The organism is Arthrobacter silviterrae (genome assembly GCF_011045165.1).
In the GTDB taxonomy this organism is placed as follows: Bacteria; Actinomycetota; Actinomycetes; order Actinomycetales; family Micrococcaceae; genus Specibacter; species Specibacter silviterrae.
In genome coordinates this window covers 1-55,830 of the sequence record NZ_JAAKZI010000022.1, presented here as the reverse complement: position 1 = coordinate 55,830, position 55,830 = coordinate 1, and the positions used below count along the sequence as shown (strand labels likewise).

Genomic DNA, 55,830 nt, shown 5'->3' with positions numbered 1-55,830 from the left:
TTTGGAACTCGGCATTGAGATCTCCTCATCGTTTCGGGAAACGTGCACGACTGCCCGCCTCCAGCCCTGATGTGAGCCACGTTACCCCACCGGGGGGCTTTTAGTTAGGGCACTTTCGAATCCACGGCCGGGTCCCCGTGCGCCCCGTCAACCAGGGGTTCGTGGTGGATGCGCACGTCCATGTGGCTGAGCCGGGTGCCCTTTCCGCCCCACCGGAGGGAAATGATCTCCGCGGCAATCGAGACAGCGGTTTCCTCCGGCGTGCGCGATCCCAGGTCCAGGCCGATGGGGCTGGAGAGACGGGACAGCTCCGCCTCGGTCAATCCGGCCTCGCGCAGGCGCCCCAGCCTGTCGTCGTGCGTGTTGCGCGAACCCATGGCGCCCACATACGCCAGGTCATGGCGCAGCGCCACCTCCAGCAATGGGACGTCGAACTTCGGGTCGTGGGTCAGCACGCACACCACTGTGCGCGGATCCACCTGGCCGGCGTCGAGCTGTGCCTGCAGGTACCGGTGCGGCCATTCCACCACCACCTCGTCGGCCACGGGGAAGCGGGCCTTGGTGGCGAACACGGCGCGGGCGTCGCACACCGTCACCCGGTAGCCTAGGAAGCTGCCCTGCCGGGCCACGGCGGCGGCAAAGTCAATGGCCCCGAACACCAGCATGCGCGGCTGCGGGGCAAAACTGGCCACAAACACGCGCATGCCGTCGCCGCGGCGCTCGCCGTCCGGTCCGTACATGAGCGTGGTGTTGCGCCCGGCGGCCAGCAGCCCCTGGGAGTCGTCGCTGACGGCGTGGTCGGCGCGGGCGCTGCCCAGCGTGCCCTCGAAGCCGTCGGGGCGCACCACCAGGTGCCGGCCCAGCCAGGCCGGGTCCGGATGTTCGATCACCGTCACCACCGCCACGGGACGGTCGGCTGCCACGTCGTCGGCCACGCCCTGCAGCTCCGGGAAGGTGGCCAGTGAGACGGGTTCGACAAAGACATCCATGATGCCACCGCAGGTCAGGCCCACCTCGAAGGCGTCATTGTCGGTGATGCCATAGCGCTGCAGCACGGGGGAGCCGTCCTCCACCACCGCGGTCGCCAGCTCGTACAGGGCGCCTTCCACGCAGCCGCCCGAGACGGAGCCCACCGCCCGGCCGTCGGCGTCGACCATCATCGACGCCCCCGCGGGCCGGGGCGCCGACCGGAAGGTGCGCACCACGGTGCCCAGCCCCACGGTGTGCCCGCCTGCCACGGCCTCGAGCAAATCCTTCAACACTTCACGCATTGCCCATCACATCCAACAACTCCTCAAAACCCTTCATCGAGTGGCCCCCCATAAAACAATCAACGTGCGCCAGGACGGCCTTGATTCCCTGCTGCACCGGCTCGTAGCCCGATTTCCCACGGTGCGGGTTGGACCAGATGACGGCCCGGGCCACCTGGTGCAGCCGCTCCACCTGCCGGCCCAGCAGCGCCGGGTCGCCCCGCTCCCAGCCGTCACTGGCAATGACGACGACGGCGCCCCTCGCCACCGCGCGCTGCCCCCAACGGTTGTTGAAGGCCCGCAGCACCTCGCCCAGGCGGGTGCCGCCGGACCAGTCCGGGACGGCGCGCCCGGCCTGCTGGAGCGCCACGTCCGGGTCCGGAGCGCGCAGCGCCGCCGTCACACGCGTCAGCCGGGTGCCCAGGGTGAACACTTCCACCTGCCGCGGGGCCGCAGCCACCACGCAATGGGCCAGGCGCAGCAGGCTGTCCGCATAGGGGGCCATGGAGCCGGAGACGTCGATCAGCCACACCAGCCGCCTCGGCTTCCGGGGGGCCTTGGCCAGGCGCAGCGGGCCCGGTTCCCCGCCCCGGCGCAGCTGGTCGCGCAGGGTGCGGACCCTGTCCACATCCCCATGCGGATTGAGCTTCTTCCGCCGCGTGCGGCGGGTGGGCAGGCGAACCTGCAGCTCGCCGAACATGCGGTTAAGGCGGGCCCGGTCGGCGGCGTCCAGCGTGGCCACGTCGCGGTGCCGGAGCAGCTCGCGCCGGCTGGCCACGGCGTGCACCGGGTCCTCGCCCTTCCCGGACGTGCCGGCGTCGTCCTCCAGCGATGCTTCCCTGACTGTGGTGGGGGCACCCTGGCTGGCCTGCGGCGGGGAGTGGTGCGGCGCAAACCAGGCCTCAAACGTGCGCTGGTAGGTGGCCAGGTCTTCGGGGGCGCCGCAGAGGGTGGCCCGGCCCGCCCAAAACACATTGCCGCGCAACAGCATCGACTGCCCCATCGACAGCCTGGCTGCCGCGTCGACAAAGCTGCGGGCGCGGTCGGCCGTCACCCGGACGCCGGCCGCGCGCACGGCTGCGGCGAATGCCAGCAGGATTTCCTCGGCGCTGTGCCCGGGCGGGCCCGCGGCCTCAAGGAGGGTTGAGCTCTCCGGCATGCATCAGCCCAGCATTCTGGCCAGGGCCGCCGTGACACGCTCTGTGTCCTCCCGGTATTTGCACAGGGCGCCAATGCTGGCCGCGGCGGAGGCAAGGTCCAGCTCGGCCCGGCCCAGCTGGTGCAGGGCGCGGGCCCAGTCAAGGGTCTCTGCCACGCCCGGCGGCTTGAGGATGTCGTCCGTGGCGCGGATCTGCTGAACCACCCGGACCACCTGCTGGGCCAGCAGCGCCGGCACCTCCGGCAGGCGGGTGCGCACAATTTCCACCTCTCGGGCCAGGCCGGGGTGGTCGATCCAGTGGTAGAGGCAGCGGCGCTTCAAGGCGTCGTGGAGGTCCCGGGTGCGGTTGGAAGTCAGCACCACCACGGGCGGCGTGGCGGCCTTGACCGTGCCGAATTCGGGGATGGAAACCTGGTAGGTGGAGAGCACTTCCAGCAGGAAAGCCTCAAATTCGTCGTCCGCCCGGTCAATTTCGTCAATGAGCAGCACTGCCGGGCTCTGCTGGAGGGCCTTCAGGATGGGCCGTGCCAGCAGGAAGCGCCCGTCATACAAGGAGCTCTCCAGTTCGGCGGCACTGAGGCCGCCTCCGCCGCGGGCCTCAACGCTGCGCAGGTGCAGGATCTGGGCGGTGAAGTCCCAGTCGTAGAGCGCCTGGGAGGCGTCGATCCCCTCGTAGCACTGCAGCCGGATCAGGGGCAGGGAAAATGACTCGGCAATGGCCTCGGCGAGCGAGGTCTTGCCCGTGCCGGGCTCGCCTTCGAGCAGGAGCGGGCGCTCCATGGCCAGGGACAGGTAGCCGATGGTGGCCAGGCCTTCATCGGCCAGGTAGCCGGTGGAGGCCAGCATGGCAGACAACTTTGCAGCGGACTCAATGGACGTCTTCGTCATGGCACCAGCATAGGGCCATGGGCGGAATGACGGGCCGGCCGGTCAGCGTAGGCCGGTCAGGGCCGGGGCGGGCGGAGCCCGCGAAACGCCGCCACGAGCCCCTTTTGCGTGGACTCCGGCAGCTCGTCCGGGGTGACTGCGCCCAGCAGCCGGACGGTGTGGCTGATTTGCGCCAGGTAGGTACTGCAGCCGGGGCAGGTGGCCAGGTGTTCCTCAAGGGCTGCCGCCGTGGAGGGGGCGAGTGCCCCCTCAAGGTAGTCGGTGAGCATTTCGACCACCTGTCGGCAGGTCAGCGGACTGGACGGTGTCATGGTGCCGCCTCCCGGCCGCCGTAGTAGTCTTCGAGCAGCTGGCGCAGCTTGGCCCTGCCGCGGTGCAGCAGCACCCGCTGGTTGCTGGCACTGATGCCGAAAATATCACACACGGCCCCGGCGTCAAGGCCGTCCACGTCGCGCAGTTCCACCACCGTGCGCTGGCGCAACGGCAGCTCGCGGAGGCACCGGGTCATCAGGGTCAGGGCCTCCCCGTCCAGGGCGAGCTGTTCCGGACTCCACGCCACGGGAGCGCCGGCTGTGGTCCAGCCGCCGGCCCACGGATCCTGGCTGCCCCGGAACCGTTGCGGATCGACGGTTCCGCCGCCGTCGTCCAGCTGGGACCAGGCCAGCTCCCTGGCTTCCGCGGCCCCATGCCGCCGGCCCACGTTGCGGGTGATCGCGAGCACCCAGGTGCGCAGGGTGGAGCGCCCTTCGAAGCCCTCCAGGCTGCAGGAGACCTGCAGCCACGTCTCCTGCACCACGTCCTCCGCCGAGGTCCGCGTCGCCACGAACCCCCGCGCCACGTGCAGCATGAGAGGTGAATAGGCGGCCACGATTTCAGCGAAGGCCGCCTCGTCGCCGGCAATCAGCCGGGCGGCCAAGGCCAGCTCGGTGGGTTGCAGCGCCGGCTGGATTGGGGCGGGTTTCAGTGCGGACATGCTGGGCCCGTGTAACGAATCGGCGGTCCGGCGCACTGATCATGCAGTGAAACCATAATCTGAGGAGATCACATGTTCACTGACCATGCAACCATCAAAAAGATCGCCCTGGGTGCAGCCGCCGCGGCCGCAACCTTTGGCGCCGGACTACTGGGGGCCGTGCCGTCCGTGGCGGCCGGCCCTGAATGGCACGGGTCCCCGGCCGGTGCCGTGTTCGTCCAGAACAATGGCGCCGCCGGCAACTCCGTGACGGTTTTCGACCGGTCCGACGCCGGCACCCTGACGCGGGCGGGAAGCTATGCCACGGGCGGGCTGGGCGGCGCGGAAACAGGCGCCGCCGTGGACCCGCTCGCCTCCCAGGGTTCGCTGACCTTCGACTCCCCGGCCCAATTGTTGTTCGCAGTCAATGCCGGCAGCAACACAGTGACCGTCTTCAAGGTCCACGGCGACCGGCTGCAGCTGCGCGAGGTCCTGCCCAGCCGGGGCTTGTTCCCGACGTCGGTGGCCGTCAGCGGAGGCCTGGCCTACGTCCTCAACGCCGGGGGCCAAGGATCGGTCTCCGGATTCCGGGAGGTGGACGGCCGGGTTGTCCCGCTGCCGGGTTCCACCCGGACACTGGGCCTGGGCAACGCGGACGTGCCCGCTTTCCTGCAGGCCCCCGCGCAGGTGGCAATCAGCCCTGACCGGGCCCACCTGGTGGTCGCCACCAAGGCGCACAACACCTTGGACGTCTTCAGCTTGGGCCGCTCCGGTGAGCCGACGGCGGCGCCCGTGGTCACGCCGTCGGCCGGGGCTGTGCCCTTCGCCTTGACGTTCGACGCCGGCGGGCGCCTGCAGGTGGCCAACGCGAGCGGCAGTGTCTCGGCCTACCAGCTGCGTGCCGGGGGCGGGCTGAGCCTGGTGTCCGGGCCGGTAGCCAACGGCCAGGCCGCAACGTGCTGGACCACCAATGCCCGCGGCTACCTGTATGCGGCCAACGCGGGCAGCGCCACCATCACCGGTTACCGGGTCGGTGCCGGGGGCGGGCTGAGCCTGTTGCAGCCAAGCGGGGTGTCCGCCACAACCGACGCCGGACCGGTGGACATCGCCTCCACTGCCGACGGCCACTTCCTGTACCAACTCGCCACGGGGGCCGGTGCCATTGATGAATTCTCGGTGGCACAGGACGGAACATTGGCCAGCGTGGGTGCAGTCACGGGGCTGTCGGCGGACAACGGCTCCGGCATGGAGGGCATTGCCGTGTCCTGAGTTTGCCTGGCGTTGCCGTAGCCATGATCCTCCCGCACTGTGCCAGCGCGCAGAGCAGGAGGACCATGGTGTTATGTGGATCGGCTGGATGGAATGCGATGTGCTGCTGGGCGATGTGCAGTCATTGAAGGAGAAGCGGTCCGTGCTGCGCCCCGTGGTTGCGGAAGTCCGCAGGCGCTTTGACGTGTCCGTCGCCGAGGTGGAATTCCAGGAGCTGCACAGGCGCGCGGTCATTGGGGCCGCGCTGGTGGCCGCAGACAGGGCCCACGCGGTGGAGGTCCTCGACGCCGTGGAACGCTACCTGGCGTACCGCCCGGGCATGGAGCTGCTCAGCGTGCGGCGGCGCACGGTGACCGGCGATGACTGACGCGCCGCGCGCCACCGTCTACCTCGACGTTGACGGGGTGCTCTGCCCGTTCGGGCCAGAGGGGTTTTCGGACTGGGGGACGGGGTTTGAGCAGGTGGAGATTGGCATGCTGGGCGTCCACTGGGCGCCGGAACTGGTGGAGGAGCTCAACCGGCTCTCCGCCCGCCCCGGCGTGCATTTTGTCTGGCTGACCAGTTGGGAGGACATGGCACCCAAGTACCTTTGCCACGCCATCGGCCTGGAAGGGCGCCACTGGCCGGTGCTGCGCTACAGCGAACAAAAGGGAACCCGCGAGTGGTGGAAGCTGGAGGCCATCCAGCGCGACATTTCCCGCCACCGCCCGGGGCGCGCGGTCTGGATAGACGACCAGCTTGGCTTTGAGGAGTCCGCCCTCGCGTGGATGGCCTTCCTGGGCCGGGGTATTCTGGGCATCTCGCCGGATCCCCGGCGGGGCATTGCCCGTGCAGACATCCTCCGCGTTGAGGCATTCCTGGACGGCTGAGCACGGCCGGCCCTGGCGAAAGGTGAGCCCATGGCACCCACCACCCACGACGTGGTCATTGTTGGCGGCGGCCACAACGGGCTGACTGCAGCCGCGTACCTGGCCCGCGCAGGCAAAAGTGTGCTGGTCCTTGAACGGGACGGCCACCTTGGCGGCGCGGCGGTTTCAGCCACGGCTTTCAAGGGCGTGGACGCACGATTGTCACGCTATTCCTACCTGGTGAGCCTGCTGCCGAAGCGCATCATCGAGGAACTGGGACTCGAGCTGGAGCTGGCCAGGCGCCGTTACTCCTCCTACACCCCTGACCCGGCCCGCCCGGGTGCGGGACTGCTGGTGGACCACGGCGACGCGGCGGCGAGCCGGGCCTCCTTTGACCGGCTCGGCGCAGGCGAGGACTTTGACGCCATGGCCGGATTCCACGCCGACACCGCACGGCTGGCACGCGCACTCTTCCCAACCGTCTGCGAACCCCTGCCGACCCGGTCCGAGGCCCGTGTGCTGCTTGGTGACGACGCCCTCTGGAACCAGTTGATAGAGCAGCCCATCGGCCGGGCCATCACTGCCCGCTTCGGCAACGACACGGTGCGCGGCCTGATCGCCACCGATGCCCTGATCGGCACTTTCACCTCGCTGGAGGACCCGTCGCTCGCCGCCAACCGCTGCTTCCTCTACCACGTCATCGGCAACGGGACCGGTGACTGGGACCTCCCCATCGGCGGAATGGGCGCCGTCACCGCCGAACTCGAGCGTGCGGCCCGCGAAGCCGGTGCCCAGCTGCTGACCCGCGCCGAGGTGACTCGGGTGACGCACGACGGCGAAGTCAGCTACCGCCGTTTCGGCACCGAGGCGGTGGTGAGGGGCCGCCACGTGCTGGCCAATGTGGCCCCCGCCGTGCTGCGGGGGCTGCTGGGTGAAGCCATGACCGGTGTCCAGGGACCGGAGGGTGCCCAGGTCAAGGTCAACCTCATGCTGCGCCGGCTGCCGCGGCTCCGGGACGAGTCTGTTTCGGCGGAGGCTGCGTTTGGCGGAACCTTCCACATCAACGAAGGCTACGGGCACCTGGAGGACTCCTACCGTGCTGCCTCAGACGGGGAGATGCCGGGGCCGCTCCCGTGTGAAATCTATTGCCACTCCCTGACCGACCCCAGCATCCTCTCCGACGAGCTCGCGGCCACCGGGGCACAGACGTTGACAGTCTTTGGGCTGCACACACCCCACCGCTGGCTCAACGAGTCAAACAATGAGGCCATGAGGCAGGAACTTCAGGATGCAGCGCTGGCGTCCTTGAATTCGGTGCTGGCCGAGCCTGTCGAGGAGCTGTTGCTGCGTGATGCCGCCGGGGTTCCCTGCGTGGAGACCAAGACGACACTTGACCTGGAACACGCCCTGAACATGCCGGGCGGGAACATTTTCCATGGGTCGCTTGAGTGGCCGTTCCTGGAGGACGGTGCGGCGCGCGCCACCCCGGCGCAGCGGTGGGGCGTTGACACGGGCCATGAGCGGATCCTGATCTGCGGTGCCGGCGCCCGCCGCGGCGGAGGGGTCAGCGGCCTGGGCGGGCACAACGCTGCCATGGCTGTCCTGGACGAGCTCGGGACTGTGTAGCTGCCCGCGAAAACTTCGCGCGAGCGGGCATTTAACGTGGATGTTTTACTGCAACATCCACGTTAAGTGACCGTTGGCGCGTCAGGTGGCGAGTTCGGGCAGGTACAGCTCGCCGACGGGAACTTCGATCGCCAGCCGGTTGGCGGGCCCGGCCAGGGGGCAGGCCCATGCCTCGTCATAGGCACAGGATGGGTTGTAGGCGAAGTTGAAGTCCAGTGTGAATTCGCCGCCGTCGTGCCCCAGGAAAGCGCCCTTGATGGTGTCCAGCAGGTAGCGGCCGGCCCCGTAGCTGCCACCTGGCTTTCCCGAACTGCCGTCCCGGAAGGGCACAAATATGCCGCCGCCGTAACTGCGCAGCTGCCACGCTGCCAGCCGGCCCACGCCGGGGATGTCGAAGGTGCCCAGCCGCTGGAACGGAACCGTGCCATCGGTGCCGGTCCGGACCAGCATTTCCTCCCCGGCCCCGTCGCCGGATAGCCGGCAGTCGAAGCGAAACGAAGGGTCGTAGGCGGCAATTTTCAGGCCTTCGAATCCGGCCTTCTTCGCGGCGTTCAGGGCCGACGCAGGGTGGGTGGCGAACATGTTGTCGCGTTCCCTCACCCACAGCGCATGGGACGCCGCGGCGCCGTCGGACGTGGCGGTGCTGCGCACGGCGGCGTACAGCGCGAATGTGCGCAGCCGCCAGTCCATGACGTCGATTGCCGCTGCCGGACCCGTGTTCGCGGCGCTGCCCATGGCCGTCTAACCGCCAAGTTCGGGGTAGTGGATGGCCGCCGTCTGCGGGTGCGCGCGGACCCAGCCCTTGAGCACATTGGCCCCGTAGGAGGACAGCATGGGGTTGTCGGGGTCGTCGCTGACGCCCCGGGCTTCGGCTGCCAGCTCCGGCGGCAGGGGCACCGGGTCGATGACGGCGTCCAGGCGCGGCGACCAGAAGAACGGCACGGAGTACCGGTCCACGCCGGGCGGGGGAGCGGTGACGCGGTGGATGGTGGCCATGAGGTAGCCGTTCGTGGCAACCTCCAGCATTTCGCCCAGGTTAACCACCAGGGCCCCCGGGATGGGCTCGACGGGGATCCATTCCTCCTGGCCGTGGGGCTGGACTTCCAGCCCTCCCACTGCGTCCTGCAGCAGCAGGGTCACAAAGCCATAGTCCGCGTGGGAGCCCACGCCCTGCGTGCCGGCTTCCGGGACCTGGCCGCCCACGTAGTGGACCAGCTTGCCCATCCACGCCGGCGTCCCTGCGAAGGGTGCGGCAAAGTAGTCCTCGGGCAGCCCCAGGGCGGTGCTGATCCCGGCCAGCAGTTCCGCGCCAATGCCGGACATGAGCTGCGCCCATTGTTCCGCGGCCTTTTCCAGCTCCGGGTATCCCGCCGGCCATTGGTTGTGGCCCTGCAGCCGCAGGAAGAGCTTGTCCGCCGGGACGTCGGCCAGCGGTTCGCGGTCCGGGCCGAAGTCGATCTGTTCGCGGGAATCGGCGCGGCCCCGGGTGATCTCGGTGCCCAGCCGGGTGTAGCCGCGGAACTGCGCCGACGTCCGGTTGTCCACGTCCAGGCGTTCCTGGAGCGGCAGCTGGAAGAATCCCGCCAGGGTGTCCAGCAGCTCCTGCGCCTGGCCGTCCCGGGCACCGTAGTTGGTGACCTGGAAGAAGCCCACATGGTGGGCGGCGTCGCGCAGTGCGTCAATGAAGTCCGGGTTGAAGCTGCCGTCTTCACCGCGGGCTGTTGACAGGTCCAGGACGGGGACAAAGGTGCGTGTTGTGCTCATGACACCAGCGTGGTCCCCTCCGGCGTAATAATAAAGAAATGTTGCGTCATGTTGCAGAATTGCCTTGCTTTTTGCCAATCCATCATTTTTAACAAAGTTCGACGGCGGCACTCCCGCGGGTGCCGCCGTCGAACGTTTTGTGGTTTTGAGGCGGGCGGGCAACTCTTAATTCGACCAGAACGGGTAATCGGTGTAGCCGGCGGGACCTTCGGTGTAGAACGTGGTGTGGTCAGGCTCGTTGAGGGGAAGGCCCTCGGACCAGCGCCGGACCAGATCGGGGTTGGCCAGTGAGGGACGGCCCACCACCACGGCGTCAGCCCAGCCGGCCACCGCCTCGGCGTCCTGCAGCGTGGTGACGGTGGCAAAGCCCGTGTTCACCAGCACCGGACCGCCAAAGCGCCTGCGCAATTCCTGGACCAGCCCGCCGTCGGGATCCTGGTGCAGGACGCTCAGCCCGGCCAGTCCGAGGGGTGCCAGCCCGTCCATGAGGGCGGAGTAGGTGGCCAGGGCATCGGCAGGATCAGTCTCCAGGGCGCCCTGAACATTGTGTTCGGGGGAGATGCGCAGCCATGTCCTCCCGGCGCCTATGGCCTCCGCAACGGCGGCCGCGGTCTCGATGACGAACCGGGCCCGGTTTTCCGGGCTCCCGCCATAGGCGTCCGTGCGCCGGTTGGCGGACGGCGCCAGGAACTCATGGAGCAGGTAGCCGTTGGCCCCGTGGAGTTCCACACCGTCAAAGCCGGCGGCCATTGCGTTGCGGGAACCCTGGACAAATTCTCCAACGACGCCTGGCAGCTCGCCCTCATCCAAGGCATGGGGGAGCGGGTAGGGCAGCTTCCCCGCGTAGGTGCGGGTGACGCCGTCAATGGCCACGGCACTGGGCGCCACCACCGGCCGTCCACCGTTTGTTTCAGGGTGGGTGACCCTGCCCGAGTGCATGATCTGGGCGATGATGCGACCGCCGTCGGCATGGACTGCGTCCGTCACCCGCTTCCAACCGGCAATGTGTTCGTCCGTCACCAGTCCGGGCTGCCGGACGAAGGCTTGCCCGGCAAAGCTGGGGTAGGTGCCCTCCGACACCAGCAGGCCCATGGAGGCGCGCTGGCGGTAGTACTCCACGACAAGGTCGCCGGGGACGCCGTCCAGGCCGGAGCGGGAGCGGGTGAGAGGGGCCATGACCAGCCGGTTGGGCAGGTCCAGGTCCCCGAGGGTGACTGGGGAAAACAAATTCACGGCAGGCTTCTTCCTCATCTTTTGACAACGCGGTCCGCTTGCGGCAACGCCGCCCCTGCCGTCAGCTATTCCCGCAGCGCGCAGCCGCAGAGTTGTAGATTGAATCACATGGACCAGAAACTCATGACCACCGCCGTGCTCCGTTCCTCACAGGAAGGCCGCCCCTATGCCGCAAGCGCACCGTTGGGGATGGAGCAGCTTCCGGTGCCCAAGCCGCGGGCGGGCGAGGTCCTGGTCAAGATTGAACGCGCCAGCCTCTGCCACTCCGACCTGTCCGTCATCAACGGATCCCGGCTCCGGCCGCTGCCCATGGCACTGGGGCATGAGGCCAGCGGCACCGTGGCCGCCGTCGGGCCTGCCGTCGCGGGGGTGGTCCCGGGGGACCGCGTGGTGACGGTCTTCGTGCCCAGCTGCGGGCAGTGCCGGGCCTGTGCCGGCGGACGCCCCGCCCTCTGCCACCGGGGCGCCGCAGCAAACGGTACCGGGGACCTGCTGCACGGGGACGCCGTGCTCCGAACGGTCTCCGGCGAGCGCATCAACCACCACCTCGGCGTCTCCGCCTTTTCCGAATACGCCCTGGTGGCACGGGAGTCGCTGGTGGTGGTGGATGGCGACGTGCCCTTCGACATTGCCGCCATGTTCGGCTGTGCCGTCCTCACCGGCATGGGGACTGTGGTCCACACGGCCAAGGTGGAGCCGGGCCAATCCGTCATTGTCTTTGGGCTCGGGGCCGTGGGACTCTCCGCCGTCATGGGCGCGGCCGGAATAGCCGGCACCACTGTCATTGCCATTGACCCGCTGCCCGAGAAGCAGGCCCTGGCTCTGCAGTGCGGGGCGCACTTTGCCGGAACCCCCGACCAGGCGCCGGCGCTCGTTGCCGAGCACGCCGGCGACGGCGTCGATGTGGCCATTGAGGCAGTCGGCAGCGCCAAGGTTATGGAAGCCTGCCTGGCCCTGCTGACGCGCGGCGGCGCCCTGATATCCGTCGGATTGCCGCACCCGGACCAGCTGCTCCAGGTCCAGGCGCTGCAATTTGCCGGGACCGGCAAGCGGCTTCTGGGCTCCTACATGGGGGACGCCGACCCGGCCCGCGACATCCCGGCCTACATCCAAATGTGGCGGGAGGGGCGCCTGCCCGTGGAGCTCCTGCACACTGACACCACGCCACTGTCCGAGATCAACGAGGCGCTTGACGCGCTCGCCGACGGGAGGGTGGTGCGCAGGCTGTTCACCGTCGGCCGGTAGTGGCCCCTTGTGCGGGGCGCCCGGCAAGGCCAAACTGGTGGCGTACACCTAATTTCCACCCCGTCCCGGAAGGTCCGCCATGTCCAATTCGGTCAACTACTTTGAAATCGGCACGCCGGATCCCGCAGCGAGCAAGGCGTTTTACTCGGGCATGTTCGACTGGCCCGTGGGGCCGCCGTCGGAGGCCAGCTACAGCATGGTCAACGGCGAGCAGGGTGGCCTGTGGGACACCTCCTCAATGGGCGGCGGGAACTGGGCCATCTTCTACGTGCAGGTGGAGGATGTTGCCGCGAGCATTGCCAAGGCCGTGGGGCTGGGCGCCAGCGTTGCCGTGCCGCTGGTTGACAACGGCGCCATCGAGTTCGCCCACCTTGTCGACCCGCAGGGGAACCGCTTCGGCGTCTGGCGCCCGAAGGCTGCCTGACTCGCTTCCGCGGGAACGGAGCACGACATGGGACTCATCCACATCGACCTCTTCACCACCCTCGACGGCGTGGCCCAGGCTCCCGGCGGGCCGGACGAGGACGCCGGCGGCGGTTTCACGTTTGGCGGCTGGCAGGCACCGCTCATGGACAGCGTTGTCGGCGGGCAGGTCGAAGCCGGAATGCAAGATCTGGACGCCCTGCTGCTTGGGCGAAGGACATATGAGATTTTCGCGGCGTACTGGCCGCAGCAGAAAGGGACCATAGCGGAGCTGTTCAACCGTGTCCCCAAGTACGTGGCCTCCCGCCAGCCGCATGCCCTTCCCTGGGACAACTCCATGCAGCTCGGTCCCGACATCGCAGCCGGGTTGCATGAACTGCGCGCGCGGCATGAGGGCCTGCACGTCATAGGCAGCCTCGACTTCGTACAGACACTCTTCGCCGACCGCTTGTTCGACCGGCTCACCCTGTGGGTCTACCCGATCCTCCTGGGCAGTGGCAAGAAGGTCTTCGCCGAAGGAGTGGTTCCTGCGAACCTCACACTTCTCGAACCCGTCATCGCCTCGCCCAAGGGCGCGGTGCTGCAACGGTACGAACTGGCCGCCGGCACGCCAGGTGTGGGTGTCATGGGGAACGGAGGCCCGGAAGTCTAGGGTGCGCAGCGAACGGCCCCTACCGGCCCTCTTCAAGCACCCGCTTGAGGTTATCCAGCTGGGCGACTTCGGACTTCATGGTTTTGGTGATCATGGGTCCCATGAGTTTCATGAACCCTTTCGGCTCAAGGTCCAGGCTGAACGCCACGGAGGTGCCGGCGTCGTGCCCTGAAAGGGTGAAGCTGCCGGTGGGGCGGGCGGGGCCGGCCACCACCTCAAAGCGCAGCCTGACGCCGGGCTCCGACTCGGTGATCCTGTAGTCGCCGTCGATGGTGCGCCCGCCGGGGCCGGCCATCTTTTGGCTGTAGACCGCGCCAACCACTCCGGCGGTGCCGCTGGCGAGGCGCACGTGCGAAACGCCCGTGCGCCAGAGCGGGTTGTTGAGGCCGTTGGCCAGGAAGTCAAAGACGTCGGCGGGGCTGCGCTGGATGAGCACTTCATGGTCTGCATGTGGCATGGTCGGCTCCTGGGGAGGGCACCCGTGCGGTGCCGGCTGGCTCGAATATTACGGCACGCGAACGGGTCCGGGAAGCCTGCGCACACAAATATTCGGGCAGGGTTCAGGACGGGGTTCGGTGGCGGAGTTGGCGGGCCTTCACTCCGGGCGTTTACTGCGGGCGTTCGGTACGGAACAACGGGACGGCGGCGGCAGCGGCCACGAGCGCCGCAATGCCAAAAGCGGCCAGGGCCACGGGGAAGCCTGCCCCCAGGACGGCCTGGAAGATCAAACTTCCGGTGCCAAAGCCAAGGAACAGGACAAAGGCCATGAGACCCACGGCCTGGCCGATGCTGCCGGGGAGGTCGGTAACGATCCCACCAAACAGCGGCTGCGTCATGTCGTACCCGAGGGACAATGCCGCGATGGCCGCAACCACAACGGGGAGCGGGGCGGCGGCCGCCAGGACCAGTGCGCACACGGCAGCCACCAGCATGCCTGCCGGGATGATCCGCGCCCGCCCCAAGCTGTCCGCGAGCCGGCCGATGAGTGGTCCGAAGAGGAACCCGGGTATGCCGTAGCCCAGCAGCGCCAGGCCCACGCCAATGGGGCCCAGTCCAAAGCGGTGGGCCAGGAACACGCCCAACCAGGTGTAGATGCCCGAATGCAGCACGGCGTTGAGCAGCACGTAGCCGTAGGTCCGTGCGCCGCGCCCTGTGGCCAGCAGGCGCCAGTAGCCCGAGGCGACGGCGGCCCATGGCAGCACCACGGACGCGGGCCGCGGGGCCGGCAGCAGCAGGACGGCGAGTCCGGCCATGGCCAGGATTCCCGCCCCCGAGGCCACAAACAAGCCGGCCCAGCCAAGGAAGGGTTCCGCCAGCGCACCGGCGGTGGACCCCACGGCGATCCCGCCCGCCATGCCGCCGAAGAGCCAGCCGAGGGCCCTTCCGCGTTCGGCGAAGGCGAAGACATCGCCAATCAAGGCCAGCGAAATTGGCACCACGCCGCTCGCTGCGACGCCGGTGGCCACCCGCATGCCGATGAATACCCCGGCCGACGGCGACAGCGCGGTGGCGGCAGTCAGGGCGGCAAAGACCACCATGGATCCGGCGATAATTGGCCGCCGGCCGATCCTGTCCGAGAGCGGCCCCCAAAAGAGCGTCATGACCCCGTACGGCACCAGGTACGCGGGAACGGCCAGGCCCGCCATGTCAACGTCAGTGCCGAATGCCCCGGCCAGCTGCGGCAGGATGGGTGCCACCATGAACGCCTGGGCAAACGTCAGGAAGGCCGCAGCCGTCACCAGCGCCAGGAAGGCGTTGCGGGCCCGGCCACCGGACGGACCGGCTGGCGGAGCAGTGCGGGGCGTTGTCCCGGTCCCGCTCAACGCTGTGCCCGGACAGGTGCAGCGTCCGGCAGCGGCGGGTAGCTCAGGGTGAGCCCGTCCACGTGGGCGAAAGGAGTGAGCTGGTGCGGCTTGGCCGACGCCGGCGTCATGATGTCCAGCACCGTGGCGCCGCGAAGCAGCAGCGCGTCCCCAATGAGGGAGCGGTGGCAGCGCCACGGGACCGCCTCGGCGCACATGATGGCCGTGGGGCAATCCGCAGCGCCAGCCAGCAGACGGTCCACAGCGGCGGCGAAGTCCGGCGTCTGCATGTAGTCCGCATAGTTGCGGAAGGACGCATTGCGCCACCCGGTGTTGATGCTGTCCTTGTGTGCCGGCCGCAGGCCGCCCAGGGCCTCGGCGCGCCGGTAGGTGATTCCGGCGGCGGGAAGCTCAGCCGCCAGGACGTCCTCCATGAACTGGGGGTTGTGCCGGGACTTGGGAATGGTGCGCACATCCACCAGTGCCTTGATGCCGTGGGCGCCCAGCAAGGCAAGGAACTGGTCCATGGGATGCGTTGAGTGGCCCACCGTGAAAATAGTGATGTCAGCCATGCTTTCCACACTACGCTTCCCCTGACGGCGCCCGTCCCCGGGGAGTAGCGTGGGGCCCATGGAGGAACGGCTGCGCCCCCGCTCCGGGGGCGTATTTTCGCTGGGCCGGCGCGCGCGGGCGGTACTGCGCCGCGTCCCCGTCTGGGCGTGGCGGCTGCTGATGCACTCCGTCAAGAACGCCGAACGGGTCCGTTTCAATGCAGATCCCGTGCCCGGGGTGCGGAGCTGGCGCGACATTGACTTTGTGGGCGATCACCTCCCCTCGCACCGCCTGGACGTCATGGCACCCGAGCCGGCCGGGGCGGGCCCGCTGCCCGTCTACGTGTACTTTCACGGCGGCGGCTGGACGTCCGGGGACAAGGAACCGCTGACCAAGTACTGTGCCAGCCAGGCGGCCGGGGGAATGGTGGTGGTCAACGTCAACTACCGCAAGGCCCCGCGCTTCCAGCTGGGCCACGTGCTCCAGGACGCCAACGCCGCCCTGGCCTGGGTGCAGGCGAACATTGGCCGGCTGGGCGGGGATCCGGGCCGAATGGTGCTGGGCGGCGACTCGGCCGGCGGGCAAATCGCAGCGCTCATGGCCGCCGCCATGTTCCGCCCCCTGCTCGCGCAGCACTACCGCCTGGCCCCCGCCCTGCCGGCGGCCAGCGTGCGGGGCCTGGTGCAGCACTGCTCCGTGGCCGACTTTTCAGTGTTCTTTGATCCCGGATTTGTCCTGAGCCTGAATTTCATCCGCATGCTGATGCCGCACGGCTCGGCGCCTGCCGGCAGGGACGCCCGGCTGAGGCTGCGGGAAGCCGCCCACTACATGTCGCCCATCGAGTGGCTGGATTCCCGCTGCCCGCCGGTCTTCATCACCACCTCCGAGCGCGACTTCTTTTACCGGGCCAACATGAACCTGATTGCCAGCCTCCGCAACCATGGCGTGCGGGTGGATTCCCTGGTCTACGGGTAGGAGAGGGCAAACACCGAGCACACCTGGCAGCAGAATTTCCGCTTTCCCGAGTCCCAGGAAGTGTACCGGCGCCTACAATCCTTTATACGGCGGGTGGCCGCATAGCTGCACGGGCGGATCCGCCGGATCCGCCGTTTCCGAGAGGGCCAGGGGCAGGGGGGGCTTGGATGCACCGCCACCAAGGCAGGACGAGGCACGACGGCGGTGCGCGGCCGGCTTCCGTGCCCGGCCCTGCTGCCGAGGGGGTGCCGGACCCGGAGGCACGGCTGGACGCCGGGCTGCCGGACCTGGATTGGGCCGTTCTCCCGGCCGGCTTCCGCCGCACTACCTACCGGGTCCCCAGCGGGGTGCTGGCTGCCATTGCCCTCGGCGAACCTGACGGCGTGCCGGTGGTGCTGGTCCCAGGTGCCACGGGCTCCAAGGAGGACTTTGTCCTGATGATGCCCCTTCTCGCGGCGGCCGGCTGCCATGCCATCAGTTTTGACCTGGCCGGCCAATACGAATCGGGCGGGGCCGGCCCCGAAAACCTGGTGCCGCCACAGCCCCGCTACAGCTACGGACTCTTTGTGGAGGACGTGCTGGCCGTGCTCGGCACCGTGACGGCCGCCGCGGGGCGGCCTGTCCATGTGGTGGGCTATTCCTTTGCCGGCACGGTTGCCGCACTGGCCCTGGCCGCGCGGCCTGAACTCTTTGCCAGCATCACCCTGCTCAGCTGCCCCCCGCTGGCCGGGCAGGCCTTTCGCGGCGTCAGCAGGATCGGCCCCGCGACGGGACTGGCCACCGGGCGGGTGGGTGCGGCGTTGATGGTCTGGGGGATCCGGCGCAACTTTATTCCGGTCCCGCCGGGCCGGCTGCGGTTTGTCCGCAACAGGTTCACCTTGACGCGGCGGCAGTCCGTTCGGGACATAGTGGCGCTCATGAAGCACACGCCGGACGTGGCGGCCACGCTCGCCGCCGCCCCGCTGCCCAAGCTGGTGGCCGTGGGGCAGCACGACCTGTGGCCTACCACCCTGCACGCCGCCTTTGCCCGGGCTGCGGGAGCCCGGCTGGCCGTGTACCCGGGCGGGCACAGCCCCTGCGAAACTTCGCCGAACCAGCTCTCCCGGGACCTGCTGGCCCTCATCTCGTCCGGTTAGGCGGGGTGGTTCCTGGCCCAGCGGCGCCGCTGAAGCCGGCGGCGAAGGGGCGGTTCGGTGCGGAATTCGAGGGCGAAGGTGGTCCACGCCTTGGCCAGCCGCAGGCCCAGCTCACCCCAGCTGCGGAACGGGCGGGCCGAAACGGGCATGCGCAGCGTGGGGTCGTACACAACGTGCATGTCGGGGCGCAGCCGGTAGGAGATGTCCAGGTCGTCATGGACCAGGGGCGACTCCCTGTCCACCACCGGGCCAATCCTGGCCCACACGTCCGCCGTCATGGCGAAGTTTGAGCCGAACACCGGCTTGTGCCCCAGCAGGAAACCCACCACGTGGAAATAGCCGCCCAGATAGGCCGTCCGCCCCAGCCAGCAGACCAGCCTGCTGCCGCCATAAAAGTCACCCGGGCCCGTCACCAGGGACAGCGGCCCCGCTTCCTCCAGGGCCGCCTCCACCCTCGCCAGCCAATCCCGGGGCGGCCGGGAATCGGCATCCAGCCGCGCAAGGATGTCAGCATCCGCGGCATCCAGGCCGTGGGCTGACGTCGGCGCGATGCCCGGCAGGGGAGAGACGATCCTGCGCACCCCTGCCGTGGCACACACTTCGGCAGTGTTGTCGGTGCTGCCGTTGTCCACCACAATGACCTGGTCCGGCATCCGGGTTTGCCCAGACAGCGCGGCCAGGCATGCGGCAAGCATGGGGGCGTCATTGCGGGACGGAATGACGACGGCGATGGAGCCCATGGTGCCGACCTTACAGCCAGCCGGCCAGCGCCGGGTGGAGGCCGTGGCGGCCAAGCCGATTTGGCGGTGAATTCACAGTTCCGCGGGGCCCGGAAGGCGTAGCCTTAAGGCATGTGTTGTGAGTGTGGGCCAGTCTTGGGCTGGCGGCCATGAGCCGCCGCTGGGTGCGGTGGATGCCGGCCGCCGCCATGCCGGCGATCGTTGCCGGGGTGGTCCTGGCCGGGCCACTGCAGGCCCAGGCGCCCGCCACCGTTCCCGCCAGGACGGCGGCCCAGGTGCTGGCACTGGCCGTCGCCAGCCATCCACAGCCACTCTCCGGAACGCTGGAGGAAACCGCTGACCTGGGACTGCCCCAGCTGCCTGCCATCGCCACGGGCGGCGCCTCGAGCCAGTCCGGCGCCGCCGGGCCTGCCGCGGGACTGGGCCAGCTGGTGGCATTCCTGACCGCCCCGCACACGGCGCGCGTATATCTGGACGGCGCAGGAAGCCAGCGCGTGCAGCTCATGGACAGCCTTGCCGAGCGTGACGTGGTGCATCACGGCACCACGGTGTGGACCTATGATTCCGCGGCCAACACAGCCACCAAGTACACGGTGTCGAACCCGCTGCGCCCCGGCGCCGCCACCGGCGGCCTTGCCCCGCCAAGCTCCAAGCCTGTGCCCGGGGTGGCGACCCTGCCGCCCATGGCGCCCCACGACGCCAACCAGGTCCCCGGTTCCCCCGTCCAGACCCCGGCCGCCATCGCCGCGGACATCCTGAAAAACCTTGACCCCGGCACGGCCGTGAGCCTGGGGGCCAACGTGACTGTTGCCAGGGAGCCGGCGTACAGCCTGGAGCTGGTGCCCCGGACGGCAGCCACGCTGGTCGCCAAGGTCACCATCGCCGTCGACGCCAACAACGGCATGCCCCTGAGGGTCACCGTCCAGGCCAAGGGCCAGGACAAGGCCGCCTTTGAGGTCGGTTTCAGCCAGCTCACCCTGGCGGCCCCGGCGGCATCAATGTTCACCTTCACGCCCCCGCCCGGGGCCACAGTCACCAACTCCGCGGTGCCGCTGCCGCAACGCTCCTCCGGCAAGACGCTCGACGGCGGCAAGGCGCCGGTGTCCGTGAGCGGCACAGGCTGGGCCGCCATCCTCCAGGCCCCCGCAGGCACAGTCCCGGCTGGCATGACGTCCACGCCGGTCCTCGCCCAGCTGCTGCAGGCAGTCCCCGGCGGGCATGCGCTCTCAACGAGCCTGTTCACCGTCCTGGTCACCCCTGACGGGGCCCTCTACGCAGGCGCCGTCCCGCTCGCTGCCCTGCAGCAGGCCTCGGCGGCCCGGTGAAGGGCGGCCCGGCGGCCGGGGGAACACCGGGCACCGCGGCCATCGAAACCCATGGCCTGGGCAAGCGCTACGGCAGCCAGGCAGCCGTCGACAAGCTGGACCTGAGGGTCCCCGCCGGCGCCGTCTTTGGCTTTTTGGGCCCCAACGGATCCGGCAAAACCACCACCATCCGCATGCTGCTGGGCCTGGCCAACGCCACCAGCGGCACGGCCAGCGTGCTGGGCCAGGCCATGCCGCGAGCGCTCGACGCCGTGCTGCCGAGGGTGGGCGCCCTCGTCGAAGGACCGGCGTTTTACCCCTACCTGACCGGTCGGGCCAACCTGCACCGGCTGGACGCGGCCTGCCCGTACGCACCAACCGCCACCCGCCGGGTCCGTGTCGAGGAGGCCCTGGACCGTGTGGGGCTGGGCGCGGCGGCAGGGAAAAAGGTCAAGGCCTATTCACTGGGCATGAAGCAGCGGCTGGGGCTGGCCAACGCCTTGCTGCGCCCGCGTGAACTGATGGTCCTGGACGAGCCCACCAACGGCCTTGACCCCCAGGGCACGCGCGAGGTGCGGAAGCTGATTGCCTCGCTGGCCCACGACGGCACCACCGTCTTCGTCTCCAGCCACCTGCTCGCCGAGGTCGAACAGATCTGCACGCACGCCGCCGTCATGCGCGCCGGCAGGCTCGTGGCCCAGGGCACCCTGGAGGAGCTGCGGTCCGCCGGGCAGGCCAAGGTCACCATCCTGACGCCCGACGCCGGCGCCGCCCGCACCGTGCTGGCCCGCCTGGGACTGGTCCCCGGCACGGTGGAACCGGTGAACGACGGCGCCGGCCCGGCAGCTGTCACGGCCGTGCTGCCGGCTGCGGCCGTCCCGGCCGAGGACATTGTTGAGGCGCTGGTGGGCTTCGGCGTGCGGGTGCGCGGCTTCTCCGTTGACAAGGGCAGCCTGGAAGACAGATTCGTGGAATTGACGGGGGAGGGTTTCGACGTTGCCCGCTGACACCGCCCCTGAATCCGCTCCGCCGGCCGGAATCCCGGCAAGGCCCCCGGCAGCGCGCCCGCGCGCCCGGACTGCGCCGCTGCTGGTCTCCGAACTGTCGCTGATGTTCCGCCGAAGGCGCACCTGGGCCATGCTGGCGGTGCTCGCCGCCGTGCCCGTGCTCATTGCCGTGGCAGTCCGGCTGACGAATGGCACCCGCGCCGGCCACGGGCCGGTGTTCCTGGACAGGATCACAGGGAACGGCCTGTTCGTGGTTCTGACGTCGCTGGTCCTGTGCACCCCGCTGTTTCTCCCGCTCACGGTGGGCGTGGTTTCCGGCGACACGATTGCGGGGGAGGCCGGGCAGGGGACGCTGCGCTACCTGCTGGCGGCCCCCGCCGGGCGCGCCCGTCTCCTGTTGGTCAAGTTCGCAGGGACCGCCGCCTTCACACTGGCGGCGGTGGCCGCCGTCGTGCTGGCAGGCACGGCCATTGGCCTGCTGCTGTTCCCGGTGGGGCCGGTGCCGCTGCTGTCCGGGGACCTCGTGGATGCTTGGACGGCGGAGGGCCGGATCCTGCTGGTGGGCGCGTACGTTGTGCTCTCCCTGCTGGGCCTGGGTGCCATCGGCCTGTTCATTTCCACTCTCACCGATGTCCCCGTCGGGGCAATGGCCGCCACCGTGGTGCTTGCCATTGCCTCCCAGGTCCTTGACGCGCTGCCGCAGCTGGACTGGCTCCACCCCTGGCTGTTCAGCCATTGGTGGCTGGGCTTTGCCGACCTGCTGCGGCAGCCCGTCGAATGGTCGTCCTTTGGCAGCAACGCCTTGCTGCAGGTGGGCTATCTGGCAGTGTTCGGGGCACTCGCCTACGGCCGCTTCACTACCAAGGACGTCCTGTCGTAAGTTCCTAAACGGGGACGGCTTCCGTGAGCGGCACGGCCGCGGGGCGTTCGCAGCTGCTGGCGATGGCCACGGAGCGGCCCGTGCGCGCGGATTCCAGCAGCGACTCCATGACGTCCAGGGCGTGGAAGGCGAGCCGTCCGCCGGCGCGCGGTTCCTCCCCGGCCGGGGTCAGGGCCAGATCCGCCAGGCCGAAGCCGCGGCCGGAGTCCACGTAGCCGCCGGAGACGGGCAGGGTTTCCCAGGCGCCGCCGTCGATGGTCCGCAGCAGCACGTCGCCGTCAAAGTGGTTCGGGTCCGGCACCACCAGCGAACCGGCTGTCCCGTGCACCTCGATGTTGCTGGCCCGGGTGGCCACAGCGTCAAAGCTCATGACCAGCGTGGACAGCGCCCCCGACCGGTGGACCAGCACGCCGGTCACATGGGTGTCGGTGGTGACCGGGATGGCTTCCCCGGCACGCGGGCCCGTGCCGATGGTGCGTTCCGTGCGGGTGTGGCTGGCCGCCCCGATGACGGAAGCGACCGGCCCCAGCAGGGTGACGAGGGCCGAAACGTAGTAGGGCCCCATGTCCAGCAGCGGCCCGCCCCCGGGGACGTAGTAGAAATCGGGGTTGGGGTGCCAGCGCTCGTGCCCGGGCGTCACCATGGTGGCGGTCGCGGCGACGGGGGCGCCGATCAGGCCGTCGTCAATCGCCTTGCGGGCGGTCTGTATGCCCGTGCCCAGCACCGTGTCGGGCGCACTGCCCACCAGGACCCCGGCCGCCGCGGCGGCGGCCAGCACTTCCCGGCCCTCCGCCGTGGTGGCGGCCAGGGGCTTTTCGCCATAGACATGCTTCCCGGCGGCAATCGCGGCCAGCGCCACCTGCGCATGCGCGGCGGGGATGGTGAGGTTCAGGACCAAGTCCACCTCGGCGTCGTCCAGCAGCTCCTGCACGCCCAGGGCGCGGACGCCCGGCAGGCCTTCCGCCACGGCGCTGGCCCGGGCCGGGTCCAGGTCCGCCACCGCCACCAGCCGGACGGCGGGGAGGGCGGGGAATGTGGCCAGGTACTGGGCAATGATGTTGCCGCAGCCCACAATGCCGACGTTGAGGGGGGTGGTGTTGGGGGTGTTTAGCGGCTGGCCCACAGCATGCCTCTTTCGATGATGGTCTTGACGTTGGAATTTTGCAGGATGTCCACGTGGTGGCCGGGGGTCGTGACAAAGATGCGGCCCTTGCCCCATTGGCGGGTCCAGATGGCGGGGGATGTGACCTCGCGGTGCCAGGGGTCCCATTCACGGACCTTTTGCGTGGTGGTGGCGAGGACGTCGATGTAGCTGTCCGCGAGGACCCAGTATTGCTCGGTGGTGAGCTCGAAGTCGCCGATGCCCTCCGTGATGGGGTGCGTGGCGGCGGACGGGGCCATGTTCACCGTGTACGGCACGTAGTTGTCGCCCTGCCCTCCGGTGCGTTCGTCCGGGTGCTTGCCTGGATGGCAGGCGAACTGGCCGCCGATCAGGTGCAGGTAGTCCGAGTTGTTGCGGTAGGAGTCCGCAATGCCGCCGTGCCAGCCGGCCATGCCCGTCCCTGCCTCGATGGCGGCGCGCAGGCCCTCGAACTCCAACCGTTCAATGGTGTTCATGGTGTTGCACTGGACAAGCAGGTCCACCGTGGCCATGTAGCCGGCGTCGGCATATACGGCCGGGCCTTCCTCGACCCGGACCGTGTAGCCGTTGGCTTCCAGGTGCGGGATGAAGAGGTTGGTGGCCTCGACGGGCTGGTGCCCGTCCCAGCCGCCGCGGACAATGAGTGCATTTTTGTGGTTCATGGCTTGCTTTCCTCGATGGTGGTCCATTGGCTGTTGTTGGCGGCGCTGTCCTCCACCGCGGCCAGCACGCGCTGCACGCCCAGGGCGTCCCGGAACGACGGCGTTGGCGCGGTTTTGTTGCCCAGTGCGGTCAGGAGGTCGGCAACCTGGTGGGTGAAGCCGTGTTCGTAGCCCAGGCCGTGGCCCGTGGGCCACCAGTGTCCGGCATAGGGATGGACAGGCTCAGTGACCAGGATGCGGTGGAAGCCGCGCGCATCTTCGGCGTCGGTGCCGTCATAGAACTGCAGGAAGTTCATGTCCTCAAAGTCGAACGCCACCGAGCCCAGTGAGCCGTTGACTTCCAGGCGCATGGCGTTCTTCCGGCCCAGGGCGGTGCGGGTGGCCTCAAACACCCCGATGGCGCCGCCGTCAAACCTCGCAGTGAACAGGGCAGCATCATCGACGGTGACCGGCCCGCGCGGCGTGTCCGCCGTGACGTCGCCGTGGCCGCCCAGGCCCACGAATTCGCCGCCCATCGGGCGTTCCTTCGTGAAGGTTTCCAGCAGCGCCGAGACGCCCGTGATGTTCAGCCCAGTGACGAACTGGGCGGCGTCAATGCTGTGGGCGCCAATGTCGCCCAGTGCCCCGGAACCGGACTTGGCCCTGTCCAGGCGCCACGTGAGGGGCGCATTCGCATCGCTGAGCCAGTCTTGGAGGTACTGCGCACGGACCTGGCGGACGGTGCCGAGCCGCCCATCCGCCACCATGCGCTTCATCAGGGCCAGTGCAGGCGTGCGCCGGTAGGAGTAGCCGCACATGGCAAACACCCCGTGTGCGGCGGCTTCTTCGGCAACGGCTGTCATCTGCTCCGCCTCCGCGACGCTGTTTGCCAGCGGCTTTTCGCACAGCACGTGCTTGCCCGCCCTCAGGGCGGCGATGGCGATTTCCGCGTGCGTGTTGCCCGGCGTGCAGATGTCGATGAGGTCGATGTCGTCGCGGTCGATGAGCGCCTGCCAGTCCGTCTCCACGGAGGCCCACCCCATGCGCTGTGCTGCCATTTCCGCGCCGGCCCGGTTGCGCCCGGCAATGGCCGCAAGTTCCGGGACCAGCGGCAGCTCGAAGAAATGCGGCGCCGTGCGCCAGGCGTGGGAGTGCATGGCGCCCATGAAGGCATGTCCCACCATGCCCACCCGGAGTGCGGGGCGCGGATCCGTGGCGGTTTCCGCGCGGGTTGCCACCGTCATTTGCTGAACCCTGCCGTGAGGCCGCTGAGCAGCTGGCGCCGGCCCACCACGTACAGGACCAGGATGGGCAGCGTGGTCAGCACCACGGAGGCCAGCACGGCCGGGATGTTGACGCTGTATTCACCCTGGAACGTCCAAAGGGCCAGGGGCAGGACGCGCAGTTCCGGGCTTTGGGTCAGGATCAGCGGAAGCAGGAAGCCGTTCCAGACGCCCAGCCCGTTGTAGATGGCCACTGTGACGATGGCCGGCTTGGTGAGCGGGAGGGCCAGGCGCCACAGGGTCTGCCACTCGCTACAGCCGTCCAGGCGCATGGACTCGAAGAGTTCGTTGGGCACGTCGCGGATGAAGTTGGCCATGATCAGCACGCTGAGCGGAATGGCAAAGGCGATGGAGGGCAGGATGATCGCCAGCAGGCTGTCATACAGGTGCATTCTGATGATCATCAGGTAGATCGGAATGATCACCGCCTGCAGCGGAATGGCCAGGCCCATGAGGAAGAGCCCGTTGACGGCCTTGAGGAAGCGGCCGCGGCCGCGGACGATGGCAAAGGAGGCCATGAAGGAAAAGGCCAGCGACGGGACCAGGGTGCCTGCGGTAATGAGGGCGCTGTTGAGGAAGTACCTGGCGAAATCCGACGCCAGCACCATCCTGTAGTTGTCCAGGGTGGGCGTCTTGGGCAGGGCCAGCGGGTTTTGGCCGAAATAGCCTGCCTGCGTCTTCAGGCTGGTGATGGCCACATAGTAGATGGGGATGATGATGACGGCCAGCCACAGCCAGCCGGCCGCGCCGGCGGGCAGGTTGAGCCTGCGCAGTCGCACCCCGGCCCTTCCCCGCACGCGAACGTTGCTTGCGGGTGCGGCTGCGGCCCTTTTGGTGATGACAGTTGCCATGTTACAAACCTTCCAATTGGCTGCCGGAGTTGTCCTTGCCGCCGATCCGCTGCAGGAGCAGGGCCAGGGCCAGGCCGATGGCCACCAGGATGACGGCCACGGCACTGGCCGGGCCCATCAGGTTGGCCTTGAAGCCCTTGAGGTACATGTCCAGGGCCAGGATCCTGGTGGAGTTGCCGGGCCCTCCTCCGGTGAGGACAAAGACCAGGTCGAAGTACGTCAGGGAACCAACCACCATCAGGGTTGAGGAGGTGATGATGGTGTACTTCAGCTGGGGCAGGGTGATGAAGAAGAACTGCTTGACCCGCCCGGCCCCGTCAATTTCGGCGGCCTCATAGAGTGACTTCGGGATCTGCCGGACGCCGCCCTGGTAAATCAGGGTGTGGAAGGGGACAAACTGCCACGCGATGACGAAGATGACCACGAAGAGCGCCAGCTCCGGCCGTCCCAGCCAGTCCTGTGCCAGGACAGGCAGCCCCAGCCCCTCGGCCAAGCCGAAGTTGGGGTCCAGGAGTGCCTTGTAGGCGATCGCGATGGCGGCTGAAGAAAGCAGCAGGGGCAGGAAATACAGCACCGCCAGCAGCGCCCGGTACTTCTGGTTCCCAGCCGTGAAGGTGCCCAGCAGCAGGCTGATGGGGGTCTGGACCAGCCAGGACACCACCATGATGATCAGCGTCAGCCACAGCGCGTTGTACATCAGCGGGTCCGTGAAGATGCCGAACCAGTTGGCCAGGCCGGCCATGGAGATGGCGCCGATGCCGTCCCAGGTGGTGAAGCTGAGCAGGAGGACGCCCAGGAGGGGGAGCACGGCAAAGGCGAGGAAGAACACGAGGGCCGGGATGGCCAGCCAGGCAAGGGGCCCTGTGCGTCCCTTGCCGGGGCCCGCCGCCGCGGTGGTGCCGGCACTCATTTGCCCAGCGTCGCATTCATGGTGGCGGCGAACTGTTCCGGCGTAATCGACTTCACGAAGAGCTGGTCAATGCTGTTCAGGAGTGCCTCGGCGGCGGTGGGGCTCAGCGCCTGGTCCCAGGACTGCTGGAAATTGGGGGCGTCCTTGCTTTGCGTGTACACGTACGTCAGGAAGTCCTTGTCCGCGGTGGCGGCGAGCTTGCCCTCAATCCCGGAGACAATGGGGACGCCGCCGTTCTGGATGTAGGCGTCAATCTCCGCGGGCGTGAACAGGCCCTCCTTGAAGAATTTCTTGGCAGTCTCCTTCTCGGCGTCGGTGGCCTTGGCCGAGATGGACTGGTAGTTCGCGGGGTTTCCCACGGTGTTCTTGGGGTCTCCCTTGCCGCCTTCCACCGTCGGGAAGTCCACCCAGCCCAGCTTTCCCGCCTGGACGAACCCGCCGCCGTCGTTCTTCATGCCTCCGTAGGTCCACGCGCCGTGGAGCATCATGGCTGCCTTGCCGGTGTACAGGAGTGCCTGGTCGGCGTTGCTGTCCGCGGTGATCGAGGAGAAGCCCTTGATGAAGCCGTTGGCGGAGACCAGCTCCTGGATCTTGGTAAGTGCCTCCAGGGCTGCGGGGTTTGACCAGGCGTTGGGCTTGCCCGCGAAGATGTCGTTGAAGACCGTGGGGCCGCCCACGCGGTCGAACATGAATTCCAGCCACATCATGGAGGTCCAGCGCGATTGCCCGCCCAGGGAGAGCGGGGCGATTCCCATGGCGTTGAACGTGGTGACCAGGGACATGAGGTCGGACCAGGTCTTCGGCGGCTGGACCTTGGCCTTGGCGAAGAGTTCCTTGTTGTAGTAAAAGATGATGGGCGCCACGGTCTGGGTGGGGATGGCATAGATCTTCCCGTCGACGGTGGCGGCGCCAAATGCCGAGGGGAACAACTTGGCCTTGACGTCGGGGTTGGCGGCAAACCAGGCGGTGAGGTCCTCCACCTGCCCGGCCTGGGCATACGACTTCAGGGTCCCTCCGCCCCAGCCATAGATGATGGTGGGAGCCTGGCCCGCTCCGATGGCCGTCTTGATCTTGGTTTTGTAGGCGTCGTTCTGGAAGAACGTGAGCTTGATCTGCTTGTCCGCGTTGGCCTTGTTGAAGACATCGACGGTGTTCTTGCGGATGCCTTCGTTGGGCTGGCCGGTGAGCGACCACATGCTGGCGCCGCCGGTGGCGCCTGCACCGCCCGGGCCGGCAGTCCCGCAGGCGCTCAGCCCCCAGGCGGCCAGTGGCGCAGCCACAGCGAGGGAAAGGAATGACCTGCGGGAGGGTGAAATTGGTTCCATGGTGTCTCCGTTGGAAGTGGGCCGTCATTGGCGGTTCGAAACATTTCGCAACTAAGTCTGCGATTGGGAAAAAGCTAGCCGTGTTCCGCGTCACATGTCAAGGACATTTTTAGCGGACTTGACGCCAACATGGTGATGACAGCAGAATTCAGGAATAGAAACATTTCGAAAACCGGGAGTTGTGTTGAGCAAAGGTGAACAGCGGTCCAAGCCGGTGCTGGCCACAGTGGCGGCCTTGGCCGGAGTTTCGGCCCCCACAGTTTCCAAGGTCATCAACGGCAGGGATGACGTTGCGGCGGCAACCCGTGCGCGGGTCCAGGCGGCCCTGGACCAGCTGGGCTATGAATCACCAGTCCAGCGGCGGGCCCGCTCGGCGGGGCCGGCCATGGTGGACCTGGTCATCGACGGGCTGGGCAGCCACTACTCGATCGAGGTCCTGGCGGGCCTGCTGGCCTGCGCCGCAGACAGCGACGTGGAAGTGGTGGTCAGCAATGTGACGCCTGCCAAGCTGCACCGGGCCAACCATGAGGAATGGGCGCAGCGCATGGTGGAGGCGGGCCGGATGGGCCTGATCCTGGTCACTTCGCAGGTCACGGCCCGGCAGCTGGAGTCCTTCCAGCGCCGGAACATCCCCGTGGTGGTGATCGACCCGCTCAACCCGCCGCGGGCCGGCATTGTCAGCGTGGGCGCCACGAACTTTGCCGGCGGAAAGGCCGCGGCGGAGCACCTGCTGGGCCTGGGGCACAGCCGGATCGCCTTCCTGGGAGGCCCGGACGCCGCCGAATGCAGCGTGGCCCGGCTGCACGGCTACCTTGCCGCCCTCATGGGGCACGGCATTGCCTCGCGCCCCGAGTACGTGCTCACGGGCACTTTCCGGCAGGACTTTGGCGTGGCCGGCACCCGCACGCTGCTGGCCCTCGCCGAACGCCCCACGGCCATCTTTGCCGGAAATGACGTCATCGCCCTCGGCGTCTTGGACGAGGCCCGCCGCCAGGGGCTGTCCGTGCCGGGGGACCTGAGCCTGGTGGGATTTGACGGAACCCCGCTGTGCGAACAGACCCTGCCCCGGCTCACCTCAGTGGCCCAGCCGCTGCGGGACATGGGCCGGGCCGCCCTGCGCTCCGTCATGAAGCTCTCCCGGGGGGAGGCGCTTGATTCGGCCCACGTGGAGCTGGCGACGGAACTGGTGGTCCGAGATTCCTCCGCGGCGCCGGGCGCGGTGGGGACGCGGCCCGGCAGCCACGCTAGGGTGGGGGCATGACCGATCACTCATCCCTCATTCACGACCTCCCGTCCTTTACGGTGCGGCGCACCATCGTCTCCAGCATGGGCAACAACGTCTACCTGGTCACGGCCAAGGTGACGGGAGCCCAGATCCTCATCGACGCGGCCGACGACGCCCCCGCCATCCGCGCGCTCCTCCGAGACGCGGCGGCGGATGCACGGGCAGTTCCGGCCGTGAAGCTGATTGCCACCACGCACCGCCACTGGGACCACGTGCGGGCGCTGGCGGAAATTGCGTCAGAGACCGGGGCGCCCACCGCCGCCGGCGCCGATGACGCCGCAGGCATTGCCGCCGAATGCGGCGTGACCACGGACCGCCCACTGCACGACGGCGGCGTCCTCGCCGTGGACGGGATCGAGCTGGACACCGTGCACCTGCGCGGCCACACCCCGGGCTCCATCGCCTACGTCCTGCACGACGCCGGCAGCACGTTGATTTTCAGCGGCGACTCGCTTTTTCCCGGCGGCGTGGGCAACACCGAGCAGGACCCGCAGCGTTTCACCTCCCTGCTGGACGACGTGGAGCAGCGGCTCTTTGGCCGCTATGGCGACGCCGCGGTGGTGCTGCCCGGCCACGGCGATCCCACCACGCTGGGAGCGGAGCGGCCCGCCCTTCCCCAGTGGCGCGAGCGGGGCTGGTAGCCGCGTCACCTAAGCTGGTGGCATGTACTCCATAGTGGTGAAATTCCAGCACTTTGCCGCCGGCCAGCAGTCCGGTTGAACCCCATTGCCCTTCGACCTTGACGCAATCGGTGCCGGGCTGGCCTTCGCCACGTCCCTGCCCGCACTCACCCGCAGCCTCACGGGCCCGCACGCCACCGGGGCGGCCGTGGTCCAGGCGCCCCCGGGGACAGGCAAGACCACGCTGGTGCCGCCGCTGCTGGCCACGCTGCTGGATGCGGGGCCGGGCCGGCGCATCGTTGTCACCCAGCCGCGCCGCGTGGCCGCCAGGGCGGCGGCGCGGCGGTTGGCGGCCCTCGACGGCAGCCCCCTCGGCGGCAGGGTGGGGTACACCGTGCGCGGCGAGAGCCACACGGGCCCCGGCACCGTGGTCGAGTTTGTCACCCCGGGCATCCTCCTGCGCCGCCTCCTGGACGATCCGGGGCTGGACGGCACGGCCGCCGTCGTGCTGGACGAGGTGCACGAGCGCGGCCTGGAAACCGACCTCCTGGTGGGCATGCTCGCCGAGGTCCGCCAGCTGCGCAGCGAGCTGACGCTGGTGGCCATGTCCGCCACCCTGGACGCACCGCGGTTTGCCGCGCTCCTGACGGACGACGGCGGCGTGCCGGCCCCCGTGGTCGACTGCCCGTCTGCGCTGTTCCCCCTGGAGGTCACGTGGGCCCCCGCCCCGCAACCCCGGCTGGACGGGCGCGGGGTGGCACGGTCCTTTCTGGACCATGTGGCCCGCACCGCCGCTGCCGCCCACTCCGCAGCGCTTGCCCGCGACGACGGCGTGGACGCCCTGGTATTTGCCCCCGGTGCCTGGGAAGTGGCCCACATTGCGGGGAGCCTGCGCGCGCTCACGGTGGGCGGCAACCGCAGGACGGAGGTCCTTGAGCTGCACGGGCAGGTCCCCCCGGCGGCCCAGGACCGGGCCATTTCCGGACGGGAACCCGGCGGGCCGCCGAGGATCATTGTCTCCACCTCCCTTGCGGAGTCGTCCCTGACAGTGCCGGGCGTGAGCCTGGTCACTGACTCCGGCCTGTCCCGGGAGCCCCGCCGCGATGCTGCCAGGGGCATGTCGGGGCTGGTGACGGTGTCCTGTTCGCAGGCGTCCGCCCGGCAGCGGGCAGGGCGCGCAGCGCGCCAGGGTCCCGGAACAGTGGTTCGCTGCTACGACGAACGGGCTTTCGGTGCAGCACCGGCCCACCAGACACCGGAAATGGCGGTGGCCGACCTGACCCAGGCAGCCCTCATCCTGGCGTGCTGGGGCGCGCCCTCCGGCCGCGGCCTGGCCCTTCCCGACCCGCCGCCCGCCGCAGCCATGGCCGACGCAGCCGCCGTGCTGCGCGGGCTGGGTGCCGTGGCATCCGCCGGCGATGCCGTGGACGCCCTGGCCACGCCACTGGGCAAGACACTTGCCCGCATACCCGCCGACCCCCGCTTGGCCCGGGCCCTGCTGGACGGGGCCGCTGCCGTCGGCGTCAAAAGGGTGGCCGAGGCCGTGGCACTCGTGGCAGGGGACCTTCGCGCGCCCGGGGCTGACCTGACGTCATTGCTGCGTGAACTCCGGGCCGGGCACCACCCGGGTGGCGCCCGCTGGGGCGACGATGTGCGGCGGCTTGAGGGGATCGCACGGAAGGCGGACGGTGCTGCGCGGCCGGCCCCAACGCTCCCGGTGGCTGAGGGGGAGTCAGTGGCCTACGTGGTGGCCTTGGCATTTCCGGACCGGGTGGCCCGGCAGGTACCGGGACCGGGAAACCAGTATCTGCTGGCGTCGGGCACCCGGGCGGGCCTGCCGGCCGGGAGTGCGCTGGCCGGACACACCTGGCTGGCGGTGGCTGAGGTGTCCCGCGCCCAGGGGCGGGACGCTGCCGGCACCGGCGCCGTGATCCGGGCCGCGGCTCCGTTGGAAGAGGCTGCCGCGCTGGACGCGGCACGGGCGCTGTTCGTGGAATCCGTGGAGGCGCAGTTTTCCAAAGGCGTGGTCACAGCCCGCCGGGAGCGGCGCCTTGGCGCCATTCTCCTGTCCTCGACCCCGCTCAAGCCCTCCCGCGCACAGGGGCGGGCTGCCGTTGCCACGGCCCTGCAGACGGACGGGCTGGCATTGCTGGACTGGTCCGGCCCGGCAGATGCGCTGCGGCGCCGGCTGGGCCTGCTCCACCGCATCCTGGGGGAGCCGTGGCCCGCGATGGACGACGTGGCGCTCCTGGACCGGCTTGAAGACTGGCTGGCCCCCGAACTGGAGCGGATCGCCGGGGGGACGCCCGCAGCTTCCATCCGGTTGGCTGATCCGCTGCGGCGGCTGCTGCCCTGGCCCGAAGCAGCCCGCCTGGGCGAGCTGGCACCCGAGCGGCTGGAAGTTCCCAGCGGGTCCCGGGTGACGATCGACTATCCGGACGTTGCGGACGCCGACGCAACGCCTGTCGTGGCCGTGAAGCTGCAGGAATGCTTCGGCTGGGCGGAGACGCCGCGCCTGGTGTCCGGGCGGGTGCCCGTGCTGTTCCACCTGCTCTCTCCGGCCGGCCGCCCCCTCGCGGTGACGGCCGACCTGGCCTCCTTCTGGTCCGGACCCTATGCCCAGGTCCGCGCCGAAATGCGCGGACGCTACCCCAGGCATCCGTGGCCCGAGGACCCGTGGACGGCGCGGCCCACGGCAAAGGTGAAGGGCAGGATGTAGCGTGCCGGCGGGATCAGCCTGCCCGGCTGGTGCCATGGTGGGTGGCCGAGCGCCATGAGTTGTCCGGCAGGTGGGAGCTGGCCTGCGCTCCCATCCGGGCCATGCCGCCGTCGACCTCCCAGGAGGCGCCCGTGACGTAGCCGGACGCGGGGGAGGCCAGGAACGCGACTACGTCGGCCACCTCCTCCGCCGTGCCGGCATGGCCCAGCGGAATGCCGGGCCGGGGGATGTCGTGTGCATGCCGGAGCTCCGATGGGGGCAAATGTGTTGCAATCTCCCCGGGCGCCACGGAATTGGCCGTGATGCCATGCTGGGCCAGTTCCACCGCCAGCCCCTCGAGGCCGTGCTTTGAGGCACAATACGCACCGAAGCCAAACCGGGGCTGGTGGGCGTGGACGCTGGTGACCGCGATGAGCCTGCCGCCTGTGCCGCCGTCGACCAGCAGGCGCGCCGCCTGCTGCAGGCACCTGAAGGCGCCGTTGAGGTTGGTGTCCAGGACTCGCTGCCAGTCGGCCGGGGAGGTGTCCAGCACGGAACTGTTCAGCCCCACCCCCACGTTGTTCACGAACACGCCAAGGCCGCCGAGTGTCCCGGCCAGCCTGCTGACGGCGGGCGCGCACGTGTCAAGCTCGGTGGTGTCCAGCCACACGGAGGTGCTGCGGCGTCCCAGCTGCCCAATGCGCAAGGAGGTGTCGGCGGCGCCCGCTTCGTCGTCGTGCCAGGTGAAGCCGACGTTGAAGCCGTCCCGCGCCAAGGCCAGGGCCGTGGCCTTGCCGATGCCGCTGTCGGCACCGGTCACTATGGCACACCGTGGGTAACCGGCGGGGGGAGCGCCGACGTCGGGCACCGGGACACCCACAGTCCGGCTACTTTGCCTTGTTGGCGGCCGAACGCTCCGTTTTGGCACCCGCGTTCAGGAGCTCGCCGTCGTCGTCCTCCAGGTGGGCGCGCATGAACCACTGGAAAAGCTCCAGCTTGGCGCACTGGTTGATGATCATGTCCTCCGTGATCGGGTCCAGGGCGCCAATCTCCGCCAGGGCCTTTCGGTGGCTCTTCAGGAAGCCCGTGTAGACCACGTCCAGGGCGGCCAGGTGGGCGGCGGTGCCGGCCCGGCCGATGGCGTAATCGTCCCAGGTGCGCGCGGCCACCAGGGCGCCGGGCAGCCCGTTGGGGGACATGCCCAGGGTGGCCATGCGCTCGGCAGTTTCGTCAATTATGCCGCGCACCTGATCCACCTGCGGGTCAAGCATTTCGTGCACGGCAATGAAGTCCCGGCCCACCACGTTCCAGTGGGCGTGCTTGAGCGTCAGGGCAAGGTCATTGAGGGCGTGCAGCCGGGGCTGCAAAACCTCGGCCACCTTGTGCCCGTCCTGCAGGGAAAGGCCCGGGACGGTGTATCCGGTGTGTGAGGTCCTCTTGACAACCATGTGCAGCTCCTTGTGTGTCCTTGCATGAAATTGCGGCAGGTTCAGGCCCGTGCGGACAGGCCCTGTTGCTCGCGCCGGCAGCGTTGCCCGGCTTTGGCACAACGCTAGTCAAACCGGCCCGTGGCGTCTAGGGCAAAGCGCGCCAAGGATGGCAAAGTAGAGCCATGAACCACGATCAACAGCAAGTGCCCCAGCGTCTCATCTATGGCTGCATGGGCCTGGGCGGCGAGTGGAGCGGCAGCGACTACGGCACGGCCCAGGTGGACCAGGCCGCGGCTGCCATCGAGGCGGCGCGCCAGGCAGGCGTGGCACTCTTTGATCACGCCGACATCTACCGCAGCGGCAAATCGGAGGCTGTTTTCGGCGAGGTCCTGGCCGCAACTCCCGGGCTGAGGGAGAAAATTCTGCTGCAGACCAAATGTGGCATCCGGCACGGCGGCAACGGGCTGCCCGGCCGCTACGACTTCAGCGCTGAAAACATCCTGGCCCGCGTGGGCGAAAGCCTGCAGCGGCTGCGCACCGACCATGTCGACATCCTGCTGCTGCACCGCCCCGACCCGCTCATGGATGTGCGGGAGCTGGCCACAACCGTGGCGCAGCTCATGGCCGAGGGCAAGGTGCTTGCGCTGGGCGTGTCCAACATGTCGGCTGCGCAAATTGCGTTCCTGGAGGACCGACTGGAGACGCCCGTGGTGGCCAACCAGCTGGAAATGGGCCTGGGCAACCGCGCCTGGGTGGAAAGCTCCGTCCTGGTGAACCGGGGCGAAGGGCTCGACGCCGGATTCCCGCATGGGACGCTGGAATATGCGGCCACGCACGGCGTTGAGCTGCAGGCCTATGGCTCGCTGGCGCAGGGCCGGTACACCGGGTGCCCGCCGGGGGGCCCGGACGACGCCGCCACCTCCGCGCTGGTGGAATCCCTTGCCGCAGAGCACAAGACAACCCGCGAGGCCGTGGTGCTGGGCTGGCTCATGAAGCATCCGGCCCGGATTTCCCCCGTCATCGGCACCACCGACCCGGTCCGCATTGCCGCCTGTGCCGATGCCGCCCGCGTGGCCGCGGCCATGACCCGCACCGAGTGGTACGGGCTCTGGGTGGCCGCGCGCGGCGCCGAGCTGCCGTAGGTGTGCGGTGCTAGAAGATCGCATTGATGATGTTCCAGCCATGGCCGACGGCGGTGCGCGGGTACCAGGAGGCGGTCCCGTTGCGCGCGTACAGCCACAGGGCGCCGGCCGGGTCCCGTGCGAGCACGTCCGGTGTCCGGTCCCCGTTGAAATCGCCCGGCGCCATGACGGCCGTCATGGCGTTCCACCCGCTGCCCACTTTGACGCGCGGCAGCCAGCCTCCGTGGCCGTTGCCCGGGTACAGCCACAGGGTGCCTGTGGCAGTTTCCCGGGCCAGGACGTCTGCCGTGCCGTCACCATTAAAGTCCCCGGGGCCGAGAAGTGCATTGAACATGCCCCAGCCGCTGCCCACCTTGACGCGCGGCAGCCAACCCCCATGCCCGTTGCCCGGATACAGCCACAGGGCGCCGGTGGCAGTCTCACGGGCCAGAATGTCCGCTTTTTGGTCTCCATTGAAATCACCCGGCCCCCACACCGCATTGAAAATGTTCCAGCCGTTGCCAATGTGAACCCGCGGCAGCCAGCCGCCGCGGCCGTTGCCCGGGTATAGCCACAAGGCACCGGAGGCAGCCTCCCTGGCCACCACGTCGCCGTACCCGTCCCCGTTGAAGTCGCCCACGGTGTCCACGGCGTCCATGCCCTGCCAGCCATTGCCGATGGCTGAGGTGCCGGCAAAGCCTCCCCGGCCGTTTCCCGCATAAAGGCTCAGTGCGCCGGTCCCGGCAACCCGGGCCAGGACATCGGTGTTCCAGTCCCCATTGAAATCGCCGGTGGATGTCGTCAGGGAGGAACCCGGAATGGCCAGCGGCCCGAAAGCGTAGGGGCTGCAGGTGATGTCATAGTCACGGACGTCGTCGTACCACTGGGCCAGGTACACATGCCCGCCGGAGAAACTGGGCCTGGCGCACATGTCCAGTGCCTCGGCGGGGTAGTCCAGCCGGCCGGCAGTGGCCCAGACGGGCACGCCCGGCAACTGCCATGACCCGGTGATTGCCTGCCAACCCGAAGCAAAGGAGTACAGGCCGTAGGCAAAGCCCGCATCGTGCAGCCCGCGCATCAGGCCCTCCACCACCAGACGGTTCTCGCGTTGCTGTGCGGCGGTAGCTGAGGGCCACGGCTGCGCGGGGCGGGACTCCACGTCAATCCAGACCACGGGTGGGCGGAAGCCGGCGGCTGCCAGGCTTGCTGCAGCCGCCACGGCCTCGGCATAGCCGGCGTTGGACAGCCGGGCGTCCCGCGTGGTGGCGGCCCATGGGCCGCGGCCTCCATAGGTGGAAAGCTGTGCCGCCGTCGGGAAGGCGGCCATGGCATACGCCTGTGCCGGTTTCCCGTTGGCCCTGGCCCACGCGACCTGGGACGAAAGGCAGGGATTGACGGTGAACGGCAATCCGCGGCTCAGGCCGATGACGGCGAACTGGGCTGACGCTGGTGGAAGGGGCAGGCCATAACCGCCCAATGAGGTGGGGCACTGCGGCCAGGAAACGTCATTCCCGGACAGGGACACGGCCTGTGCGGGAGCGGCTGTGGCCAACACCCCACTGGGGGCCAGGCCCAGCCCCAGCACGGCAGTGGCTGCCAAGCCGGCGAGCAGGCGCCCGGCCCGCGGCGGGTGTCGGTTTCCGCGCATGCCATTCACCTCCGAACTGTGTGAATAGCTCCCAGTCAAGCATTGCCGGCACCGCCCGGCCAGAACGGCGGCATTGCAACTTGGCCACGGATTGCCCGTCAGCCGGCTCCCTATTCGAAGCGGGAGGCGTCGCCCATGCCGTGCCGCACCACTTCGGCGTAGCCGCTGGAGAAGTCCACCACCGTGGTGGGCTCCGCGCCCACATCACCGGAGTCAATGACGGCGTCCACCACATGGTCCAGGGCTTCCTTGATTTCCCAGCCCTGTGTCAGCGGCGTCTCCTCGTCGGGCAGCAGGAGGGTGCTGGAGAGGAGCGGCTCGCCCAGTTCGTCGAGGATGGCGTGAATGAGGCGGCTGTCCGGAATGCGTACACCCACCGTCTTTTTCTTCGGGTGGGCCAGCCGGCGCGGCACCTCCTTGGTGGCAGGCAGGATGAAGGTGTACGGCCCGGGCGTCACGGCCTTGATGGCGCGGAAAATGTCGTTGTCCACCATGACAAACTGGCCCAGTTGCGCAAAATCCTTGCACACCAGGGTGAAGTGGTGCTTGCTGTCGAGACGGCGGATGGACCGGATCCGGTCCAGGGCGTCCCGGTTGCCGATCTGGGCACCCAGCGCGTAGCAGGAGTCCGTTGGATAGGCGATCAGCCCGCCCGACTTTAGCAGGGCCACCACCTGCGCCACGGAGCGTGACTGCGGGTCGTGGGGATGGATGTCGAAGAATTTGGCCATGCACGCAAGCTTACGTCCACTGGTGCGGCGGCCCGGGGATTGCCCTCTTTCAGTGCGGTTGGAAGGGGATGTGTCCAATGTCACCCGGCCAGTCCAGGACCGGGTTTTGGCCCCATTTGCGGGCTACATGCCGGTGACGTCCAGCTAATTCCCACGGAATGGGCGCAAGCTGTTGAAGTGGCCCTGTGCCACCGCACGAATGATTGAGCCGAACGTCGCCACAGGAAGGCCCCGCCGCATGACCCCTTCATCCCCAGGCACCAAACCACGTTCCGTCTGGCGGGACAGCGGATCCACCCTCGGCATGCTGGCCACGCTGCTGGCTGTCTGCGGTGTCTGCGGCGTGCTGGTGGCGGCCCTGTTGGTGCCGGCCGGGGCCATGGCGACGGCGGCAGTTGTGGGGACCAACACCATGCTGGACCAGACGCCCAGCGCCTTGAACCTGAGTGCTCCGGCACAATCCACCAAGGTGCTGGCAAACGACGGCTCACTCATTGCCACCTTCTTCGAGCAGGACCGGCAGGAAGTGTCCTTGGCGGACATGTCGCCCTACATCAAGAACGGCGTGGTGGCCATTGAGGACGCCCGCTTCTACCAGCACGGCGGCATTGACCTGACAGGCATCATGCGGGCGCTGGCTGCCACCGTCCAGGGTGGGCGCGAAGGCGCCTCCACCATCACCCAGCAATACGTCAACAACGTGATCATCGAACAATTGGTTGCAGCGGGAAACACCAGCGCCGTCAAGCTGGGCCAGCAGAAGACCGTTGCGGACAAGCTGAACGAGATCAAGCTGGCCATCGGGCTGGAAAAGAAGATGTCCAAGGACCAGATCCTTGCCGGCTACCTGAACATCATTTACTTCGGCAACGGGGCCTACGGCATCCAGGCAGCCTCCAAACTGTACTTCAACGTCAACGCCAAGGACCTCACCCTGCCCCAGGCTGCCGCCCTGGCCGGGGTGGTCAACAGCCCCGCGTATTACGATCCGCTGACCCAACCAGACCATGTGGTCACCCGCCGCAACGCCGTGTTGGACAAGATGCTGGCACAAAAGAAGATCACCCAAAAAGAGCACGACGCCGCCGTGAAGGCACCCTTGAAGCTCAACGTCAACAGGCCCTCACAGGGCTGCGTGGCCGCCGCCACCGCCCCCTACTTCTGTGACTATGTCCAGCAGCTGGTGCTCAACGACCCCGCCTTCGGTGCCACGCCGGACGAACGCAGCAAATTCCTCTACCAGGGCGGGCTGACCATCAAGACCACCCTGGACCCGGCCTTGCAAAAGGTGGCCCAGGAAAAGGTCGACGCCACCATCTCCGCGGCGGACCCGCTGCAGCGCGGCGCCGCCGTGGTCAGTGTGCAGCCGGGCACCGGCAAGGTCCTGACCATGGCGCAAAACACCATTTACAACCCTGCCTCGAAGCCGGGGAACTACATGGGCAACTTTGCGTTGCCGCTCAATGACGCCAAGGGCAATTCCCTGCATGGGGCCGGCGGCTTCCAGATCGGCTCAACATTCAAGCCCATCGTGTACGCCGAATGGCTCAACTCAGGCCATTCCATGATGACCATGGTCAACGGTGCGGTGCGGGACTATCCGGTGGGCTACAACTGGAAGAACACCTGTGGGAAAACCACGGGCAGCTATGACCCAGCCTCCGGGACAAAGCTGCTGCCCAACGACGACCCCAACCACTACTACCCCATGACGGCCCTGGAAGGGCTGTACAACTCCATCAACACCATCACCTTCCAGACGGCTGCCGCCCTGGACTTTTGCAACATCCAAAAGATGGCGACGGCGGCCGGAATCGCCGACGGCGCCACGAACAAGCCCTACGACCTGAGCAACATCTCCAACCTGATCGGCAGCGAGAACGTGGCCCCCATCAACATGGCCACCATGATGGCCACGTTTGCCAGCGGCGGCGTGCGCTGCGACCCGATCGCCCTCACCTCCATCACGGACAAGACCGGCAAGAGCTACCCGGTGCCGGGCGCCAACTGCCAGCAGACCATCTCCAAGGACGTGGCGAACGGTGTGAAGTACACGCTGCAGCAAATGCTGGTCAGGGGCTCCGGATACCTGATCCCACTCAACGACAAGGCCACGGCCTTCGCCAAGACCGGCACCACGGACGGCAATACCAACACCTGGACCATCGGCGCCAACTCCGGCATTTCCACGGCTTCGTGGTTTGGCAGCTACAAGGGCATCGGACCGTTCTGGGTCAACCAGGACATCACCATCAATGGCCATTACTGGGTGGGGGTGGACGGCGCCAACCTGGCCGGCACCCAATGGGCAGGCGTCATGAACGCCGCGGCCGGCATCCCGGCCTACGCCGCCCAGCCCCTGGAGCAGCCACCGGCTACCATGCTGGCCAACACGGCACCCCTGGTGGTGGGCGTCAACGACCCCAAGGGCACCGACGCCCCCGTCCAGCCCGTGGTGCCGCCGGCGAACACCGCGACCCAGGCGCCTGCCCAACAGCAGCCGGCGCCGCCGGCCACCCAAGCGCCGCAGCCCACCTCGCCGGCCACCAAGCCGGGTAAGGGCAAGAAGGGCTAGCCAGGAAGGGCTAGGCCTTCGGGAGGGCGGCCAGCAGTGCGGTTCCGTCCGGCACGCCAAGGCCCGTGCAGGCGTCCCAGCCCGGCGTGGCGTGGTAGCTGCCGTTGTTGCCGTCGGTGATGTCGCGGAAGCCCGGAGTGGCTGCGCCGCCGCCGGACAGGCCGTAGAGGGCCGGCTGCAGCAGCCCCAGCCCCTTGCCGCGTGACTGGGCCAGCCGGGCAATGAGGGCGGCCCACAGGGGAGCCACGGCACTGGTCCCGCCAATGACCATGTCGCTGCCGTCCACCCTCACCCGGTAGCCGGTTTGCGGATCGGCCACCGCGGCAACGTCGGGGACGCCGCGCCCCTGGGGAACCGACGCTGGCCCGGCGCCCGAAAGCACTGTGACGTGCTGCTGCCAGGCGGGCAGCGGGAAGGCATCACTGACCCCGCCGCCGGTGGCTGAGTGGCTGGAGTCGTTCCAGACGGTCTCCGAGTTCACCGCCCCCGTCACCGGATCCGCCGAAAGCCGTGTGCCGCCGCAGGCGAGCGCATGCGGGCTCGACGCCGGGAAATCGGCGTGGTTGCGCCCGTCGCCGGCGTTGTCGGCGGAGCCGTTGTCACCCGCCGCCACCGTTACCGTCACACCGAGCAGGGCTGCGTCGACCAGGGCGTTGTCAAAGGCGGTTTTGGCCTGTGCCGTCCACGCGTCCTCGCTCTGGCCCCAGCTGATGCTGATGGCGGCCGGGGCGGGGGAGTCGTGGGCGGCCTGGCTCAAGGCATCGAGGAATCCGGCATCCGTGTTCGGGGCAAAGTACACCTTGATGGCAGCCCCGGGCGCCAGGGCACCCGCAACCTCGATGTCGAGGAGGACCTCGCCGTCGGCCCCTTGGGGGTCCTGGCCGGGGGCGTTGGCTGCGCCGTCCACCCCGATGGCAGTTACGGCCGGGCCTTGGATGCCGAGGGAGCCGAAGTAGGCGTCGAGGTCTGCGGCGGCAAAGCCCCCTCCCAGTTCCAGGATCGCGATCACTTGTCCCGTGCCGTCGGTGCCGGCCGGAAAGTTGTACACGCGGCCCAGGTCCAGGGGCGTGTAGCTTACGGATCCTGCGGCGGCCGGGGCGAAGTGAAACTGGGCGCGGGCGGTGGGCCTGTCGTCGAGCCCCAGGACCGCCACCACCACCCCCTCCAGGGCTGCGGGGATGCTGAGGCCGCCGGTACGGTGCCGGTGCGCCACCGTTTGCTGGTCCGGCGCCACGCTGGACACGGGCTCCAGGCGGGTGCCGAAGATGGTGCACAGCAGGCCCACCTGTCCGGTGATGCGGATCCTGCGTGATGCTGCATCCACCTCCGTGACCTGTGCGCCGATCCTGGTCATGGTGGAGGTGGCCAGTTCGACGTCGGCCGGCGAGGCGCCATAGGCGGCCAGCTCGGTGCGCGAGAGGATCCTGCCCAGCGCTTCGTCCGGAACAGGCTGCGCGCGGCGCAACACCAGGGTGACGGAAATTTCCTCGTTGTAGAGGGCCTCGAAGCCGGCCTCCGCGGCGGCCGGACGGTGGAGGGCCTGCGGGGCCGGCTCCCTGGTGCTGCCCGGCAGCGGAACCAGCTGTGGCTGTTCGGCTTCGCCGGCATGCCTGCCGCGGGCGCCCGGCTGGGCGGGATTGGATTCAGTGTTCTGGTTCATGGTGCACACCTTCCGTCGTTACAGGCGATGCTACGGCCGATGTCCGACACAAACAACGATCATTGGCCCGTGGCGGCCAGTTGGCCACGGGCGGACTTGTCGGCGAGACTGGGAGTGCCCACCCACAGAGGAGAGTGCCGTGAATGGTTCAGTAAACCCGGTCCGGATTGTTGTTGGAGTTGACGGATCGCAGGCATCGCTGGCTGCCCTGCGGGAGGCGGTCCGGCTCGCGGAACTGCTGGGCGCGGCCGTCGAGGCGGTGGCCGCCTGGGAACCGCCCGCCAAGCCCTCCAGCTACCAGGCACGTGGCATTGGCAGCTTTGAGGAAGGGGCGCGGCGGGTGCTCGACCAGGCGTTGGCGGACGCTTTTGGCCCGGTCCTGCCGCAGGCCCTGTCCGCGCGCACTGAGCGCGGAGGCGCGGCAGCGGTCCTGGCCGACGCGAGCCGCGGGGCACGCTACTTGGTTGTGGGACGCCGCGGCCACGGCGGCATCATGGGCACACTGCTGGGTTCGGTCAGCGCCCAGAGCATCAACCAGGCAGACTGCCCCGTCATCGTGGTGCGCTAGGGGCTGGCCAGCCTAGCCGCGACGTCGCCGGAAACCTGGCCACGGCCTTCGACGGCGGCCCATTCGGCGCGCCGGTAGGCCTGTTCCAGGGCGGCAACGGCTTCCCTGTATCCGGCAAGGGCTTGTTCCGGCCCGTAGCGAAGTGCCTCGGCCTTGGCCATGGCCCTGGCCAGCAATGCCGTTTCCGCCACGCGGACGTCGGTCATGTCCGGGAAGTCGATGGCCGCTGCGGGGTCAAGCTCGAAACGGCTCCACCTCAGCGCCACGGCATCCTGCCGGGCCGCCAGGGAATGGCGAACGGCGTCATCCAGCTGCCGCGCCCGGATGGTGGCACGGGACGCCAGCACCTGTGCGAAGAGCCGTGCACAGAAAAGCCACGTTGCGGCTGCCAGGGCCGCCAGCGCGGCACCTGCCCAGCGGTTGGCCGCCGTCGTAAGCAAAACGGCCGGCGCCACAATGCACAGCCCGGCAAAGCCGTACCAGAAGGCGGAGTCCGGATCTTTTTCAAGGGCGGGGCGGGACTTGACCAGCCAGGCTGTCCCTCCAGTCGCGGAAACCACCACGGCGGCCACCGCCACCAACTGAGCCACGGCTTCGACCACCATGACGCCACCTCCCGATCCTTACCTTCCATTGCATGCCCTTTGCCGGGGAAGGTCAAGGGCTGGCAGGGGCAGGCGTCCGGGTCCCATTTTATGGAGGCTTCAACTTCTGATAATCTGGCGAAATCCACGGGCCTCCCGGCAAGTTTGCTTGCCGGTCGCAGATAACGGGTGGACACTTATATCCGTTGCTTAGCTGAGGAGAATTGCATGCACTTGACGCCCCGTGAACAGGAAAAACTCATGATTGTGGTGGCAGCCGATTTGGCCCGGCGCCGCCAGGGCCGCAAGCTCAAGCTGAACCATCCCGAGGCCGTCGCCATCCTGACGTACGAACTCATCGAAGGCGCCCGGGACGGCCGCACGGTGGCCGACCTCATGGGCTGGGGGAGCACCATCCTCACCCGCGACGACGTCATGGACGGCGTGGCCGAAATGATCAAGGATGTCCAGGTCGAGGCGACGTTCCCCGACGGCACCAAGCTGGTCACCGTCCACAACCCCATTCGCTAGGCGTGCTTCCCCGCCGCCAGCAACGCGATTCCACAATCGATGAAAGGCCAGCCGTGATACCCGGAGAATATGTCCTGCGCACCGACCCCCTACGATGCAACGCCTCATCCGAGGCCGTGACGGTACAGGTGACGAACCGCGGCGACCGCCCCGTCCAGGTCGGTTCGCACTACCACTTTGCCGAAGTCAATGACGCCCTTCACTTCGACCGTGCCGCAGCGTACGGGCGCCGCCTGGACATCCCCGCCGGCACTGCCGTCCGCTTCGAACCCGGCGACGCCAAGTCCGTCGGGCTGATCCAGCTGTCAGGCACCCGCGAAGTCCACGGCTTCCGCGACCAGGTCAACGGCCCGCTCGACACCCCGGCAGGAACCAATCCCGGCGCACCCCAGGACGGCAGCAAATGAGCTTTGAACTAAGCCGCAAGCAGTACTCGGACCTCTACGGCCCCACCACCGGGGACGCCGTCCGCCTCGCGGACACCGAATTGTTCGCCGAAATTGAGCACGACCACACCAAGTACGGCGAGGAAGTGGTCTACGGCGGCGGCAAGGTGATCCGCGACGGGATGGGCCAAAACGGCCAGCTGGTCCGGGACGAGGACATTCCGGACACCGTCATCACCAACGTGATTGTGCTGGACTACACGGGCATCTACAAGGCGGATGTTGCCCTGCGCGACGGTCACATCTTCAGGATCGGCAAGGCCGGCAACCCGCAGATCTCCGACGGCGTCACCATCACCATCGGCGCGGCCACGGACATCATCGCTGGCGAAGGCAAAATCCTCACGGCCGGCGGCATCGACACGCACGTGCACTTTGTCAGTTCCGACCAGATTCCCGTGGCCCTGGCCTCCGGCGTCACCACGCTGATCGGCGGCGGCACGGGCCCCTCCGATGCCAGCAAGGCCACCACCGTCACGCCCGGCGCCTGGCACATCTCCAAAATGCTCCAGGCCGTGGACAACATGCCCATCAACATTGGCCTGCTGGGCAAGGGCCACGCCAGCGCCCGGGAACCCCTGGCCGAACAGATCCGGGCCGGCGTCATCGGGCTGAAGGTCCACGAGGACTGGGGCGCTACCACCTCCTCCATAGACATGTCCCTGCAAGTGGCCGACGAATTCGACGTCCAGGTGGCCATCCACTCCGACACGCTCAATGAATGCGGCTTCGTCGAGGACACCATTGCGGCCATCGGCGGGCGCGTCATCCACACCTTCCACACCGAAGGTGCCGGCGGCGGCCACGCCCCCGACATCATCAAGGTGGCGGGCCTGCCCAACGTGCTGCCGGCGTCGACCAACCCCACCCTGCCCTATACGGTGAACACGATCGACGAGCACCTGGACATGCTCATGGTCTGCCACCACCTCAGCCCCGACATCCCCGAGGACGTGGCGTTCGCCGACTCCCGCATCCGCAAGGAAACCATCGCCGCCGAGGATGTGCTCCATGACATGGGCATCTTCTCCATCACCTCCTCCGATTCCCAGGCCATGGGCCGCGTGGGCGAGGTGGTGCTGCGCACCTGGCAGGTGGCCGACGCCATGAAGCGCCAGCGCGGAAAGTACGACGACGACCCTGAAGTGGGTGACAATGCGCGGCTCAAGCGCTTTGTTGCGAAATACACGATCAATCCGGCCATTGCCCACGGCATCGCCGATTCCGTGGGCAGCATCGAGGAAGGCAAGTTTGCCGACCTGGTGCTGTGGGAGCCGGCGTTCTTCGGCGTCAAGCCGGAAATGGTCATCAAGGGCGGCCAGATGGTCATGAGCGTCATGGGCGACCCCAACGCGTCCATCCCCACGCCGCAGCCGCGGACCCTGCGGCAGAACTTCGCGGCACTGGGCCGTGCGGTGCATTCTTCGTCCATCACCTTCATGTCCCAGGCGGCCATTGACGCCGGCGTCCCCGCGCAGCTGGGCCTGCAGCACGAGGTCCGGGCCTGCCACGGCATCCGCAACCTCACCAAGGCGGATATGAAGCACAACGGCGAAATGCCTGACATCGAAGTGGATCCCGAAACCTATGAGGTCCGGGTGGATGGCGAAGTGGTCACGGCCGAGCCCTCAGCCGTGCTGCCCATGGCCCAGCGCTACTTCCTGTTTTAGAAGGAGAACCATTGATCATCAGCGCCATACTTGGCAATAAGTTCGACCCCGCCACGGACACCTTTGACCCCGCCGTTCTTGCCGGGCTGCACGAGGAGAAAGTGGTGCTGCCCTCCGCGGCCCTGGTCAAGCGCATCCAGCGCGTCACCACTGACCATGGCAGGGAACTGGGCATCATGCTCGACGGCGGCCACGCGCCGGACCTCCGTGACGGCGACGTGCTCCACCTCGACGCCACCGGGGCAATCGTCATCTCCGTGGAGCACACGGACGTCCTCGTGATCGCCCCCGGCTCCATCCGGGAAATGGGCGTGGTGGCGCACAATCTGGGCAACCGGCACATGCAGGCACAGTTCTTCGGAGAGGACAGCGAATACGGCGCCCAGGTCATGGTGCTGGCCTACGACCACACGGTGGAGGACTACCTCAAGCACGTGGGCGTGCAGTACTCCCGGCAGGAACGCATCATGCCCGTGCCGTTCCGGCACGCCGAACACACCCACTGATGCCCGCCATGCCTGCAGCCGCGCCCACCTACCTGCTGCCGCTGCTCCAGCTCAGCGACTCGGCACTTCCCACCGGCGCATTCAGCCACTCACTGGGGCTGGAAACCAGCCTGCACCGGGGAGAGGTCCGTGACGAAGCCACGTTCGCCGACTGGCTCACCCAGTTCATCCGGATCCAGCTGGTCCACAGCGACGGCCTGGCCATCCGCCTAGCCTGCGAAGCGGACACCCCGGCGGAACTGTTCCGCGTGGACCGGGAACTGCATGCTTCAGCACTGCCGCGGGAAATCCGCGAGGCAGGGGTGAAGATGGGCGCGCGCATGCTGGACATCGCCCTCGCCGTGGCGCCGTCCCCCGAACTTCAGTGCTACGCCGACGCCGTGGCCAGTGGCGACTGCGCGGGCCACCCCGCCCTCGCGTATGCCGTGGCCGGAAAGTCCCTCGGTGTCCCGCTGGCGGAACTGCTGGCCAGCTACCTGTTTTCCGCCGCCACCTCGCTGACCCAAAATGCCATCCGCGGCATCCCGCTCGGCCAAAACGCCGGCCAGCGTGTCCTTGCCGCTGCGCACCGGGAGGTGCGGGACGCCGTCGTGCGTGTCCAAACGCTGGGGCGCGAGGACTTCGGCGTGACGGCACCGGGCCTTGAAATCGCCCAAATGCAGCATGAGCGCCAGCGGGCCCGAATGTTCATGTCCTGACCCCCCCAACCCGACGCTCCCTCACTTTTCGGGGTCATTCCATCGACGCTCCCTCACTTTTCGGGGTCTTTCCCCCGACGCTCCATCACCTTCCGGGGACCACACCGAACACCGCAAACATTGACACAAGGAGACACACATGAAACCGATCAGGATTGGCATTGGCGGCCCGGTGGGCGCCGGCAAGACCCAGCTCGTGGAGCGCCTGACCCGCGCACTGGACGGGCAGGTCTCCTGCGCGGCGATCACGAACGACATCTACACCATCGAGGATGCGAAGATCCTGGCCGCGAACGGCGTGCTGCCGCTGGACCGGATCATCGGCATTGAGACCGGAGGATGCCCGCACACCGCCATCCGCGAGGACACATCGATGAACTCGGCTGCCGTGGCGGAACTGGAGGCGCGGCACCAGGACCTGCAGGTGATATTCATCGAGTCGGGGGGCGACAACCTCTCCGCCACGTTCAGCCCGGAACTGGTGGATTTCTCCATCTACATCATTGACGTAGCCCAAGGGGAGAAGATTCCGCGCAAGGCGGGACAGGGCATGATCAAGTCCGACCTCTTCGTCATCAACAAGACGGACCTGGCACCCTACGTGGGCGCGGACCTGTCCGTCATGGAGGCCGACACCCTCGAATTCCGCGGCCACAAGCCCTACTGCTTCACCAACCTGAAGACCGACGACGGCCTGGAACACGTGATCAACTGGCTCAAGCGTGACGTGCTCATGCTGGACCTGGCGAACTAGGGGCTCCGGTGGTCGAGTCTGCCCCCGTGGTCGAGCTTGCTCCGGTGGTCGAGCTTGTCGAGACCCAGGCAAGCCCCGCTGTGGGGCGTCTTGGAGCCGTGGGGGAGTGGGCCGGCACCTTGTCATTGGACGTTGCCCGCCGCAACGGCCGTTCCATCGCCGTGCGCCAGCACCATGACGGCGCGCTGCGGATCCTGCGCCCCCACTACCTCGATGAATCCGGCCAGGTCTGCTACGTGGTCATCAACCCGGGAGGCGCGTATCTTGGCGGCGACAGGTACCTGATCGAGCTTGATGTTGCGCCCGGGGCGGACCTGCTGCTGACCACACAGTCGGCAACGAAGATCTACCGCACGCCCAACGACCGGGCCGAGCAGCACATGCGCATCAGCCTCGGCGCCGGTTCGCGGCTGGAACTGCTGCCCGATCCGCTCATCGCCTACCGCGAAGCCAGCTACGGCCAGGTCACCTGCGTGGACATGGATCCGACGGCGTCGCTTGTCATGGCTGAGGTGGTGACACCCGGCTGGTCGCCCGACGGCGGATACTTCCGCTACGACGAAATCCGCCTGCGCAACGAGATCTCCATTGGCGGCCGGCTGACGGTGCTGGACAACTTGCTGATCCGCCCCGGTTCCGGCTCGCCCGTGGACGGCAGCGCCTTCATGGGCGCCTGCACCCACCTGGGCTCCCTGCTGGTGGTGGACGCCCGCGTCAATTCCACCCTCGCCGATGACCTCCATGCGCTGCTGGCACCCAAGGACGACGGCGGCCGGCTGGGGGTCACGCTGTTGGACGGCCCGGGCCTGGCGCTGCGGGCATTGTCCCGCTCAACGGAACAATTGAATGCCATGCTGGGCGCCGCCGTCGACCTTCTCCGGAAGCGCTGGCACGGCCAGGAACCCCTGAACTTGAGGAAATATTAGATGACCGCCCCTGCCCGCCTGGGATATCTGGAACGGGAGAAGCTTCCGCTCGCCCGCAGGGTGGGTGCCACGTTCCTGGCGGTGGCCGTGCTGCACGCCGTCGTGGCGGGACTCATGGTGTTTTCACTGATGACGGATGTGCATCCGCTGGCCTTCGGCCTGGTGGTCACGGCCTATTTGGCCGGTGTGAAGCACAGCTACGACTGGGACCACATTGCTGCGATCGACAATTCCAGCAGGAAATTTGCTTCCCAGGGCAGGGCGCCGGTCAGCGTGGGCTTTGCCTTCAGCCTGGGGCACAGTTCCGTCGTCATGGTGGCCGGGGTGCTGGTGGTCAGCGGTGCCGGCATCATGGGGGCCGTGCTGCATCAAGGATCCGCTCCGAACGTGGCGCTGGCCCTGTTCGGGTCCAGCGTCTCCGCCCTCTTCCTGCTGGCAATCGGGTTGTTCAACGGTTCCGCGTTCCTGAAGGCCAATGAGCTGTTCCGGCGGATTCGCGGGGGAGGGGCTGTTGCGGACGATGAACTGGCGCCCACGGGCATGGTGGCCCGCCTCCTGGACAAGCCGCTGTCCCGCGTGAAGCGCCCCCGCGACATTTACGTGCTGGGCTTCCTGTTCGGCCTGGGCTTCGACACGGCCTCAACGATCGCGTTCCTGCTGCTGACGGCCTCCGCCGCGCTGGCAGGCGTTTCCGTTGCCGCACTGCTGGCCCTGCCCCTCGCATTCACCGCCGCCATGACCTTGTGCGACACGGCCAACGGCATGGCCATGATGAAAATGTACCGCTCCGCCGTCATGCACCCGGCCCGCCGCATCGGCTTCAACATGGTCATCACCGGCCTGTCGGCAACGTCGGCACTGTTCATCTCCGCACTGACCATCGCCGCGATCGTCCACGAAGTCCTGGGCCTGAGCGATCCCGTCACCACCTGGCTGGCCACCGTGGACCTTGGCCATGCAGGGCTGCTGCTGGTGGGGCTGTTCCTGGCGGTGTGGGGCATTGCCGCGCTGGGCTGGCGGAAGGGCCGCCAGTAGTGTGATGTGCCGCATAAATCAGGCTCTGGGTGCCGTGCAACGGATGTCGTGACCCTAGGATTGATGGTTGGAATTATCCCTGGCGGGGCTTTGCATCCGCCACGCAATTTGACGATCAAGTTAGGCCCATGAGGAAAATTATTCAGTTGTCCGCCGCCGCAATCCTGGTTGCCACCCTGGCCGCCTGCGGTACCAATGCACCCGCCGCGACTTCCAGCGGGACGCCCAGCGAAACCACTGCCGCAACGCAGGCGAAGCGTGCAGTTCCCAACGTTGTTGGGATGACGTACCAGGAAGCGTACGAGACCCTGGTCAAGGAAAACTTCTTCGCCCAGCTGGTCGACAAGACCGGCGCGAGGTGGATTGAAGGAAACCCCTGGGCCGACGCCAAGGTTGCCTCCACGGATCCTGCTGCCGGCACCATGACCGATGCATCCTACGTGAAGGTGGCACTCACCGTGACGCAGGAAGAGTACGCCAAGCAGGGCAAGGCAGCCAAGTAGGCCACAGAATTGAGGGAGCCTGCGGGCCACGCCGCCGCTAGGGCAGGCGTGGCCCAGCGGCCAGCATGACGGAAAGGGCCGTCATCATGACCAGGGAGTAGCGGAACATCAGGCGCGACCACCTCGCGGGGCGTTCAGCCTTCAGTCCCCGGATGCCAAGGGCGATCCAGCCCAGGCCCAGCAAACCCATGACGGCGGTATAGCTCCAGCCCGTGTAGCCGAACGGCTGGGGGAGCAGGGAGACGGCCACAAACACCACGGTGTAGGCGAGTATCTGTTCCGTGGTGTTGGCGATGCCGCGCACCACGGAAATGACGGGCACCCCGGCCTGCGCGTACTCATCGTGACGATAGATGGAAATTGAATAGAACGCGGGCATCTGCCAAAAGAACAGCATGAGGAACGCAATGGCGGCGCCGGCGTTGAGCTCCCCGGCGGCTCCCACATATCCGCCCAGGATCGGAGCGGCCCCGGAAATGCTGCCCACCAGCGTGCCGTGGACTGACATCCTTTTGGACAGCATGCCGTAGAGCACCACGTAGGCCAGGTAGCCGCCCAGCCCCACGGCCACCACCAGCCAGTTGGTCCAGGCCATGAGCACCGACATGCCGGCAAGGCCCAGCAGCACTGAATAAATGACGGCATTGCGAGCCTGGACATGGCCCGTGACGGTGGCGCGCTTCCTGGTCCGCTCCATCACGGAGTCGATGTCGCGGTCAAGCACGTTGTTCACAACGCAGGCGGAGGCAATGACCAAGGTGGTGCCCGCGCATACCGCCAGAAACAGCAGCCAGTCAATGTGCCCTGGGCTGGCGAAGAGGAACCCCGCCGCGGCAGTGAGGACGTTGCCGTACAGCACGCCCGGCTTGGCCAGTGAGTAGTAGCGAAGCACCGAATCCCGCCAGGAGGTGCCCGTGGCCCGTGAGGCCAGTGCGCTGTCGGTGCCGTCGATCCGGGATGTGCCGTCCCCGCTGGCGGGTGGGGGCTCGGAACCTCGCGGGGACATGCGCATGAACTCCAATCAGGGGGTGGTCCGGCCAGTTTATCGGCATGGAGGCGCCCACGCCCGGCCGTGTGATCGTGGCCACTACCGGCTCATGTGAAGGGCGCAGCACCCGGCGGTGGCTAGGGCCGCTGTTGGGTCCGCGTGGCCTCCCACGCCATGACCGCCGCCTGCAGCCCTGCAATGACCTCCCCGTCGGCCAAGTCGGCGCCGAGCAGGCCGCCAATGAGGTCCAGCCGCTGGTAGAACACGGACCGTGAGAGGTGGCTGTTGGCGGCGGCGAGCGTCCGGTTGCCCGGATGGGCCAGGTAGGCGCTCAGCACGGGCAACAGGTCGGTGCCGTGGCGGGCGTCGTGTTCGAGGAGAGTGCCGAGGCTGCGCTCCAGGTATGACTGCAGGCGCGGGTCGCTGCGCAGCTGGCTGACCAGCCGGCGCAGGCCTTTCGCTCCCTGGCGGTGGAGCAGGGCCGGCCCGGCGCCGCCGTCAGGGAGGGGGCCCAGTACTTCCACGGCTTCCTGCAGGGAGTCCGCCAGCGCACCCACCTGCTCGACGACGGCGCCCGCAGCCATGGTGGGCGGCCCCGCGGAGTCCCCCACGCCGCGGATGAGCCCATGCAGCCTGACGGCAAAGGAGTCGACCGCGGCGTCCGGTCCGGGCCGGCCGGTGCCGGGTCCGGGCACGGAGACGGCAACCAGCAGCAGCCGGCCGTCCTGGGCATCAACCCTGCCAGCCACGGCACTGGCGCCCATTGAACGTGCCAGCCGGGACACGTCGGCTGCGGAGGGCCACCGGAAGCAGGCGTTCGGTCCGGCCCCGATGGGTGGGAGCCCGCCCCCGGCTGCTCCCGACCGCACCCGTGTACCAGCGCCCAAGGATTTAGGTGCACGTACAGCCAGTCCGCACAGGCGACGGTTCGTGACGGGCAGGCCCATTGCCTCGAAGCGGGCCCGCAGGGTTGTTTCACTGCGGTACCGTCCCTGCAGCAGGGAGGAAAGCAGCCAGTGCTGGCTGGCGGGCGTCCAGTTTTCCGCCGAACCGTCGGCGAGCCGGCTCAGCGAAAGTGCCACGGCGGCCTGTTCCAGCACCAGTGCCCGCCCGGCGGGGTGGGGTGCGCCGTCGAACGCGATCAGCCAGCCCCAGCGGGTGCCGCGGGCTTCGACCGGAGTGACCAGCCAGCCCTCCGAACCCAGGACGGAAGTGCGTGCGTCGTGCCAGGAATCCGCGGCGTCCCCCGGGCGGGCGCGGTGGGCGGCACGGGCGCGCATTTCCCAGCCGTCAAGCAGGGTGTGCTCGTCAAGTCCGGCCGTGTCGAAGGCAACCACCTGATGCGCCATGTCCTCCAGGACCACGGGACAGCCGAGGACTGCCCCGAGCTGGGCCACGATGTAGTCGGCGGGAGAGCCGCGCAGGCTTAGTTCCGAAAACAGTGCGTGGACCTCGTCACGGGCCTGCAGTGCCGCCATTTGTTCGGCGATGATGCGCCCATGCACCGATTCGGTGACGCTGACAAACTTGACCCGGCGGTGCAGCACCACCAGGGGCAGGCCATGGGCGTCGCACCGCTCAAGCAGCTCCGCCGGGACATCCGCGTAGCGCGTGCCAAGCTCGAGCACCAGCCCGGCAACCTGGGCGGCGGCCAGTTCGGCCATGTATCCGGCCATCCAGTGGGTGCCTTCGGGCCAGCCGACTCCGGTGGCCAGCAGGAGCTCGCCGCCGTCGAGCAGGCCGGCCACGTTCCGCGACTCGACGACGTGGACCCAGCGCACCGGCAGGCCCAGTCCGGCAGCACCGGCCACCACCTCAGCATCGCCGGCCGCCAGCACTGGCAGGGCCAGCACCTCGGCCACCGTCGGCAGCCCCGGACGATCCGTCCGGACGCCGGCCGGATTCCACTCACTTTTCACACTCTGCTCCAGCCGAGGGATGCAAATATCACTATCAGGAGCCTACAACAGCTGTCGGACACATTGTCTGGCTGGCGCGGTCCATGCCTGGGTCGACTACCGCAGGCCTGAAAACGCGGGTTTTACCGAAGGAGACATTCATGACCGCCAGCCCTGACGTTGCGAACGACGTCGAAAGTTCCATCCGCCACAACGACCGCCACCACGTGCTGCATTCGTGGTCCGCCCAGGCCGCCATTGACCCCCTGCCGGTGGAAGGCGGCCTGGGCTCCACCTTCTGGGACTACCAGGGCAACCGCTACCTGGACTTCGGCTCACAGCTGGTCAACCTGAACCTGGGGCACCAGCACCCGGACCTTGTTGCGGCGATCCAGGAGCAGGCCGGGAAGTTGGCCACCATCCAGCCGGCGTTTGCCAACGATGTCCGCGGCGAACTGGCCGCCCTGATCGCCGCCAAGGCACCCGGCACGCTCAACAAGGTCTTCTTCACCAACGGCGGCGCCGAGGCCAATGAAAACGCCGTCCGCATGGCCCGCCAATTTACGGGCAAGTCCAAGATCCTGGCCCAGTACCGCTCCTACCACGGGGCCACGTCCACGGCCATGCAGCTCACGGGCGATCCCCGCCGATGGGCCAATGAGCCCGGCGCGGCCTCCGTGGCGCACTTCTTCGGCCCCTACGCCTACCGTTCGCCGTTCCACTCCAGCACCCCCGAAGAGGAGAGCGCCCGGGCGCTGGAACACCTGGAAAGCGTCATCGTGCTGGAGGGGGCCTCCACGATTGGCGGCATCATCATCGAGACGGTGGTGGGCACCAACGGCATCCTGGTGCCGCCGCCGGGCTACCTGCCGGGCGTACGCGCGCTCTGCGACAAGTACGGCATCGTCTACATCGCCGACGAAGTCATGGCAGGCTTTGGGCGCACGGGCGAGTGGTTTGCCGTGGACGGCTTCAACGTCATCCCCGACCTGATCTCCTTTGCCAAGGGCGTGAACTCCGGCTACGTGCCCCTGGGCGGAGTCATCATGAGCGACGCCATCGCAGCGATCTTTGACGAAGTCGCCTACCCTGGAGGGCTCACGTATTCCGGCCACCCGCTGGCCTGCGCCCCCGGCGTGGCAACATTCAAGGTCTTTGAGCGCGACGGCATCCTGGCCCATGTGCGCGACCTCGGCAGCCGCGTGGTCCGGCCAATCCTTGACTCCTGGGTGGAAAAGCACCCCAGCGTCGGAGAGGTGCGCGGCCGGGGCCTGTTCTGGGCCGTGGAGCTCGTCACCAACAGGGAGACCCGTGAACCGCTGGTTCCGTTCACCGCCGCCGGCGATGCGGCACGCCCCATGGCGGAGGTCGTGGCGGCCTGCAAGGCCCGCGGTGTCTGGCCCATGACCAACAACAACCGCATCCACATCTGCCCGCCGCTGGTCATCACGGAGGGTGAACTGCGGACGGGCTTGGCCGCCATTGATGAGGCATTGGCGGTGGCCGACGGGTTCGTGCGCTAGAGCCCTTTACAGCGTTGATATGAGTTGTAGACTCGAGTGAATACTTCGTATTCCGTAAAGGGGCTCCTGAATCCGTCGGATTCAGGAGCCCGGCCGTTCCCTGTCCGGCAGGCAGCGCAACCACAAGAAGGCCAGGAATGACCACCACCCTGTACAAGAACCGCGGACTCATTATCAACGGCGCCTTTGTGCCGGCGGCCAGCGGGAAGACGTCATCCGTGGTCAACCCCGCCACAGGCCGTGAAATCGCCGTCGTGGATGTCGCCAACGCCGACGACGTCGACCGCGCCTACGCTGCCGCCCGCGCCGCCGCGCGGAGCTGGGGGAGGACCACCCCGTCTGAGCGGCAGGCCGCCCTGCTGAAACTGGCCGACCTCCTCGAGGAGCACGCCGCGGAATTTGTTGAACTGGAAAGTGCCCAGACCGGGCAGCCCCTCGAAATGGTGGCCGTGGACCAGGTGCCGCCCTGCGCGGACCAGCTGCGCTTCTTTGCCGGTGCGGCCCGCACCATGGGCGCCTCGGCCGCCGGCGAGTACGCACCCGGGAGGACCTCATTCATCCGGCGGGAGCCGATCGGCGTCGTCGGCCAGGTGACGCCCTGGAATTATCCGCTCATGATGGCCGTCTGGAAGATTGCACCGGCCCTGGCCGGTGGCAACACGATTGTGCTCAAGCCCTCCGACACCACGCCCTTGACCACCCTGCTCCTGGCCGAACTGGCGGCAGAGGTGCTGCCGGCCGGCGTGTTCAACGTCGTGACGGGCGACAGGGACACGGGGCGGGCCGTCGTCGAGCATGCCGCCCCCGAACTGGTCTCCATCACCGGCAGTGTCCGGGCAGGCATGGACGTGGCCAAGTCGGCGGCGCTGGACCTCAAGCGCACCCACCTTGAACTGGGCGGAAAGGCGCCCGTGCTGGTGTTTGCCGATGCCGACCTTGCGAAGGCGGCCAAGACCATCGCCATGGCGGGGCTGTACAACGCCGGCCAGGACTGCACCGCGGCAACCCGCGTGTTGGTCGAGGCCTCCATCCACGATGAATTTGCCGCAGCCCTGGCCGCGGAAGCCGCCGGCTACAGCGTTGGCGGACCCGAGGACCACGCAGACATGGGTCCGCTGAACAACGCGGCCCAGCTGGCCCGCGTGGCCGCCGTGGTGGATGCCCTGCCGGCGCACGCCAGGGTCCTCACGGGAGGGCACACGATTGACCGTGGGGGCTACTTCTATGAGCCCACGGTGGTCGCCGGGCTGCTTCAGCACGATGCCGCCATCCAGGAGGAAATCTTTGGTCCGGTCATCACCGTCCAGGCATTTGACTCGGAGGAGCAGGCCGTCGAGTGGGCCAACGATGTTCCCTTTGGGCTGTCCTCGAGCGTCTGGACCCGCGACGTGGCCCGCGCGCTGGACCTGAGCCGGCAGCTGGACTTTGGCGCCGTCTGGATCAACGACCACCTCACGATCAGCGCGGAACTGCCCCACGGCGGCTTCAAGCACTCGGGCCACGGCAAGGACCTGTCGATGTACGCCCTTGAGGACTACACCCGCGTCAAGCACGTCATGGTGAACCTTGAGCGCGA

At 68.1% G+C, this 55,830-nt stretch carries 56 protein-coding genes (1 of these 56 only partly in view); 29 read left to right on the top strand and 27 right to left on the bottom strand.

Features of this window, described 5'->3' with window-relative positions; genetic code table 11:
• From G6N77_RS12900 to G6N77_RS12875, 6 genes are all read right to left on the bottom strand, one after another.
• Positions 1–15, bottom strand: partial view of a (2Fe-2S)-binding protein gene (locus G6N77_RS12900; protein ID WP_165182570.1) — the start only. Its footprint begins 528 nt before the window's first position; 15 of the gene's 543 nt are visible here — the first part of the coding sequence; it begins with the start codon at positions 13–15; its stop codon lies beyond the left edge, outside the window.
• An 89-nt stretch (positions 16–104) separates the two neighbouring features.
• Positions 105–1,271 (bottom strand): XdhC family protein, encoded by a 1,167-nt coding sequence (locus G6N77_RS12895; RefSeq protein ID WP_165182569.1) that lies wholly within the window; start codon positions 1,269–1,271, stop codon positions 105–107.
• Positions 1,264–2,409, bottom strand: a complete 1,146-nt coding sequence (locus tag G6N77_RS12890) for a vWA domain-containing protein (protein ID WP_165182568.1) — start codon at positions 2,407–2,409, stop codon at positions 1,264–1,266. The genes G6N77_RS12895 and G6N77_RS12890 overlap by 8 nt, the downstream gene beginning before the upstream one ends.
• 3 nt (positions 2,410–2,412) lie before the next feature.
• Positions 2,413–3,297 carry an AAA family ATPase gene (locus tag G6N77_RS12885; protein WP_165182567.1) on the bottom strand — a complete coding sequence of 295 codons (885 nt, stop codon included), beginning with the start codon at positions 3,295–3,297 and terminating at the stop codon, positions 2,413–2,415.
• A gap of 56 nt (positions 3,298–3,353) precedes the next feature.
• Positions 3,354–3,608 (bottom strand): anti-sigma factor family protein, encoded by a 255-nt coding sequence (locus tag G6N77_RS12880; protein ID WP_165182566.1) that lies wholly within the window; start codon positions 3,606–3,608, stop codon positions 3,354–3,356.
• The gene (locus G6N77_RS12875; RefSeq protein ID WP_165182565.1) at positions 3,605–4,270 is read right to left on the bottom strand and encodes an RNA polymerase sigma factor; all 666 of its coding nucleotides are present in this window, start codon (positions 4,268–4,270) and stop codon (positions 3,605–3,607) included. Before G6N77_RS12875 ends, G6N77_RS12880 begins: the two co-directional genes overlap by 4 nt.
• Before the next feature lie 72 nt (positions 4,271–4,342).
• Here G6N77_RS12875 and G6N77_RS12870 point away from each other — a divergent pair, with 72 nt between their 5' ends.
• From G6N77_RS12870 to G6N77_RS12855, 4 genes are all read left to right on the top strand, one after another.
• Positions 4,343–5,518, top strand: a complete 1,176-nt coding sequence (locus tag G6N77_RS12870) for a lactonase family protein (protein ID WP_165182564.1) — start codon at positions 4,343–4,345, stop codon at positions 5,516–5,518.
• Positions 5,519–5,591: 73 nt separating this feature from the next.
• Positions 5,592–5,885, top strand: coding sequence for a DUF503 domain-containing protein (locus G6N77_RS12865; protein ID WP_165182563.1), 294 nt, complete (start codon positions 5,592–5,594; stop codon positions 5,883–5,885).
• Positions 5,878–6,387: an HAD domain-containing protein gene (locus G6N77_RS12860; protein WP_165182562.1), complete on the top strand. Its 510-nt coding sequence runs from the start codon at positions 5,878–5,880 to the stop codon at positions 6,385–6,387. The genes G6N77_RS12865 and G6N77_RS12860 overlap by 8 nt, the downstream gene beginning before the upstream one ends.
• A 30-nt stretch (positions 6,388–6,417) precedes the next feature.
• Positions 6,418–7,992, top strand: a complete 1,575-nt coding sequence (locus tag G6N77_RS12855) for a phytoene desaturase family protein (protein ID WP_165182561.1) — start codon at positions 6,418–6,420, stop codon at positions 7,990–7,992.
• Positions 7,993–8,073: 81 nt separating this feature from the next.
• Here the strand turns inward: G6N77_RS12855 and G6N77_RS12850 are convergent, their stop codons facing one another.
• The 3 genes from G6N77_RS12850 to G6N77_RS12840 form a co-directional block, all read right to left on the bottom strand.
• On the bottom strand, positions 8,074–8,727 hold the full coding sequence (locus G6N77_RS12850) for a DUF1684 domain-containing protein (RefSeq protein ID WP_165182560.1): 654 nt from the start codon (positions 8,725–8,727) through the stop codon (positions 8,074–8,076).
• A 6-nt stretch (positions 8,728–8,733) separates the two neighbouring features.
• The gene (locus tag G6N77_RS12845; protein WP_165182559.1) at positions 8,734–9,756 is read right to left on the bottom strand and encodes an isopenicillin N synthase family dioxygenase; all 1,023 of its coding nucleotides are present in this window, start codon (positions 9,754–9,756) and stop codon (positions 8,734–8,736) included.
• 165 nt (positions 9,757–9,921) lie between these two features.
• Positions 9,922–11,007 carry an alkene reductase gene (locus tag G6N77_RS12840; protein ID WP_205678266.1) on the bottom strand — a complete coding sequence of 362 codons (1,086 nt, stop codon included), beginning with the start codon at positions 11,005–11,007 and terminating at the stop codon, positions 9,922–9,924.
• A gap of 105 nt (positions 11,008–11,112) precedes the next feature.
• Between G6N77_RS12840 and G6N77_RS12835 the strand changes: the two genes are divergently transcribed.
• The 3 genes from G6N77_RS12835 (at position 11,113) to G6N77_RS12825 (ending at position 13,309) form a co-directional block, all read left to right on the top strand.
• Positions 11,113–12,234 (top strand): alcohol dehydrogenase catalytic domain-containing protein, encoded by a 1,122-nt coding sequence (locus G6N77_RS12835; RefSeq protein WP_165182590.1) that lies wholly within the window; start codon positions 11,113–11,115, stop codon positions 12,232–12,234.
• 79 nt (positions 12,235–12,313) lie between these two features.
• Positions 12,314–12,658: a VOC family protein gene (locus G6N77_RS12830; protein WP_165182557.1), complete on the top strand. Its 345-nt coding sequence runs from the start codon at positions 12,314–12,316 to the stop codon at positions 12,656–12,658.
• 27 nt (positions 12,659–12,685) lie between these two features.
• Complete coding sequence (locus tag G6N77_RS12825; RefSeq protein WP_165182556.1) at positions 12,686–13,309, top strand: dihydrofolate reductase family protein; 624 nt, start codon at positions 12,686–12,688, stop codon at positions 13,307–13,309.
• A gap of 19 nt (positions 13,310–13,328) precedes the next feature.
• On the opposite strand, the gene G6N77_RS12820 is transcribed toward G6N77_RS12825, so the two are convergent.
• The 3 genes from G6N77_RS12820 to G6N77_RS12810 all read right to left on the bottom strand — a co-directional run bounded on the left by G6N77_RS12820 (position 13,329) and on the right by G6N77_RS12810 (position 15,683).
• Positions 13,329–13,766, bottom strand: coding sequence for an SRPBCC family protein (locus G6N77_RS12820; protein WP_165182555.1), 438 nt, complete (start codon positions 13,764–13,766; stop codon positions 13,329–13,331).
• A 151-nt stretch (positions 13,767–13,917) separates the two neighbouring features.
• The gene (locus G6N77_RS12815) at positions 13,918–15,132 is read right to left on the bottom strand and encodes an MFS transporter (protein WP_205678265.1); all 1,215 of its coding nucleotides are present in this window, start codon (positions 15,130–15,132) and stop codon (positions 13,918–13,920) included.
• Positions 15,129–15,683: a DUF488 domain-containing protein gene (locus G6N77_RS12810; RefSeq protein ID WP_165182554.1), complete on the bottom strand. Its 555-nt coding sequence runs from the start codon at positions 15,681–15,683 to the stop codon at positions 15,129–15,131. Before G6N77_RS12810 ends, G6N77_RS12815 begins: the two co-directional genes overlap by 4 nt.
• A gap of 58 nt (positions 15,684–15,741) precedes the next feature.
• Between G6N77_RS12810 and G6N77_RS12805 the strand changes: the two genes are divergently transcribed.
• A complete protein-coding gene (locus G6N77_RS12805; RefSeq protein ID WP_240902118.1) occupies positions 15,742–16,638 on the top strand; it encodes an alpha/beta hydrolase in 897 nt (298 codons plus the stop codon).
• Positions 16,639–16,805: 167 nt separating this feature from the next.
• Positions 16,806–17,774 (top strand): alpha/beta hydrolase, encoded by a 969-nt coding sequence (locus tag G6N77_RS12800; protein ID WP_165182553.1) that lies wholly within the window; start codon positions 16,806–16,808, stop codon positions 17,772–17,774.
• Here G6N77_RS12800 and G6N77_RS12795 read toward each other — a convergent pair.
• Positions 17,771–18,514, bottom strand: coding sequence for a glycosyltransferase family 2 protein (locus G6N77_RS12795; RefSeq protein ID WP_165182552.1), 744 nt, complete (start codon positions 18,512–18,514; stop codon positions 17,771–17,773). The two genes, G6N77_RS12800 and G6N77_RS12795, sit on opposite strands and share 4 nt — an antisense overlap.
• Before the next feature lie 122 nt (positions 18,515–18,636).
• On the opposite strand from G6N77_RS12795, the gene G6N77_RS12790 reads away from it, so the two are divergent.
• Genes G6N77_RS12790 through G6N77_RS12780 form a run of 3 tightly spaced genes read left to right on the top strand, consistent with a single transcriptional unit; the run spans position 18,637 to position 21,705 of the window.
• A complete protein-coding gene (locus G6N77_RS12790; RefSeq protein ID WP_165182551.1) occupies positions 18,637–19,839 on the top strand; it encodes a LolA family protein in 1,203 nt (400 codons plus the stop codon).
• A complete protein-coding gene (locus G6N77_RS12785; RefSeq protein ID WP_165182550.1) occupies positions 19,836–20,825 on the top strand; it encodes an ABC transporter ATP-binding protein in 990 nt (329 codons plus the stop codon). The genes G6N77_RS12790 and G6N77_RS12785 overlap by 4 nt, the downstream gene beginning before the upstream one ends.
• On the top strand, positions 20,815–21,705 hold the full coding sequence (locus G6N77_RS12780) for an ABC transporter permease (protein WP_370875198.1): 891 nt from the start codon (positions 20,815–20,817) through the stop codon (positions 21,703–21,705). Before G6N77_RS12785 ends, G6N77_RS12780 begins: the two co-directional genes overlap by 11 nt.
• A gap of 4 nt (positions 21,706–21,709) precedes the next feature.
• On the opposite strand, the gene G6N77_RS12775 is transcribed toward G6N77_RS12780, so the two are convergent.
• The 6 genes from G6N77_RS12775 to G6N77_RS12750 are packed head-to-tail and all read right to left on the bottom strand — an operon-like array spanning position 21,710 to position 27,856.
• On the bottom strand, positions 21,710–22,828 hold the full coding sequence (locus tag G6N77_RS12775; protein ID WP_306986554.1) for a Gfo/Idh/MocA family protein: 1,119 nt from the start codon (positions 22,826–22,828) through the stop codon (positions 21,710–21,712).
• Positions 22,813–23,508: a ThuA domain-containing protein gene (locus G6N77_RS12770; RefSeq protein WP_165182548.1), complete on the bottom strand. Its 696-nt coding sequence runs from the start codon at positions 23,506–23,508 to the stop codon at positions 22,813–22,815. Before G6N77_RS12770 ends, G6N77_RS12775 begins: the two co-directional genes overlap by 16 nt.
• The gene (locus G6N77_RS12765) at positions 23,505–24,731 is read right to left on the bottom strand and encodes a Gfo/Idh/MocA family protein (protein ID WP_165182547.1); all 1,227 of its coding nucleotides are present in this window, start codon (positions 24,729–24,731) and stop codon (positions 23,505–23,507) included. The genes G6N77_RS12770 and G6N77_RS12765 overlap by 4 nt, the downstream gene beginning before the upstream one ends.
• Positions 24,728–25,621: a carbohydrate ABC transporter permease gene (locus tag G6N77_RS12760; RefSeq protein WP_165182546.1), complete on the bottom strand. Its 894-nt coding sequence runs from the start codon at positions 25,619–25,621 to the stop codon at positions 24,728–24,730. Before G6N77_RS12760 ends, G6N77_RS12765 begins: the two co-directional genes overlap by 4 nt.
• Position 25,622: 1 nt before the next feature.
• Positions 25,623–26,531, bottom strand: a complete 909-nt coding sequence (locus tag G6N77_RS12755) for a carbohydrate ABC transporter permease (RefSeq protein ID WP_165182545.1) — start codon at positions 26,529–26,531, stop codon at positions 25,623–25,625.
• A complete protein-coding gene (locus G6N77_RS12750) occupies positions 26,528–27,856 on the bottom strand; it encodes an extracellular solute-binding protein (protein WP_165182544.1) in 1,329 nt (442 codons plus the stop codon). The genes G6N77_RS12755 and G6N77_RS12750 overlap by 4 nt, the downstream gene beginning before the upstream one ends.
• Positions 27,857–28,037: 181 nt before the next feature.
• On the opposite strand from G6N77_RS12750, the gene G6N77_RS12745 reads away from it, so the two are divergent.
• From G6N77_RS12745 to hrpB, 3 genes are all read left to right on the top strand, one after another.
• A complete protein-coding gene (locus G6N77_RS12745; protein WP_306986559.1) occupies positions 28,038–29,117 on the top strand; it encodes a LacI family DNA-binding transcriptional regulator in 1,080 nt (359 codons plus the stop codon).
• Entirely contained in the window at positions 29,114–29,782 is a 669-nt protein-coding gene (locus G6N77_RS12740) for an MBL fold metallo-hydrolase (RefSeq protein WP_165182542.1), read from the top strand. Before G6N77_RS12745 ends, G6N77_RS12740 begins: the two co-directional genes overlap by 4 nt.
• An 85-nt stretch (positions 29,783–29,867) precedes the next feature.
• Complete coding sequence (gene hrpB, locus G6N77_RS12735; RefSeq protein ID WP_165182541.1) at positions 29,868–32,480, top strand: ATP-dependent helicase HrpB; 2,613 nt, start codon at positions 29,868–29,870, stop codon at positions 32,478–32,480.
• A gap of 13 nt (positions 32,481–32,493) precedes the next feature.
• On the opposite strand, the gene G6N77_RS12730 is transcribed toward hrpB, so the two are convergent.
• Together G6N77_RS12730 and G6N77_RS12725 are read right to left on the bottom strand one after the other, a co-directional pair.
• Positions 32,494–33,339, bottom strand: a complete 846-nt coding sequence (locus G6N77_RS12730; protein WP_370875199.1) for an SDR family oxidoreductase — start codon at positions 33,337–33,339, stop codon at positions 32,494–32,496.
• Positions 33,340–33,346: 7 nt separating this feature from the next.
• A complete protein-coding gene (locus G6N77_RS12725) occupies positions 33,347–33,907 on the bottom strand; it encodes a Dps family protein (protein ID WP_165182540.1) in 561 nt (186 codons plus the stop codon).
• Positions 33,908–34,071: 164 nt separating this feature from the next.
• Here G6N77_RS12725 and G6N77_RS12720 point away from each other — a divergent pair, with 164 nt between their 5' ends.
• The gene (locus G6N77_RS12720) at positions 34,072–35,031 is read left to right on the top strand and encodes an aldo/keto reductase (RefSeq protein ID WP_240902115.1); all 960 of its coding nucleotides are present in this window, start codon (positions 34,072–34,074) and stop codon (positions 35,029–35,031) included.
• 10 nt (positions 35,032–35,041) lie between these two features.
• On the opposite strand, the gene G6N77_RS12715 is transcribed toward G6N77_RS12720, so the two are convergent.
• Together G6N77_RS12715 and G6N77_RS12710 are read right to left on the bottom strand one after the other, a co-directional pair.
• Positions 35,042–36,658: an FG-GAP-like repeat-containing protein gene (locus G6N77_RS12715; RefSeq protein ID WP_165182539.1), complete on the bottom strand. Its 1,617-nt coding sequence runs from the start codon at positions 36,656–36,658 to the stop codon at positions 35,042–35,044.
• 110 nt (positions 36,659–36,768) lie between these two features.
• Positions 36,769–37,389, bottom strand: a complete 621-nt coding sequence (locus G6N77_RS12710; RefSeq protein WP_165182538.1) for an L-threonylcarbamoyladenylate synthase — start codon at positions 37,387–37,389, stop codon at positions 36,769–36,771.
• 238 nt (positions 37,390–37,627) lie between these two features.
• Here G6N77_RS12710 and G6N77_RS12705 point away from each other — a divergent pair, with 238 nt between their 5' ends.
• The gene (locus tag G6N77_RS12705) at positions 37,628–39,964 is read left to right on the top strand and encodes a transglycosylase domain-containing protein (RefSeq protein WP_165182537.1); all 2,337 of its coding nucleotides are present in this window, start codon (positions 37,628–37,630) and stop codon (positions 39,962–39,964) included.
• Positions 39,965–39,974: 10 nt separating this feature from the next.
• Here G6N77_RS12705 and G6N77_RS12700 read toward each other — a convergent pair whose 3' ends face one another.
• Positions 39,975–41,624, bottom strand: coding sequence for a S53 family peptidase (locus G6N77_RS12700; protein ID WP_165182536.1), 1,650 nt, complete (start codon positions 41,622–41,624; stop codon positions 39,975–39,977).
• Positions 41,625–41,763: 139 nt separating this feature from the next.
• Between G6N77_RS12700 and G6N77_RS19930 the strand changes: the two genes are divergently transcribed.
• Complete coding sequence (locus G6N77_RS19930) at positions 41,764–42,192, top strand: universal stress protein (RefSeq protein ID WP_306986565.1); 429 nt, start codon at positions 41,764–41,766, stop codon at positions 42,190–42,192.
• Here G6N77_RS19930 and G6N77_RS12690 read toward each other — a convergent pair.
• Entirely contained in the window at positions 42,189–42,797 is a 609-nt protein-coding gene (locus G6N77_RS12690) for a hypothetical protein (protein WP_165182534.1), read from the bottom strand. The two genes, G6N77_RS19930 and G6N77_RS12690, sit on opposite strands and share 4 nt — an antisense overlap.
• Positions 42,798–43,004: 207 nt before the next feature.
• Here G6N77_RS12690 and G6N77_RS12685 point away from each other — a divergent pair, with 207 nt between their 5' ends.
• From G6N77_RS12685 to G6N77_RS12645, 9 genes are all read left to right on the top strand, one after another.
• Positions 43,005–43,307, top strand: a complete 303-nt coding sequence (locus G6N77_RS12685) for an urease subunit gamma (protein ID WP_165182533.1) — start codon at positions 43,005–43,007, stop codon at positions 43,305–43,307.
• 53 nt (positions 43,308–43,360) lie between these two features.
• On the top strand, positions 43,361–43,714 hold the full coding sequence (locus tag G6N77_RS12680; protein WP_165182532.1) for an urease subunit beta: 354 nt from the start codon (positions 43,361–43,363) through the stop codon (positions 43,712–43,714).
• Positions 43,711–45,423: an urease subunit alpha gene (gene ureC / locus G6N77_RS12675; RefSeq protein WP_165182531.1), complete on the top strand. Its 1,713-nt coding sequence runs from the start codon at positions 43,711–43,713 to the stop codon at positions 45,421–45,423. Before G6N77_RS12680 ends, ureC begins: the two co-directional genes overlap by 4 nt.
• A gap of 11 nt (positions 45,424–45,434) precedes the next feature.
• Complete coding sequence (ureE, locus tag G6N77_RS12670) at positions 45,435–45,929, top strand: urease accessory protein UreE (RefSeq protein WP_165182530.1); 495 nt, start codon at positions 45,435–45,437, stop codon at positions 45,927–45,929.
• A gap of 8 nt (positions 45,930–45,937) precedes the next feature.
• Entirely contained in the window at positions 45,938–46,627 is a 690-nt protein-coding gene (locus G6N77_RS12665; RefSeq protein WP_165182585.1) for an urease accessory protein UreF, read from the top strand.
• Between the two features lie 139 nt (positions 46,628–46,766).
• Positions 46,767–47,381 carry an urease accessory protein UreG gene (gene ureG / locus G6N77_RS12660; RefSeq protein WP_165182529.1) on the top strand — a complete coding sequence of 205 codons (615 nt, stop codon included), beginning with the start codon at positions 46,767–46,769 and terminating at the stop codon, positions 47,379–47,381.
• 26 nt (positions 47,382–47,407) lie between these two features.
• Positions 47,408–48,307: an urease accessory protein UreD gene (locus G6N77_RS12655; RefSeq protein ID WP_306986572.1), complete on the top strand. Its 900-nt coding sequence runs from the start codon at positions 47,408–47,410 to the stop codon at positions 48,305–48,307.
• Positions 48,308–49,342 (top strand): HoxN/HupN/NixA family nickel/cobalt transporter, encoded by a 1,035-nt coding sequence (locus G6N77_RS12650; protein WP_165182528.1) that lies wholly within the window; start codon positions 48,308–48,310, stop codon positions 49,340–49,342.
• Positions 49,343–49,470: 128 nt separating this feature from the next.
• A complete protein-coding gene (locus G6N77_RS12645) occupies positions 49,471–49,845 on the top strand; it encodes a PASTA domain-containing protein (RefSeq protein ID WP_165182527.1) in 375 nt (124 codons plus the stop codon).
• 37 nt (positions 49,846–49,882) lie between these two features.
• Here G6N77_RS12645 and cyoE read toward each other — a convergent pair whose 3' ends face one another.
• The gene (gene cyoE, locus G6N77_RS12640; protein WP_165182526.1) at positions 49,883–50,851 is read right to left on the bottom strand and encodes a heme o synthase; all 969 of its coding nucleotides are present in this window, start codon (positions 50,849–50,851) and stop codon (positions 49,883–49,885) included.
• A gap of 119 nt (positions 50,852–50,970) precedes the next feature.
• Positions 50,971–52,752 (bottom strand): PucR family transcriptional regulator, encoded by a 1,782-nt coding sequence (locus tag G6N77_RS12635; protein WP_306986575.1) that lies wholly within the window; start codon positions 52,750–52,752, stop codon positions 50,971–50,973.
• Positions 52,753–52,892: 140 nt separating this feature from the next.
• On the opposite strand from G6N77_RS12635, the gene G6N77_RS12630 reads away from it, so the two are divergent.
• A complete protein-coding gene (locus G6N77_RS12630) occupies positions 52,893–54,254 on the top strand; it encodes an aspartate aminotransferase family protein (protein ID WP_165182525.1) in 1,362 nt (453 codons plus the stop codon).
• Between the two features lie 137 nt (positions 54,255–54,391).
• A partial coding sequence (locus G6N77_RS12625; protein ID WP_165182524.1) for an aminobutyraldehyde dehydrogenase occupies positions 54,392–55,830 on the top strand: 1,439 nt, incomplete at its 3' end.

Excerpts from the sequence above, each read along its gene's own strand:
- G6N77_RS12895 (WP_165182569.1), bottom strand. The coding sequence starts at position 1,271 with ATGCGTGAAGTGTTGAAGGATTTGCTCGAGGCCGTGGCAGGCGGGCAC.
- G6N77_RS12890 (WP_165182568.1), bottom strand. The coding sequence starts at position 2,409 with ATGCCGGAGAGCTCAACCCTCCTTGAGGCCGCGGGCCCGCCCGGGCAC.
- G6N77_RS12885 (WP_165182567.1), bottom strand. The coding sequence starts at position 3,297 with ATGACGAAGACGTCCATTGAGTCCGCTGCAAAGTTGTCTGCCATGCTG.
- G6N77_RS12880 (WP_165182566.1), bottom strand. The coding sequence starts at position 3,608 with ATGACACCGTCCAGTCCGCTGACCTGCCGACAGGTGGTCGAAATGCTC.
- G6N77_RS12875 (WP_165182565.1), bottom strand. The coding sequence starts at position 4,270 with ATGTCCGCACTGAAACCCGCCCCAATCCAGCCGGCGCTGCAACCCACC.
- G6N77_RS12870 (WP_165182564.1), top strand. The coding sequence starts at position 4,343 with ATGTTCACTGACCATGCAACCATCAAAAAGATCGCCCTGGGTGCAGCC.
- G6N77_RS12865 (WP_165182563.1), top strand. The coding sequence starts at position 5,592 with ATGTGGATCGGCTGGATGGAATGCGATGTGCTGCTGGGCGATGTGCAG.
- G6N77_RS12860 (WP_165182562.1), top strand. The coding sequence starts at position 5,878 with ATGACTGACGCGCCGCGCGCCACCGTCTACCTCGACGTTGACGGGGTG.
- G6N77_RS12855 (WP_165182561.1), top strand. The coding sequence starts at position 6,418 with ATGGCACCCACCACCCACGACGTGGTCATTGTTGGCGGCGGCCACAAC.
- G6N77_RS12850 (WP_165182560.1), bottom strand. The coding sequence starts at position 8,727 with ATGGGCAGCGCCGCGAACACGGGTCCGGCAGCGGCAATCGACGTCATG.
- G6N77_RS12845 (WP_165182559.1), bottom strand. The coding sequence starts at position 9,756 with ATGAGCACAACACGCACCTTTGTCCCCGTCCTGGACCTGTCAACAGCC.
- G6N77_RS12840 (WP_205678266.1), bottom strand. The coding sequence starts at position 11,007 with ATGAGGAAGAAGCCTGCCGTGAATTTGTTTTCCCCAGTCACCCTCGGG.
- G6N77_RS12835 (WP_165182590.1), top strand. The coding sequence starts at position 11,113 with ATGACCACCGCCGTGCTCCGTTCCTCACAGGAAGGCCGCCCCTATGCC.
- G6N77_RS12830 (WP_165182557.1), top strand. The coding sequence starts at position 12,314 with ATGTCCAATTCGGTCAACTACTTTGAAATCGGCACGCCGGATCCCGCA.
- G6N77_RS12825 (WP_165182556.1), top strand. The coding sequence starts at position 12,686 with ATGGGACTCATCCACATCGACCTCTTCACCACCCTCGACGGCGTGGCC.
- G6N77_RS12820 (WP_165182555.1), bottom strand. The coding sequence starts at position 13,766 with ATGCCACATGCAGACCATGAAGTGCTCATCCAGCGCAGCCCCGCCGAC.
- G6N77_RS12810 (WP_165182554.1), bottom strand. The coding sequence starts at position 15,683 with ATGGCTGACATCACTATTTTCACGGTGGGCCACTCAACGCATCCCATG.
- G6N77_RS12805 (WP_240902118.1), top strand. The coding sequence starts at position 15,742 with ATGGAGGAACGGCTGCGCCCCCGCTCCGGGGGCGTATTTTCGCTGGGC.
- G6N77_RS12800 (WP_165182553.1), top strand. The coding sequence starts at position 16,806 with ATGCACCGCCACCAAGGCAGGACGAGGCACGACGGCGGTGCGCGGCCG.
- G6N77_RS12795 (WP_165182552.1), bottom strand. The coding sequence starts at position 18,514 with ATGGGCTCCATCGCCGTCGTCATTCCGTCCCGCAATGACGCCCCCATG.
- G6N77_RS12770 (WP_165182548.1), bottom strand. The coding sequence starts at position 23,508 with ATGAACCACAAAAATGCACTCATTGTCCGCGGCGGCTGGGACGGGCAC.
- G6N77_RS12765 (WP_165182547.1), bottom strand. The coding sequence starts at position 24,731 with ATGACGGTGGCAACCCGCGCGGAAACCGCCACGGATCCGCGCCCCGCA.
- G6N77_RS12760 (WP_165182546.1), bottom strand. The coding sequence starts at position 25,621 with ATGGCAACTGTCATCACCAAAAGGGCCGCAGCCGCACCCGCAAGCAAC.
- G6N77_RS12755 (WP_165182545.1), bottom strand. The coding sequence starts at position 26,531 with ATGAGTGCCGGCACCACCGCGGCGGCGGGCCCCGGCAAGGGACGCACA.
- G6N77_RS12750 (WP_165182544.1), bottom strand. The coding sequence starts at position 27,856 with ATGGAACCAATTTCACCCTCCCGCAGGTCATTCCTTTCCCTCGCTGTG.
- G6N77_RS12740 (WP_165182542.1), top strand. The coding sequence starts at position 29,114 with ATGACCGATCACTCATCCCTCATTCACGACCTCCCGTCCTTTACGGTG.
- G6N77_RS12725 (WP_165182540.1), bottom strand. The coding sequence starts at position 33,907 with ATGGTTGTCAAGAGGACCTCACACACCGGATACACCGTCCCGGGCCTT.
- G6N77_RS12720 (WP_240902115.1), top strand. The coding sequence starts at position 34,072 with ATGAACCACGATCAACAGCAAGTGCCCCAGCGTCTCATCTATGGCTGC.
- G6N77_RS12715 (WP_165182539.1), bottom strand. The coding sequence starts at position 36,658 with ATGCGCGGAAACCGACACCCGCCGCGGGCCGGGCGCCTGCTCGCCGGC.
- G6N77_RS12710 (WP_165182538.1), bottom strand. The coding sequence starts at position 37,389 with ATGGCCAAATTCTTCGACATCCATCCCCACGACCCGCAGTCACGCTCC.
- G6N77_RS12705 (WP_165182537.1), top strand. The coding sequence starts at position 37,628 with ATGACCCCTTCATCCCCAGGCACCAAACCACGTTCCGTCTGGCGGGAC.
- G6N77_RS12700 (WP_165182536.1), bottom strand. The coding sequence starts at position 41,624 with ATGAACCAGAACACTGAATCCAATCCCGCCCAGCCGGGCGCCCGCGGC.
- G6N77_RS12690 (WP_165182534.1), bottom strand. The coding sequence starts at position 42,797 with ATGGTGGTCGAAGCCGTGGCTCAGTTGGTGGCGGTGGCCGCCGTGGTG.
- G6N77_RS12685 (WP_165182533.1), top strand. The coding sequence starts at position 43,005 with ATGCACTTGACGCCCCGTGAACAGGAAAAACTCATGATTGTGGTGGCA.
- ureC (WP_165182531.1), top strand. The coding sequence starts at position 43,711 with ATGAGCTTTGAACTAAGCCGCAAGCAGTACTCGGACCTCTACGGCCCC.
- G6N77_RS12665 (WP_165182585.1), top strand. The coding sequence starts at position 45,938 with ATGCCTGCAGCCGCGCCCACCTACCTGCTGCCGCTGCTCCAGCTCAGC.
- ureG (WP_165182529.1), top strand. The coding sequence starts at position 46,767 with ATGAAACCGATCAGGATTGGCATTGGCGGCCCGGTGGGCGCCGGCAAG.
- G6N77_RS12650 (WP_165182528.1), top strand. The coding sequence starts at position 48,308 with ATGACCGCCCCTGCCCGCCTGGGATATCTGGAACGGGAGAAGCTTCCG.
- G6N77_RS12645 (WP_165182527.1), top strand. The coding sequence starts at position 49,471 with ATGAGGAAAATTATTCAGTTGTCCGCCGCCGCAATCCTGGTTGCCACC.
- cyoE (WP_165182526.1), bottom strand. The coding sequence starts at position 50,851 with ATGTCCCCGCGAGGTTCCGAGCCCCCACCCGCCAGCGGGGACGGCACA.
- G6N77_RS12630 (WP_165182525.1), top strand. The coding sequence starts at position 52,893 with ATGACCGCCAGCCCTGACGTTGCGAACGACGTCGAAAGTTCCATCCGC.